Below are 57,671 nucleotides of genomic sequence, written 5' to 3'. Positions count from 1 at the left end.
CAGCGTTCGTAGGGCGAGAGAAATAGTAAAGCGATCGCGCTGATACACCTGTTCAAGTCTTGCTGGTAACCAGTTAGACCGCAATTCACAACAGGACCCTATCAGCGTGGTATAATCTACGGGTTGCATATTAACAGTTATTAGTCTTTAGATATTGTAGCAGTCTCAATAACAGGATTATTAATTTAGGCTTATATATGCCGCCACATTTTCCCATGATTTCATCATAAGTCAAGTCCCGGAATTTGTCAATAGTAAATCATCTCAATTAACTACTAACTTTTACTCTAGCAGATTTCTTAGGCAAGCACCTTCTCAAGCCCCCTCCCCGAACCAGGAGGAGTTGGGGGTGAGGGCTGTACCCCCCCAAAAACCCCCCCATTATTCCTGATGTATTTTATCAGGGTTGTTATCAGTTATTTACTTGATTAACGTAAATCCCCAAATTGCTCGCGATATTGATTTAATAATGCTGCCAATTCATCCGCCCGTTGTTTTTCAGCTTCCGCCCGTTGTTCAGCTTCTATTCTAGCCAAAGTAGCCTCTTGCAAAGCCTCGTATAACTCATCAGGAATTAGCAATTTTTGTCCGTTATCTTCTCGGTAAAACTCGATCATTTTCCCGGCAACTTGTAAACGCAAACCCAGAGGTTCACTGCGGTTATCCGTAATTAATTGGTAACTATCTCCCACTAAACGATAACCCTGCAATTGTTCAGTTATCCACTCCCCTTTCGGGTCAAATAACCAATATTCTTTCACCTCCAAACTTTCATAGAGATTTTTCTTAACCGTTTGGTCCTGTTCTTTTGTACTCGGAGAAGTCATCTCAAAAATGACAACCGGAACCTGTCCCTCTTCCCAAATTTTATAGTTATCTCTTCCCCCCGGTTCCACATCAAAAATCACCATCACATCAGGGGCTACTCGCAACTTAGGGAAACCCGCCGCATAATACATAAATTGGTCAGCCAAAACCGTCGCTTTTCGGTTTTTTAGGTATTCTTTCAGAACTAGCATAGTCGCCATTATGGCGTAAACGTGATCATAAGTTTCTGCCAAGGGTTCTCCGTCCTCACTCGGATAAAAAACATCAGTTTTATGGGTCAGGGTGTCAACTGCTATCATAATTCCTAACTCCGCATTACACTGATATATATTATACACCCCACCCTAGACTAACTTGGCTGATATAGGCTTGACCGAAATAACTAGATGTTATTCAAACCAGATTCTGTGGTGAATTAACAACAGCAACCCACCCCAGAACCTCAATCAGGTTAGTTATCGTCTAACAATGTTTTAATTAACTTTTCCACCCGGTCTCGAACTTCCTCCCTAACCCTGGGAAAAATCTCCGGCTTTTCCGCTGGGTCGTCTAATTGCCAATCCTCAAATAACAGTTATTAGTCTTTAGATATTTTAGCAGTTTCAATACCAGGATTATGAATTTTAGCCTATATATGCCGCCACATTTTCCCATGATTTCATCATAAGTCAAGTTCCTAAATTTGTCAATAGTAAATCATCTCAATTAACTACTAACTTTTACTCTAGCAGATTTCTTAGGCAAGCACATTCTCAAGCCCCCTCCCCCGGGAGGAGTTGGGGGTGAAGGCTGTACCCCCCCCAAAAACCCCCCCATTATTCCTGATGTATTTTATCAGGGTTGTGATCAGTTATTTACTTGATTAACGTAAATCCCCAAATTGCTCGCGATATTGATTTAATAATGCTGCCAATTCATCCGCCCGTTGTTTTTCAGCTTCCGCCCGTTGTTTTTCAGCTTCCGCCCGTTGTTTTTCAGCTTCCGCCCGTTGTTCAGCTTCTATTCTAGCCAAAGTAGCCTCTTGCAAAGCCTCGTATGCCTCATCAGGAATTAGCAATTTTTGTCCGTTATCTTCTCGGGAAAACTCGATCATTTTCCCGGCAACTTGTAAACGCAAACCCAGAGGTTCACTGCGGTTATCCGTAATTAATTGGTAACTATCTCCCACTAAACGATAACCCCGCAATTGTTCAGTTATCCACTCCCCTTTCGGGTCAAATAACCAGTATTCTTTCACCTCCAAACTTTCATAGAGATTTTTCTTAACCGTTTGGTCCTGTTCTTTTGTACTCGGAGAAGTCATCTCAAAAATGACAACCGGAACCTGTCCCTCTTCCCAAATTTTATAGTTATCTCTTCCCCCCGGTTCCACATCAAAAATCACCATCACATCAGGGGCTACTCGCAACTTAGGGAAACCCGCCGCATAATACATAAATTGGTCAGCCAAAACCGTCGCTTTTCGGTTTTTTAGGTATTCTTTCAGAACTAGCATAGTCGCCATTAGGGCGTAAACATGATCATAAGTTTCTGCCAAGGGTTCTCCGTCCTCACTCGGATAAAAAACATCAGTTTTATGGGTCAGGGTGTCAACTGCTATCATAATTCCTAACTCCGCATTACACTGATATATATTATACACCCCACCCTAGACTAACTTGGCTGATATAGGCTTGACCGAAATAACTAGATGTTATTCAAACCAGATTCTGTGGTGAATTAACAACAGCAACCCACCCCAGAACCTCAATCAGGTTAGTTATCGTCTAACAATGTTTTAATTAACTTTTCCACCCGGTCTCGAACTTCCTCCCTAATCCTGGGAAAAATCTCCGGCTTTTCCGCTGGGTCGTCTAATTGCCAATCCTCAAATATCTCTCGTGTTAGCCATTCTTCTGGCAAATTCACACCGCAACCACAGAGGGAAATTACCGCGTCATAATCTTCGGGTTTAAATTCACTTAAAGCATTAGAGGTTTGCTTGCTAATATCAATACCCACATCGTCCATTGCTTTGATAGCATAAGGGTTAACTTCGCTGCTTTCCAATCCCGAACTGGTCACAGCTATTTTATCTTTTCCGATTACCTTAGCAAACCCCTCAGCCATTTGGGAACGGGAGGAATTTTTTTTGCAAACAAACATGACTTTTTTCATGGTTTCTCCAGATTTTTAAGGTATAACTAAAGTGCTTTTTGTGCAGTTTCAATAACTGCTTTTTTGGCGATTTCCTGGCGTTCACTGTGGCGGTCAGTCAAGTAATCCACCTGATCCCGCAACAGTAGGGTAAATTTATAGAGTTCCTCCATGACATCAATAACCCGATCGCGATAAGGTGAATCTTTCATAGTTCCATCCTCATTAAACTCCTGATAAGCCTTAGCAACTGAGGATTGATTGGGAATGGTAAACATTCGCATCCAACGCCCCAAAATTCGCATGGTATTCACCGCATTAAAAGACTGGGAACCTCCGCTAACTTGCATCACCGCTAGAGTTTTACCCTGAGTAGGTCTAACCGCACCAATACTCAAAGGTATCCAGTCAATTTGGTTTTTCAGAATACCAGTAATATTACCGTGCATTTCTGGGGATGACCAAACTTGACCTTCTGACCATTGACTAAGTTCGCGCAATTTTTGAACTTCTGGGTGAGACTCATCAAAGCGATCGCGCAAAGGTAAATCATGGGGATGAAAAAAACGCACTTCCGCACCCATATCAGTAATAATTCTAGCGGCTTCTTCTGCTAGTAACCGACTGTACGATCGCTTTCTTAATGAACCATACAAAAACAGGATTCTGGGAGGATGGTCAAAATTAGTCATGATTGAATTAGCAGTTTAAACAACGGGGGTCTAGCAGTGTAGCTTTTTCCGGTTCTCTGGGAAACCAAAAAGCCGTTTTTTGGCAAAACTTCACCAACATTAACATCACCGGAACCTCAATTAATACCCCCACCACAGTTGCTAAAGCCGCTCCAGAATTTAAACCAAACAGTGTCACCGCCGTAGCGATCGCTACTTCAAAATGATTACTCGCGCCAATTAAAGAAGCTGGCGCAGCATCCTCATAGGATAGCTTCATTTTCAAAGCCGCCACATAGGTAATCAAAAAGATAAAATTGGTTTGCAGAAATAGTGGCACAGCAATTAACAGAATATGCAGGGGATTTTCCACAATTAAATCACCCTTAAAAGCAAACAGCAAAATCAGGGTAATTAATAAAGCCGCCGTAGCCACAGGACTTAAATATTTCAGGAACTCTCTTTCAAACCAAGCCTTTCCTTTATACTTAAAAATCCCATAGCGAGTATACATCCCCGCCGCCAGTGGCAAACCCACATAAATCAGGACTGATAATAAAATAGTTTGCCAAGGTACAGTTAAGTTATTTGCCGACAGCAACCACCGTCCCAATGGTGCGTATAAAAACAGCATCATCAGCGAATTAACCGCCACCATAACCAGGGTAAGTCCTTGGTTGCTGTAGGAGAGATAACCCCACATTAAAACCATGGCTGTACAGGGGGCAATTCCCAATAAAATAGTCCCGGCAATATAGGAATCAGCTATGGGAATTTCTGCCCCTCTTAATATCTCAGTTCCGGCGATAATTGGTCGAAATAACCACCCCAGAAAAAATAGAGAAAAAGCCACCATGGTAAACGGTTTAATTAGCCAATTTATCACCAGAGTTAATAGCACTGGCTTAGGTGCTTTAGCCGCATTCACAGCCTGGGTAAAGTCAATTTTTACCATGATAGGATACATCATAAAAAACAGACAAATGGCTATAGGAATTGACACCTGATAGATACTCATTGAATCCAGGGTTACTGCCACATCTGGAAACAATCGACCCAGGACAATACCTGCTATAATACAGAGAATCACCCACACAGTGAGGTACTTTTCAAAAACGTTTAATTTACCCCCTGCTTGTACGGCTGATTTATTGACTTTTGGCGAATCATTACTCATGTTAAATCCTGACTATTAGGACTTGCTTTAATCCCCATATCTAAGTTGAGGGACTAAATACATACCCCACGGTGACCCAGAAACCTAATTAATCAGGCCCCTAGTCCCGGTCAAGTTGGGTATAGTGTCTATTATTTCAAAAAAAATTGATATGTCAAGTAGGCAGAATATATATAATCTGGCAGGGTTGACTGAGAGTGAATTGGCTAAAATCCTCTATATTAAGTAAATACAGACAATTGTGGCAGAGCAAGTTTTATCAATAAGCGGTTTAATTGCGATTATGGTAATCTATAGAAATCAAAAAATCTTGATATTGTCCCCTTCCCAGAGATGGCTAGTGGAGACTTGGGTCTTACCATTAGCCCCAGAGCCAGATTACTAATAGAGACGAAAACAGTTAGAATGGTTAATCAGCTTGTTCCAAGACTTATAGCTAATTTTAGGATTCCGTGACCGAACCAACTTCCACCCCTCCCTTTAAATTCGATCTCGTTGAAGATGCTTTAGCCGACTTGAAAGCCGGACGCTGTATCGTGGTTGTGGACGATGAACACCGGGAAAATGAAGGTGATCTCATCTGTGCGGCCAATTTTGCTACGCCCAACCTAATTAATTTTATGGCGGTGGAAGCCAGAGGATTAATATGTTTAGCCCTAACAGGCGATCGCCTCGACCAACTCGATCTTCCCCTAATGGTGACAAAAAACACCGATAGCAACCAAACCGCCTTCACGGTCAGCATCGACGCTTCCCCCCAAATGGGAGTCAGCACCGGAATTTCTGCCGAAGATCGCGCCCGGACTATTCAAGTGGCGATCCAACCCCAGACTAAACCAGAGGATCTGCGTCGTCCGGGTCATATTTTCCCCCTGCGGGCGAAAGAAGGGGGAGTCCTAGAAAGGGCAGGTCATACAGAAGCAGCCGTAGACCTAGCGCGACTGGCGGGTTTATATCCGGGTGGGGTGATTTGCGAAATTCAAAACCCCGACGGGTCTATGGCGCGACTGCCACAATTGATCGAATATGCTAAAACCCATAATCTCAAGTTGATCAGCATTGCTGACCTAATTAGCTATCGCCTACAGCACGATCGCTTTATTATTCGCGAAGCCGTGGCTAAACTTCCCACCCAATTCGGGGATTTTCTCATTTATGCCTATCGTAACACCCAGGATAATAGCGAGCACGTCGCCCTCGTTAAAGGAGATCCGGCTACATTTGGTGATATTCCCGTCATGGTTAGGGTTCACTCTGAATGTCTAACGGGGGACGCTTTCGGTTCTCTACGCTGCGACTGTAGGATGCAACTGCAAACGGCCTTAAAAATGATTAACCATGCTGGGGCTGGGGTGATAGTTTATCTCAAACAAGAAGGGCGCGGTATTGGTTTAATCAATAAACTTAAAGCCTATTCTCTGCAAGATATGGGGCTGGATACCGTCGAGGCTAACGAACGCCTCGGCTTTCCCCCTGACCTACGCAATTATGGCATGGGGGCGCAAATTCTTAATGATATTGGTGTCCGACATATCCGCCTAGTCACTAATAATCCTCGTAAAATTGCCGGACTCAAGGGTTATGGTATTGAGATTGTCGATCGCGTCCCATTATTGATTGAGGCCACCGATTATAATTCTGTGTATCTGGCAACTAAGGCACAAAAATTAGGTCATCTTTTACTGCAAACCTATTTGGTTACAGTGGCGGTTAAATGGCATCATTCACCCCAAGCCACTTGGGAAGCAGCAGAGGAAATGGGGGAAACTTTTATCCCTTCTACTATGTCGGTCCTCAAGTCGGCGGCGGAACTTTATTCCTATGGCGATCGCATGGAAAAATTACAGAGTATCGCCCATACTTATGACCTGCTAATTCAGGAAGAAACTCGTCCCGTCGCCGTGGCTTTATTTGGTCAAGCAGACCTAGTTTTTCATCTCGGTCTTGATCAACCATTATTAGCATCACCCGACTGGTATCAATATCCTGACCATCCCTATGTCAATGCTATCCAACAGATACTTGATCATATTGTCGCTTTACCAGATTTGCAAAGGTTGGAGTTTCTAATTGCTTCCGGTAATGACCCTTTAACCAGTCTCAAGGGGCAATTAAAACGTCAGGCTTTCCCCTTTTCCAGCCTTCCTGGTTCTTTATGCTACGCCCGTGAGTTGCAAACAATTTATAGTTTTTCATGGTAAGTAATTCACTGGGGCTAATCAAGCCTCATTTAACATACCTAATGCCATCATAACTTAACCTTGATTAGCAATTAACTACCTGGTCTCAGCGCCAGGTTTGTTAATTTTTAAAACAAAACCTTGCCCCTCCGCATTTTTGAGATATAATTAACCACATTTTTTGAGTGATTACTATCAAGACCAGTTCCGATAATTAGCCTTAGCCAGAGACTTTGGGGAATTGGGGCTTGCCGATTTTACCAATTACATATTAAAATGCTGTTTACTAAAAATCTGAGATTTAGGAGCAAAAAATGAGCAATTTAAACCTGTTTTTGGGCGTGCAAAGTACAACGGGTCAGACTGTTGAGTGGTCTGTTAGCGTGGCAATTATCATGATTTTGTGCAATGTATTTGCCATTGTCATTGGTTATTATGGCATCTCTAAAGAAAATCGTGGCAAAGGTCCCGCCCTTCCCGTTTCCTTACCCCGCATTTTTACTGGGTTTGGTTTTCCCGAACTCCTCGCCACCGCCAGCTTAGGTCATCTCCTCGGTGCAGGTGTCATCCTCGGCTTGGCTAATGCTGGAGTCCTGTAGTAGCCATAGTTAGTCACAAACAAGCAGTAATGGGAGCAAAATGCTCCCTAATTTCCTGGTGTGATAGCAAAGATTAATTAGCCCTTAACTGTCGGTAAATACTATTAAAATTAACCCTTTACCAACCTTACTTAACTCAAGTTGGCGATCGCCTAAACATTCACCGCATCTTCCTGTAGCCTTAATTGCTCAATTAACCCTATTGACTCCCCATGGCTTGTACAGCAGGGGTGAGGCCATAACTCGTAACTATAGCCAGCTTTTTCTGGGTTAAATGTATCTGTTACACTGGAAGAGGGGAAAAGTAATTAACCCCCCGGTAAAGATAACGTATACCTTGTCTGTAATCACGGCAAGGGATTCAAGGGAGGGATTCATGCAGGCAGGTTGGCGGATAGGAACGATATTTGGTATTCCACTGTATATCGACTCCTCATGGTTTGTCATCGTCGTGTTGGTGACATTACTCAATAGTCAGGAATATTTGGAATGGGGAGAACTATTATCCTGGGGCGCAGGTTTAGCAGTCGCGCTGCTGCTGTTTGCTTCTGTTCTTCTCCACGAGTTAGGACACAGCTTGATTGCCAAATCCCAAGGCATTCAGGTCAATTCCATCACCCTATTTTTGTTTGGAGGTATTGCCTCCATTGAGAAAGAATCAAAAACACCGGGTCAGGCTTTCCAAGTAGCGATCGCCGGTCCCCTAGTCAGTTTAGCCCTATTTTTTCTACTCACCGCATTAGCCCAAAGTTTACCAGAACCCAACCTGGTGCGAGAAATTGCCCAACGGATTGGGGAAATTAACCTAGTCCTAGCCATATTTAATTTAATACCCGGTTTACCCCTAGACGGTGGACAGGTACTAAAAGCCACAGTTTGGCAGATTACCGGAAGTCGGTTTGCTGGAGTACGTTGGGCCGCCAGAAGCGGACAATTTCTGGGTTGGGGGGCAATTTTCCTAGGTCTATTTGCCCTATTCGCAGCCAATAACTATAGCGGTTTGTGGATTGCCTTAATTGGTTTGTTCGTCATCCGTAACGCTAGTTCCTACTCGCGAATGAGCGATTTGCAGGAAACCTTGCTCAAAATTCAAGCTAGTGACGTGATGACCCGTGAATTTCGAGTCATTGATGCCGAGATGACCCTGCGACAATTTGCCGATGATTATTTGATTTGTCCCTCCTCCATTCCAGTATTTTTTGCCGCCTCGTCCGGTCGCTATCGGGGGTTAGTGTCTGTGGACAAGTTGCGAATGGTCGAACGTAGTCAATGGGAAATACAGACCTTGCATGATATTGTCACACCTCTAGAGCAGTTAATTGCAGTCCCAGAAAAAGCCCTACTGGTGGAAGTAATTAACCAAATGGAATCCCAAGGACTTCCTAGAATCACAGTTTTATCCCCAGCCGGAGCCGTCTCAGGCATAATAGATCGTGGGGATGTCGTTAGGGCCGTGGCTAAATCTCTCAGAGTTCCTATTCCCGAAGCTAATATTAAACGGATCAAAGAAGATGGTAGTTATCCCCCTGGACTTCCCCTAGATGCGATCGCTAAAACCGCCGCCTCCTACACCGAGAATTGAGGCGCAAATTTGGCGATCTGATCCCATTCAGCCTCCGTTAAGGGTTGGGTGTCTAATTGAATCCCAAAGCTATCCGTAGCCGCCATAATTAAAGCATCTATGACAGTCTGTAATTCCATAGATAGCAATGGTGGGGATGCCATAGCAGTCCCAAATACTTGGGATTGTAGACCCGGGTCAGGAGTTAAACGCATAGACCCATGTTGAAGCACCGCCCGACCCCGACACAGTTGAGCGCTACCAATCAGTTTATAACCATTGTCTAGGACTAAATCCGCTCCGGTTGCTGTCCCAAAACAGTCAGGATGATGAATATAGCCCCGTCCCGCAGAACCATAATCGAGATGAAATCCTAGACTTCGCCATCCCCTCACTAAAAACTCGCTAATGTATTGGTAAATTTGCGATCGCGATCCAGACAACCCCGAAGTCACCACCGCATAAGTCAGATCCCCTTGATGCAGTACCCCCCGTCCTCCACTAGGGCGGCGCACCAATTCAATAGGCTGATTCTGCCATTGCAAATCATGCCAAAATTCCGGCCAGCGCCGTTGATGATAACCCAGAGAAATGGCTACAGGTTGCCAAGTATAAAACCGCAATGTCGAGGGATGACAACCTTGATCATGTTGTGATAGCAACCAGCTATCTATCGCCATTTGCAGCCGCCCTGAAGCCTCAGTCAGAGGGATTAAACGCCAGACAGAACTATCAGTAGACATAACTACATATACCTATACCCCCTTTCACAGATTGATGCTGTGCCCATCTCAGAGTTACCCATAAGGTAGGGAGTTCCCCTAGAATTGATGGGGTAGGATCTGCAAAAAAACCCCCCTTCGACTTCGCTTAGGGGGATGTTGCAGAAACCCCAATCGTAATTTGGGCATCCCGGTCCATGTCAAGTAACAGGAATGCCAAATTCCTCTATCAGGATATCGTCATTATCATCGGCGATCGTCGCGACAATAGTAATAGCTCGCGATATTTCCCCCGGCGTAATGCCAGCTAAAGTGCGGGTAGTCAGAACTACCACCTGATTATTAGTGATGGCAAAATGGGATTCAAACGTCGAAAGCCAATTCATTTCCAGCAGCCTCTTCATCAGCTGATCCTCATTTTTGACTGGGAATTGCAGAATAGGAGACCACACCGTTAGCGTATCATCTTCCGTTTCTCCTGTCAGTTGTACAAACACTGTTACACTGCCATACTGAAACTTCCAGAGATGACCCGCGTCACTCTGACCAACCATCGCTTTCTGGTCTTGGGCTAAACCCGCAATCACCGTTTCAATTTCTTCCCTGTAGCCAATACTAGAGCGATCGCTAATACTGATGTCGTCAGTCATATCTTCAGGCATAGTGTCCAGGTTAGTCTGATTTGTCGATGTCATAGCAAATCTGTTTATTAAGTGTTCTTGAGCCTATATTTACTCTATTTAACAGTATCACCTGCTAGAGTGTGCTTCTTGTGAGCGATCCAGTATTTACTCACAAAGTGCTGTTCCGTGCTAATTCCTTCAAATCCTACCTGAGAGAGGCGATCGCTCAAATCATCCGTAATATAATTGCGATAATAAGGCTCATGGAACATCACCGCAAAATTTTCCATCATCTCCTTCAACTCAGGACAATCAATAGCCTGAATCGAATCACAAATAACAAATACCCCTCCCGGTTGCAGTACCCGATAAGCCTCCTCAATCACCTTCTGACGCGCGAGTGGTGGCAGTTCGTGAAACAAAAACACAGAAGTAATACCATGGAAATAGTTATCCTGATACGGTAAAGCCTCAGCATTAGCTTGGATTAATTGAGGTAGTTCCCCCGGAATTCGCGATAACAATTGATTAGCCTTGCGTAAATAAGCCCCCGACAAATCCACCCCATATAAACTAGCCTTGGGAAAAGTAGCTCCCATAAACTTCAAAGTTCGACCCGTCCCACAAGCCACATCTAGCACCCGTAATTCCCTAGCCGAAACCCCCTCAAAACCCTGTAAACCACCTTTCAGAGGCGCTAATACCCGCCGCCTCATCGCATCTGCACCCCCATTAAACAGGATATCAACTGCTCTATAAAACTTAAACAAAACCGGACATAGCCGGATATTGATGTTTATTTCTGGCTTCGTCCGGGACTGTCGGCAGCACCCCGTCCACAAGTGTAATCGTCTGAACCAGGCGATTTTTCTAAATTTATACTGGCGTTCAAATCTCTATCAATCTTCAGCCCACAGTTCTGACATTCAAAAGTCCGACGGACTAGGGGCATTTTTTGACGATGGCCACAGTTAGAACAAAGTTGACTGGATGGATAAAATCTATCGGCAATAATCAACTTTGAACCATAACGTTCTGCCTTGTAACCTAGTTGACGACGGAACTCATAAAATGAAGCATCAGCGATAGAACCCGCCAAACCATGATTTTTCAGCATACCTGACACATTCAAATCTTCAATGACTACTTGGCTGTGGTTTTTAGCCAAAAAAGTAGTTATTTTATGAATCGTGTCACGGCGAATATTAGCGACTCTTTGATGTAGCTTTTGAACTTTTAAGAGACATTTGGCCCAATTTTTTGAGCCTTTGACTTTGCGACTTAAATGGCGTTGTAATCTGGCTAGTTTTTTGGTGGCTGCTTTATAAGCCTTGGGATTAGAGAATTTGGTCCCATCGGAGCAAGTCGCCAAATTGTTAATTCCTAGGTCAACCCCGATTCTCTCTCGATATTTCGGTGTAATTTCTGGCGTGATTTCTACGAAAAAGCTCATATACCAGTCACCTGCTTGGCGCGTTATAGTGACTTTCTTAACCCAACTTTCGGGTAGAGCCTCAAATGTAGAAACCCAGCCCACAAAAGGCAGCTTATGGCGAGTTCCTGACAGATTGAATGGCTTTCCGGAATTGTCAAGCGTAAAACTATCATGGTGGCCTTTCTTCTTAAATTTAGGATAACTGCTTATTCCCTTGAAGAAGCGCTTAAAGGCATCCCCTAGATTAATGAAGGCATATTGATAAACTTTAGAAGACAATTCAGACATCCAAGGATATTGAGGTTTCACATAATTCGTAAAAACCTTTTTAATGGAGTTGATATTAGGCTTGAGTCCCTCTTCATAAGCTGACCTCCATAAGTGTAATCCCCAATTGAACACAAATCGAGCATACCCCGCGTGTTTGGCCATCAAGGTAGCTTGACGGTCATTGAGTTTTAGTTTTGTCCGGAAAGCTTTGTAAGGGTTATGGTCGAAAGGGAAGTCGCCTTCCCCAACTCCAATTCAAAACCGTGCTTGATACTTTCACATCACACGGCTCCTGATGTGGATACCCCTTTTGACATCGGGAACAGGGTAACGACTCCCTGCTTTTGTGATTTCAACTTTTGGAGCTAAATACAACATCGTAGTGTTTAAACTCGCTTTCGTCGTAAACACTCCTAATTGTCGCAGTCTCTATATCCACACCGTGACTAGTGGGCATATCCTAACCATTACAGTTAGGCATTGGCTTTCAGTCACATCCTTTCCCCTTAAAGGTATACGCTTACACTTTCACTACTCCGCAGGTACATCCTGCCACTTGAGAGCCTAAAAGGGGTTTAAACGTTCCGTTTATACGGGCATTCCATCTTTAGATTTGTCCTCTCCACCGGGGTACTTTTAAAAGTCTGTGTAGGTGATGTCATGATTACCCTACTTTTCCCCTTGCTCTTTTGAACGCAGCGTATCAACCTGTTTCGCTGCTAAATCATTACGATGGTTCAAGCCGGACATTCGGTTTCCCTAATCATGGATGGTTGGCAGTGGTCGCATTTGGTAGTAGGTTCTACTTCACGCCTTCCGTTCCCCGCTTCAATCCTGGGGTTATGATTCCCAAAACTGGGGGTGGCTATCGCCGTTACTCTCAACGCAATTGTTAAGGAATCATTAATATTTCCAGTTGGGCGTTTTGACCTTGAGTTCCCTGCCTTGTTTTGTATATTTCTATACCAAACGTTGGGACATATAAACAGTTATGGGATGGTCAGGGTACGAGTCCCTTATATTTCACCAAGGGGTGAAAGTCCCACTAGGAGGTTATTTCAGGCATTGCAGCCTTATTTGACTCCTAAACGTCTCGCACCATGATTGGATTTTACCATGAAGAATCCGACTTGATGAGTATGTCGTCAAGGAAATTTGGCATGGTCTGGGGTTTGACCGTATACTCATTATTGAGTTGCGAATCTTTTGGGGTATTGTACCTTATTGTCCTAAGATATTAAGCAAATCTTGGATTAAATTCTTGCTCCCAGATCATACAAATTAGCCGACCAATCACTCAAATAGCCATCAGTCTGATGATGGAAATTCTGGAGGTAGTAACCAGGATAGCCCTCCGTATCAATTTCCCGCGCAAATTCCTGATATCGCTTCTGATTAGCACGTTCTTGCATTTGCAGCATATCCCACCATAACAGCGGATAGTAGCGCAATATATCTTCTATCGGCGTATCAAACCAAATCGAGGCGGGATAAACCCCCCTTTCCGCCTCCTCCCAATCCCTTTGATATATTTTCTCCAAAGAGTCCCGAATTTTGTTAATCACCTCTGGTTTCAGAGGTTGAGGTCTACGCTCTGGGGTCGGTGGTGCTACCATCTCCAGCACTTGATTGCTCAAAGTTTTATGAGCCAAACTTAAAACGCTCTTGCTGTACTGAAACGCCTGATAAGTTAATTGAGTTAAGGGATCTGACATGACCAGTGAAAAATCTCTAAATGTTAAGAATTGTAATTGATTTTAACAATTTTATCGAATCGGGGGGGTTAAACAAAAAATCACCCCCAGAGGGGGGTGACTGGCTAAGTCTCAGAATAGAAGTTCTGAAGATTAGCAATCGTAGTAGAGAGAAAACTCAAACGGGTGAGGACGTAACCGCATGGGGTTAACCTCATTATCGAGTTTGTAGGAAATCCAGTTAGTAACAAAGTCTTCCGTAAACACCCCACAATCCGTCAGGAAGGCATGATCATTTTCCAGAGCTTCCAGAGCCAATTCCAAAGAACCAGGAGTTGAGGGAATCTTGCGGAGTTCTTCAGGAGTCAGATCATAGATATCCACATCCAGCGGTTCGCCGGGGTCAATTTCGTTCTTAATGCCATCAATACCCGCACAGAGCATAGCCGCAAAAGCGAGGTAGGGGTTAGCCGTAGCATCAGGACAGCGGAACTCAAAACGCTTGGCTTTGGGGCTATCACCAGCCAGAGGAATCCGAACCGAAGCCGAGCGGTTTCCTTGGGAATAAGCCAAGTTCACCGGAGCTTCAAAACCAGGAACCAGACGCTTATAGGAGTTAGTGGTTGGGTTAGTCAGAGCCAACAAAGCCGGCGCGTGTTTGAGAATACCACCGATATAGTGTAAAGCCATTTGGCTCAATCCAGCATAGCCATCTCCTGCAAACAAAGGCTGACCACCTTTCCAGAGTGACTGGTGAGTGTGCATACCAGAACCGTTATCGTTAAAAACTGGTTTAGGCATGAACGTGACAGTTTTGCCATACTTTTTAGCAACGTTCTTGATGACATATTTGTAAACCATCAAGTTATCAGCAGCTTCTACCAGGGTTCCGAACTTAATACCCAGTTCATTTTGTCCGCCTGTGGCTACTTCGTGGTGATGCTTTTCAATGGGAACCCCACACTGAGCCATCGTTAGCAGCATCTCAGTCCGCAAGTCTTGCATAGTATCTGTGGGGGACACAGGGAAGTAACCCTCTTTATAACGGGGTTTATAGCCTAAGTTACCTCCTGGTTCTTCCCGACCAGAATTCCAACGGCCCTCAATGGAGTCTAAAAAGTAGTAACCAGAGTGTTGATTTTGGTCAAAGCGGACATCATCAAACACAAAAAACTCAGCTTCTGGACCGAAAAAGGCTGTATCGGCAATACCTGTTTCCTTCAAATAGTCAATCGCCTTTTGAGCAATCACCCTCGGACAGCGACTATACCATTCCCCCGTCCGAGGCTCTTTGATGCTACAAATCACGCTCAGGGTCGGTTCCGCCATGAAGGGGTCAAACCAGGCTGTTGTCGGGTCTAGCACCATCATCATATCGGACTCGTTGATGGCTTTCCAACCCCGAATACTGGAACCGTCAAAAGCCACCCCATCGGTGAAGGAAGTTTCATCAATCTGATCGTAGTATACGGTCAAATGCTGCCAGGTTCCTGGCATATCGATAAATTTCAGGTCGATAACTTTAATATCTTGGTCTTGAATCATACTCAAGACTTCTTGGGCCGTCGTGGGCATATATCTCTCCTTAGAATTTCCACTATTTGAGGAGCTTACCAGATTTTCTGACGAAGCACATCTGGCTGATCATAGTGACTTCAATTGATTAAGTTTTGTATTGAGTGCTACACTATGACGCAACCTGGATCAAAATAATTTAAAGATAAAGATATCATAGGGAGATCGACTTGATGCGGGACGCAGTAACGAGCCTGATTAAAAATTACGACATTACCGGGCGGTACTTAGACCGAGATGCCATTGATAGCTTAAAATCCTACTTTGTCACCGGAACCGCACGGGTTCAAGCGGCAGCAACTATCACGGCTAATGCAGCAGAGTTGGTTAAGCAAGCTGCTTCTCAATTGTTTGGCGACCTACCTGAGTTAATTCGTCCGGGTGGAAATGCTTATACAACCCGTCGCTATGCAGCCTGTCTGCGGGACATGGATTATTATCTGCGCTATGCAACTTATGCTTTGGTAGCAGGCGATACAGATGTTCTCGATGAGCGTGTGCTACAAGGCTTGCGCGAAACTTATAATTCTCTTGGGGTTCCCATTGGTCCAACTGTTGTTGGTATCGGTATCCTCAAAGACTTGGTGACTGAGAAGGTTCAAGCTGCGGGTATTGAAGTGGGCGCATATTTGGAACAGCCCTTTGACCATTTGATCGCTGAATTGAGCGAAACTGACGTTTAAGATCATTTTCCAGATGGGGAAAATTTAACATAAAAAGGGGCGACATTAATTATTATATGTTCGCCTCTTGTTTTTTCGGGGAAAATTTAACAGTGACCAAAAGACCAATTGCGATTGATTTATTTGCTGGGTGTGGGGGGATGTCTCTGGGTTTGGAGGCGGCGGGGTTTGATGTGGCTGTGGCGGTAGAGTTTGATGCTGTTCATTGTTTGGTACATCATTTTAACTTTCCCTACTGTCATACAATATGCAGAGATATATCAAAAGTTACAAGCGCCGAAATTCTGGAGCAATTACAATTAAAATATCAAGATACACAAGTTGACTTGATTGCGGGGGGGCCTCCCTGTCAGGGATTTTCCCATATAGGTAAACGTCAACTTGATGACCCGAGAAATTCCCTGGTTTTTGAATATCTCAGAATGATTGCGGAAATTCAGCCCAAATACTTTATTTTTGAAAATGTGCCGGGTATCGCTACTGGCAAACATAAACGGTTTTTAAATGAACTAATTACTGAATTTGAAGCTATTGGCTACCAGATCCAAAAGCCGATTAAAATTCTTGATGCTAGTGAATACGGGGCTCCTCAAAAACGAAAAAGACTAATATTAATCGGTAGTCGATTCGATGTGAAAATAGCCGGATATCCTGCCACAAATAAATCGGAAATGTTCACGGTCTATCAAGCAATATCTGACCTGGAAAAGATAGATCATTTTACTAATTATGACCCAGGAATTTCTCCGGCTTTCCTAGAATATGAAGGCGATCGCAAAAAATATTCATTGGTGCCCAGTGATAGCTTTTCCCTCTGCCATAAACGTAGTATTGAGCCGACTGTTTATGGTCATGTTGGCTCGGTTCACACTCCCCTGTCGATCGCCAGATTTGCTCAGACTCCACCGGGTACGGTTGAACCCAAAAGTCGATTTTTTAAACTCTCACCTACGGGGTTATGTAATACTCTGAGAGCAGGTACTAATAGCGATAAAGGAGCTTATACAGCACCCCGACCTATTCACTACTCTATCCCTCGATGTATCACTATTAGGGAGGCGGCTAGACTTCATACTTTCCCGGATTGGTTTCAATTTCATCGCACTATATGGCATGGATTTAGGGAAATTGGAAATGCGGTGATTCCGATTCTGGCTAAACAGCTTGGCGGGTCGGTAATTGATGCCCTGGGGGTAGATGTGAATCAGTTAAAATCAACAACTTTGGCACAAGTGCCGGAAAGTTTGTTATCATATAATATCTCCCAAGCCTCTAGTTATTGGGGAATCCCTGACTATGTTATACCTAAGAGAAAACGATTAAGATAAAATAATTTATTATTGCCAACAAGAGTTAATCTAAGAAGTCTTGATGATATGAAACAACGTCTTGATACATTGCTAGTCGATCGCCATTTGTCAGACTCACGACAACAAGCCCAACGTTTGATTAGGGCGGGGGAGGTAATGGTCAATCGCCAAGTAGTTGATAAACCAGGTACAGAAGTAGATATTTCGGCGACTATAGATGTGAAAGCGCGATCGCCTTATGTATCTCGTGGGGGGGAAAAACTAGCGGAAGCGCTGGATAAATTCGCGATTAATGTTACTGATAGAATCTGTATTGATGGTGGTATTTCCACGGGTGGATTTACGGACTGTCTGCTACAACGTGGGGCTAAACAGGTTTATGGTATTGACGTAGGTTACGGACAGGTAGATTGGCGACTTCGCAACGATCGCCGGGTGATTTTACGGGAACGCACCAACTTCCGCTATCTGACTCGGGAGCAATTATATCACCAAGAGGATTATACTAGAAACAGTTTTGCTGATTTGGGGGTGGTGGATGTATCTTTCATCTCCCTAACCAAGATTCTACCCGCCCTGTGGGAACTACTACAACCTCCACGAGAGGTGGTATTGTTGGTTAAACCTCAATTTGAGGTGGGGAAGGGTCGGGTTGGCAAAAAAGGGGTGGTGCGATCGCCACTTGATCAAGCCGAGGCAATTTTGGGGGTCGGGTCGAAGGCTGAAAGCATGGGATGGGAGTATCGGGGGTTAACAGCATCACCGATTCAGGGTCCGGCTGGTAACATTGAATATCTGTTATGGTTATCTGATCAAGGTGAAGCTATCCCCAGTTTAGATGCGATCGCCAAAATGACTGAATTCACTCAAATTCAATTCCAAAATGGTCAAGCAAAAAACTAAATTATCCCAACGTTCCCAACCACCGATTTCACCCATAAAGCGAGGCGCTAGATATCTGATCTGTGCTTTGGCTTATGTAACCTGCGGGGTGATTTTAGTAGCGATCGCTATTTCCATTAAAGTCATCGCCCTCCAGTTAGCCCATAGATTTGTGTATCCGATTTTTGTGTTTGGTGACTTATTAAGAGGGCTAGAAATTATTGAGTTATTAAATTTACTGGTTTTTGCCATACTGGGGATGGGATTGGGATTAGCAACCGGTTTGCTTCCCACCCGAGACAGTCGCCGAATCAGCACCATATTTTTAATTATTTTAGTGCCAGTTATTTTAGCCATTCCCCAATATATTAAATACGATCTATGGATTCAGGACATCTCCCAGCAAGACCAAATTAGCAACAGTCAAGCCATGACCATTGCTAACTCATTTTTAGAACGTCGCATTGGACATCAGGGAGTTTTGGGCTTTTACTTATATACAGGTCAATTTCCGATGATTCCCACCAGACAGTCACAAATGCAGGATTTAGATAGACTGGAAAAACAAGTTAACTCAAAATTTGTCAGAGTCAGCGGTATTCCCCCAACCATAGTTAATTGGTTAATGGGAATTTGCTTCTGGGGAATCAGATTATTTTATTTCTCGGTGGCGGCGATAACCGCTACGGCACATTTTCGGGAAGGTCTCAAAATTGTGGGGAGATAAAACCCATTGAGTCCCCGCAAGCCGGGAAAAATTAGCTATGATGATCATGGTGGTGGTTACAGTTGACTGAGATTTGGCTGAATTTACCTAAATTTGGGTGAATACCTCAACCGGAATTGGGGAAAACTAAACTGTAGCAGAATTAATCCCACGCAATCTAACGGTTATTTTATGGCTATTCCTAGTTACCTTCTGATTCTGATTGTTGTCTTTGTCATTGTACCATCGGTGATAGCGGTTCTCCTGCGAATGGCGCTACACTATTATTTGATTGACCAAGGAAACCAAGTAATTCGACTCATTAACGGACAGCCTCTCAGGAAACCACCGAAAATAGTCAATTATTTAGAAACTCGACTAGCTGAAGCCAGCCAACAATTGGAACAAGTCAACACTCCAGCAATTATTGATCAGGTTTATAGTCAGCAGCGAGTCTTGTTGATTTCCTGCGAACAAATTGAACAATTGGGGCGCATTCTTCCCAATTTATTACTATCCTTTGGTTTACTGGGAACTTTTATTGGTATTACGATTAACTTATATTCCCTCAGTGAAACGGTCAGCACCACTAATGTCACTGATATTAGCAGTTTACTCCAGGATATTCAAACACCTTTACAGGGAATGGGAATTGCTTTTACTACCAGTTTAGCGGCGATTTTATTTAGCGCGCTTCTGGTGGTGATTAACTTCATGTTTAATACTAATCTGGCTAAGTATCGCTGGATGAGTGCTTTAGAAGACTATCTGGATAATATTTATCAACCTACTCTGAAAGGTCAAACGAAAACGGATAAAATTGTTCAAGAGATGGTGCAGGTATTTGACCAGTTTTTAATCCGTTTTGGTCAAGGTATCCAAACGTCTATCGAGACAGCATTTCGACAAAAGATTGATGAAATTTATGCAACTAACCTGAAAGCTAATCAACTGGCTGAACAGGTTTATAGTCGGTTAATTGATGCTTCAGTGACAGTGACGCAAAGTGCTAAGGATTTTCAAATTGCGGGCGATCGCTTTTTGGAAGTAGCGCGCGCTTTTGAACAAAGCGAGTTCCCCCAACAGCTTTCCAATGCTACTATCAACTTAGCCAATACTCAACGCAGTTTTTCCCAATCAGCTTCCGGGTTGGCTACCTCAGTACAATCGGTGGATTTAGCTGTTATTGAACTGCAAAACTACAGCAAACGCCTGATTAAATTTAGTGAACAAATCCAACAAACTAATCAAACGGCATTAAATTTATTAGAAACCCAGAATCAGAATCAACAATCATTTAATCATATCGTTGAACAGGTACAAACTGCTTCCCAAGGGTTTCAATTGGCTGTAAATAACCTGGATAGCCTACAACGGCGCATGGTGAATAAAACTGATAATCTGGAAGAAATTCAGGCGGAATTATCGAAGTTGGTAGTAGCTATGCAAACCTACAGCCAGGGAGTCAATACAGCAGTCGGCGGCGGAGTTGCTGCTAATTATCCTGGGAATTCGATTAATTCAATGGAGTTACAACCAGTAATTTCTGGGTTACAAGAATGTGTGAGTCATTTACAGGACACTAAAAATGAACTTTATCGACTCAGGCATACCATAGAAAAGCAATAATGTCAAGCATTTCAAGCTGTAAATAATAAGATTTAAGAGGCAAAAAATATGCGTTATTCCCGTTCTAATCAGAAATCAGAAGAGTTTAACTTGTGGCCGTCTTTTACGGATTTAATGGCTAATTCGTTTATGATTTTGAGCCTATTTCTGTTGTTAGCAATTATCAAGTCGATATTTATTCAAACGGTTTCTGATGCGACGGCTTCTCGTTCCGAACAATTAGAAATACAAATGTCGGAATTACAAAGTAGACTACAACAGCAAACCACTCAGGTGACGGGACTGCAAGGAGAGGTAGCTAGGCTACAAACTGAACTGAGAAATAGAGGCGATCGCATTATGCAATTACAGGGAGAAGTGGAACGCCTCAAATCTCCACCAGTGATTGTATTGCGAGATTCATCATCACGAACATTTGACTCCGGTAGTGCGGCTATTTCGTTAGAATTAGGTGAGTTTATCGATAATAAATTAGTAGGACAAATTAAGGATTTTGCGGAAGATTATGAGGGATATGTGGTAGAAGTAATCGGTCATACTGACGGACAAATTACAGGGGGCGGTTACAGCAACCTAGACCAAGTATTAGAAGAAGTTGCACGCAATAACCAAGCGGTTACTAGCCTAGTTCCTGGTTCTAATGCGGACTTAGGCTTAATGCGGGCTTTAGCAGTTGTCCAAAGATTACAGGAAAATGAAGAATTGCAGTCATTAGGATTAACATTTAAAGCCTATTCGGCGGCGCAATTATATGAGGCTTCGGGAAATTATGCTTCTATTAACCGCACCTCTGACCCCAGTCGCCGCCGGATTGAAATTCGATTCACTCCCAAAGCTGTGGAACAATAATTTAAGGGTTAAAATGGGTTGTACAAGCCCAGACCTCAATTTTACAGTCTCCTTGACCACAGGCGACAATTGAACGCGCCTCAGCTTCGGCCCTATTTACAGCCCAAGCTGATCCAATATTAGAGCCATTAGTGGCGATCGCACCACAACCATTTTTAAACCATACCCGGATCTGACAATCAGCCTGTCCGCAGTATTCTAGGGCGTAACGTTGGGCTTGGGCGAGTGTGGGGTAGTCGTGGGAGTAACCCCAGATAGCGGGGTTAGTGGTTGAAGTAGCGATCGCCCCGTAATGATCGGGATTTTGGGCAACAATAGCCCCACTAGTGATACCTTCAAGCGCAATCAGAATTAACCCAGTCAGACTCAAACACTTAATCATCGGACTTGTACAGGTAGGAAAATAGTCATCACCTTCCCTTGCTGGGGTCGCTGTCGGACAACTAATTTCCCCCCAAGGGCTTGGAACAGATTTTTAGTGACATTTATATTTAAACTTAGACTACCGGTTTCTGGCTGCACCATCAAGACAGGTCCGATAGATTTTAGGGGAGACTTAGGCGCAACTGTAAAAGGGGAATGAGTTTGGGTGTGAGAATGGGACTCTAGCTGCAATTTCAACAACTGTCCGGCGAGTCTTACACCGACTTTAATATGGCTACCAGATGGTAGACTGCGGGTAAAGTTTTCGATCGCCCCGGTTAGCATTTGGTCTAATAAGGTCGGATCACTAACTACAGAGGGTAATTGTTTGGGTAAAATCACCTCTAGGGTATGATTCCGCTGGCTGGCTTGTTTTTGCCATCGTGGTAGTCCGTTTTGGAACACATCTCCTAAAGACATGGTGGTTAACTGGACTCCGGTATTGCTAGGAATTTCGCAGGAGGAGGGGGGATTTGGGGACATTTCCAATTCTACCGCCCGGAAAATCAGGTTAAAGCGATCAATTTGGATGCTACATTCGCGATCAATGGACTCTAAGCGTTTACGGACTACCTCTGGGTCGAAATTCGGACGCTTCAACAGTAGCCGAGTTAAGGTCAGAATTGTGGTTAAGGGGGTGCGAACTTCATGGGCGATCGCCTGTAATAATTCTGCCTGGGATTGTCTAATAGTGTAGTCGGTCCCGACTGATGACCCAACTGTTAATAGGTTTTCAGGTGATTGGGGAACAACTACGGTTTCGGAGGGGTTAGTTTTTGGCTGGGTTGGGCGATCGCGATGGTAGGGCTGAGTTTTGCAGCAGCAAACGGCTAAACTGGGTCACAGTTTGATAATGGGGGGCGACTGGGGGAAATTGTGAGGCGATCGCATCTAGTTGAGTAATATAATGGTGATCGTGACTGGGGACGGTTGAGGACTGTTTAACCATGCGTTGGCGCAACAGCAACAGCGATCGCTTGACTAGATCTGGATCAAAAGAAAACAAAAACGCCGGATCGTTAGCAGGATTAACCCCTAACACCATCACTAGGCTAAATTCGGCGGTCAAGACTAAACAAAATCTCTCCCCCATAAGTGGATCGTCTCCAGATAAGGGAAAAGCTGACTGAAAGGGTAACTGATTAATTTTTTCTGCACAAACGGGAATATCCCCCTTGTGGGATGCGGGTAATAACCGAAATCCCCTTTCTCTTCCCCATACTGATCCTACAGACCCGAATTGCGATTCACAGGTCAAAATTAGGGTAGTGAAATCACTCGCTAGACGGGGATTCATTAATACCGGAGATGGACCAGAGATGACATAACCACGATGGGAATAAGGTGGGGGAATATCGCTGATCAGTTGATTGTCATTGGTTGATGAAATTCTCGGATATCTGGGGGGGGTCACTTCTAGGAATTGATTTAAGCTACGAATAGCCCCATACCAGTCAGCTTCGGCTTTCTGGCGGGAATAACGACTGCGATCGCCTATTAGGGCTTCACTAGCTAAAATTTCGCTTAAAGTTGCTACACTAAAATCACTCATAGCTTTCTCTCCATCGTTTCCGATTGATTAGCGCCATTCATATAATTACCCTGACTCTGGAAAATGAAATACTGAATATGGGTTAACTTATCCTATTTTCAGCATATCTGCTATTATGCTCCAGTAGATTCGTAGAACCGAACCCGTCACGCCGTAGAAACCGTTCGTTATCCTATTCCCCTCAGCCAGAACCTACCACTACACTGATTCACTCCACCAACAATTAAACTTCTATCAATTTTGACTAAAATTTACCCGCCACGACGGATATTAGTAATTATCAGTATGATTCAATTTAAAAGTATGTTGAATTGGCGCGACAGCTAAGGGTAAGATGGCGGCGATCGCTTGCCAATTCTTACCCAGTTTTACCTAAACAACAGCTTTTCGGGATATTTATTTGATAGGTAATCGGTTCCCTATTTTGACCCAAAACCCTGGTTAATTAATAGTGATTGGCAAATTTTACCCCTCATTAGAATCTTCTAAAATCGGCAGAATTTCATCAATAGGTAAGCCTAAAATTTCGGCGATCGCTTCCGAAGCATAACCCAGGTTATTCAAACGTAGGACAATGTTTCGCGTGATTTCTTCGCGACCTTCCTGGCGACCTTCTAGGCGACCTTCCTGGAGACCTTCCTGGAGACCTTCTAGGCGACCTTCTAGGCGACCTTCTAGGCGACCTTCCTGGAGACCTTCCGTAAAGGCTTCTTGATAGAAACGAGTTTGTTTTAAATCAGTTAATCCTAACATTCTAGCAATCTCCTCGCGACTAGCTTGGGGTAGTTTATAGACTACAATAATGCCGGGTGATGTTTTACTGCTTACGATGCAGTCATAGCTAAGGGTAAGATGGCGGCGATCGCTTGCCAATTCTTACCCTACCGAAAAAACAGGTTTTCGGGATATTTATTTAATAGGTAATCGGTTCCCTGTTTTTACCCAAAAACCTGGTTAATTAATAGTGATTTGCAAATTTTACCCCTTATGAGAATCTTCTAAAATCGGCAGAATTTCATCAACAGGTAAGCCTAAAATTTCGGCGATCGCTTCCGAAGCATAACCCAGGTTATTCAAACGTAGGACAATGTTTCGCGTGATTTCTTCGCGACCTTCCTGGCGACCTTCCTGGAGACCTTCCTGGAGACCTTCTAGGCGACCTTCCTGGCGACCTTCCTGGAGACCTTCCTGGAGACCTTCTAGGCGACCTTCCTGGAGACCTTCCGTAAAGGCTTCTTGATAGAAACGAGTTTGTTTTAAATCAGTTAATCCTAACATTCTAGCAATCTCCTCGCGACTAGCTTGGGGTAGTTTATAGACTACAATAGTTTCGATTAAATCAATGATATCGCGTCTCAGGGGGGCTGGTGGGAGTATTTGTTGAGCTTGTTCAATCAGTTGTTGGGCTGATTCTATAGCTACAGACTCCGATGCGACTACTAACTTAATGATACCTACCCCTAAGCCGTTTTCGCCTTCCAACTCGTCTAGGTAAATGCGGGTCACTGCTTCTGAGTTGAGAATTTGGCTAAAGTGTTGAGACTTTTCGCGCTCTGTGTTACGGTTAGGGTAGATGACTACAACTCTCCAGGGGTAAGGGGGTTGATACTGTCGCAGATAGAGGAAAAGTTCCGCAAAAATCCGATAGTACAGGTCATCGTCCGGTTGAAATTGTACTTCCGTAAGATAAAAGGGTTGGCTAGGGTTGTCGGTACTGGGAAAGAATAACCCGTCTAAGCGAAAGGCGAGTTGTTTGACTTCTAGGTTGGTGAATTGATATTGATCAGCTTCTGTGGGAGGAAGGTTCAGCAGTTCAAAGAAGCTGCGCGGGTATTGTTGGAAGATGCGGTAAAATATGCTATCGGTTTTCACTGGCTTATGGCGAGATTGGTGATCGGAAATTCATTGAACCCTGGCAAATGGGTTGATATGACTCTAATAATGCTATAGTAACACCTACTGATTGATAGAAACGAGTTTGTTTTAAATCAGTTAATCCTAACATTCTAGCAATCTCCTGGCGACTAGCTTGGGGTAGTTTATAGACTACAATAATGCCGGGTGATGTTTTGCTGCTTACGATGCAGTCATAGCTAAGGGTAAGATGGCGGCGATCGCTTGCCAATTCTTACCCAGTTTTACCTAAACAACAGCTTTTCGGGATATTTATTTGATAGGTAATCGGTTCCCTATTTTGACCCAAAACCCTGGTTAATTAATAGTGATTGGCAAATTTTACCCCTCATTAGAATCTTCTAAAATCGGCAGAATTTCATCAATAGGTAAGCCTAAAATTTCGGCGATCGCTTCCGAAGCATAACCCAGGTTATTCAAACGTAGGACAATGTTTCGCGTGATTTCTTCGCGACCTTCTAGGCGACCTTCCTGGCGACCTTCCTGGAGACCTTCCGTAAAGGCTTCTTGATAGAAACGAGTTTGTTTTAAATCAGTTAATCCTAACATTCTAGCAATCTCCTCGCGACTAGCTTGGGGTAGTTTATAGACTACAATAGTTTCGATTAAATCAATGATATCGCGTCTCAGGGGGGCTGGTGGGAGTATTTGTTGAGCTTGTTCAATCAGTTGTTGGGCTGATTCTATAGCTACAGACTCCGATGCGACTACTAACTTAATGATACCTACCCCTAAGCCGTTTTCGCCTTCCAACTCGTCTAGGTAAATGCGGGTCACTGCTTCCGAGTTGAGAATTTGGCTAAAGTGTTGAGACTTTTCACGCTCAGTGTTACGGTTAGGGTAGATGACTACAACTCTCCAGGGGTAAGGGGGTTGATACTGTCGCAGATAGAGGAAAAGTTCGGCAAAAATCCGATAGTACAGGTCATCGTCCGGTTGAAATTGTACTTCCGTCAGATAAAAGGGTTGGCTAGGGTTGTCGGTACTGGGAAAGAATAACCCGTCTAAGCGAAAGGCGAGTTGTTTGACTTCTAGGTTGGTGAATTGATATTGATCAGCTTCTGTGGGAGGAAGGTTCAGCAGTTCAAAGAAGCTGCGCGGGTATTGTTGGAAGATGCGGTAAAATATGCTATCGGTTTTCACTGGCTTATGGCGAGATTGGTGATCGGAAATTCATTGAACCCTGGCAAATGGGTTGATATGACTCTAATAATGTTATAGTAACACCTACTGATTCATCAATATTGTTATCTATTATGAACACTACCTTTGCAGATGTCAAAACTATACTCCAGGATTTAATTACCCGCTATCGTCATCGGGTGGATTATTTAGCGATCCGAATTGAGGAATCAGAGGAAACTAATATTTTATTAAGGGGCGATCGCATTGAAACTTTGAGCGAGGGTTTGTCTTTAGGGGGACAGGTACGCGCTTGTTATCGAGGCGGTTGGGGTTTTGCTAGTTTTAATGATTTATCTAAGCTAGAAGACCGGATTCAAGAATCAATTATGGCCGCGCGATTAATTGGTACTGAAGAAACTATCCTCGCGCCAATTCCGATTATTGAAGATAGCTATATTTTACCGCTGACCGGTTCCGATCCTCGTCATATTCCCCTGTCGGACAAAAAGACATTATGCGATCGCTATGGAGAAATTCTCCGCAGTGTTGATGACAAAATCACCACCATTGTGCGAGACGTTTAGGAGTCAAATAAGGCTGCAATGCCTGAAATAACCTCCTAGTGGGACTTTCACCCCTTGGTGAAATATAAGGGACTCGTACCCTGACCATCCCATAACTGTTTATATGTCCCAACGTTTGGTATAGAAATATACAAAACAAGGCAGGGAACTCAAGGTCAAAACGCCCAACTGGAAATATTAATGATTCCTTAACAATTGCGTTGAGAGTAACGGCGATAGCCACCCCCAGTTTTGGGAATCATAACCCCAGGATTGAAGCGGGGAACGGAAGGCGTGAAGTAGAACCTACTACCAAATGCGACCACTGCCAACCATCCATGATTAGGGAAACCGAATGTCCGGCTTGAACCATCGTAATGATTTAGCAGCGAAACAGGTTGATACGCTGCGTTCAAAAGAGCAAGGGGAAAAGTAGGGTAATCATGACATCACCTACACAGACTTTTAAAAGTACCCCGGTGGAGAGGACAAATCTAAAGATGGAATGCCCGTATAAACGGAACGTTTAAACCCCTTTTAGGCTCTCAAGTGGCAGGATGTACCTGCGGAGTAGTGAAAGTGTAAGCGTATACCTTTAAGGGGAAAGGATGTGACTGAAAGCCAATGCCTAACTGTAATGGTTAGGATATGCCCACTAGTCACGGTGTGGATATAGAGACTGCGACAATTAGGAGTGTTTACGACGAAAGCGAGTTTAAACACTACGATGTTGTATTTAGCTCCAAAAGTTGAAATCACAAAAGCAGGGAGTCGTTACCCTGTTCCCGATGTCAAAAGGGGTATCCACATCAGGAGCCGTGTGATGTGAAAGTATCAAGCACGGTTTTGAATTGGAGTTGGGGAAGGCGACTTCCCTTTCGACCATAACTCTGTTAGCTATAATGATAGCACTCAACGGATGCTCCTAGCTACCTCTGAGGGGACTTTACTAGAACAGGGTTGGGTAGATATGGAAATGCGTTTTGCCGCCACAGCGCGCCACGGAGAAACCGTCCAGACCGGACGAGAAACCACAGGTTCCAGAACAGCCTATGAAGACCTAACCCAACTTGATCATCAGGTTCGCAGCGCCGCCAAACGGGCTGTTAATTCTCTTAATTTACCTCCCGTCCGGGGCAATATTTACACTGTAGTTATTGACCCAATTTTGTCAGGTTTATTCGTTCATGAAGCCTTTGGGCATCTTTCAGAAGCAGATATGGCTTACGAAAATCCTGACCTGTTGGAAGTCATGACTTTAGGGCGAGAATTTGGGCCGGAAAACCTCCAAATTTTTGATGGTGCATCCCCAGCAGGACATCGGGGTAGTTATTTTTATGATGATGAAGGAACCCCCGCTACTAAAACTCAATTAATCCAAGATGGGCGATTAGTCGGACGGCTACACTCCCGCGAAACTGCTGGTAAATTAGGAGAAAATCCCACCGGAAATGCTCGTTGTTTAAATTACCATTATCCCCCTTTAGTACGGATGACTAACACTTGGATTGAACGGGGAAATACTCCCGTCGAGGATTTGTTTAGTGAGATTAAATTGGGGGTTTATGCACGGAATTGGTTGGGGGGAATGACTAACGGCGAAATGTTTACTTTTAGTGCTGGAGAAGCCTGTATGATTCGCAATGGAAAATTAGCGGAACCTGTCCGGGATGTTACCCTATCTGGTAATGTGTTTACCACTTTGGCAGATATTGAGGAAATTGGTGATGATTTCTATTGGGATGAGTCGGGAGGTTGTGGAAAAGGAGGTCAAAATGGGCTACCTGTAGGCTGTGGTGGTCCTAGTTTGCGTATCCGTAATGTGGTTGTGGGAGGAGAAGCATCATAAATTAATTAAAAGCCTCTAAAAGCCTCTACCAGCACCACCCCCACCACTACTACCCCCACCAAAACTCCCACCACCACCACTACTGCTACCACCACTACTGCTACCACCACTACTACTGGAGGATGATGATAAGCGGGGAATTGTGTGGTCGGTTTTTTTCTTGTAGTTGCAACATTCACATTGATAGCTAATCCGTCGGAGTCCTGTACTATATTGAGTGGGTGAGACGACGGTTTGTGATGTGCTGGTTACGGTTAATTCTTTACCAATAGGACATTCTGAATATTGATTTCCGGGGTTGTTAACGTAGGCTTTTAGATAGATAGTATCGCGACTCAGTGCGCCTACTTCAGGACTCCACCACGCCTCAAAACTAACACTTCCGAGTTTTTCGGCTACCTGTTCATGGTCTGTTAATAGGGGTTGGAGTTCTGCTGGTTCTAAGGGTTCTAGGAAAACTTCTGAATCAGTATTATAAACAGGACGCAATGAATGCTGATTTTGGTTATTTTTAAAACGCCATTTAATTAATTTAAAACCCATTGAAAAACAGCCCAAAAAACTAATCATAGATGTTATAATTATCCCGGCTTTTATGATTCCAAATTGATTTGTTAATTCTTCTGAAAATATAGGGATATAGTTCCATAGGTTTTGGTGGTATGTTGACCACAAAAATAAACCTACTAACACTAGAGCTAAAACTAAAAAAATACGGGCGATTGATGCTGGATTTAGGCGCTGATCAATGGTCATAATTACTACTAAGATATTAATAGCGATCGCCTCCCAAAAAAATACTCCCCAGCCTGATGCTAATATAAACGTCAGGAAAAATATACCTAGCATTATCGAGATCGGCAATATTTTTAGAGCTGGGATTAAGGTATTAGATTTATACGCCAGGATTATAAACAATATAGCTATCACAGCCACCCCTGAAAATAGAGCTAATTGTGGGGTTCGATACAACATCCATAATACGGGGATAGCAGTTAAGGCAAATAATACACAAAATATACCTAAGCGGACATAAGTATAAGCGCCAGTTTCACTGGGGTCAAATGTTGTAATCCGCTGATAGTCTCCAGGCTTAACCAAAATAGGTTTTTGGGCTTCACGGCTGGCTAAATTATAAAAAGTACATGATAATAACCCGGCTGAACCTGTCAAAAACCAAACTAAATTAGGGATATCTATAGGGGGTTGAAGGCTGGAATCAAAAACCTGGTATTCTACGGCTTGAATTAAGGCTTGAGTTCCGGCTAAAATGCCATCATTAAAATTATCATTTCTTAAATAAGGAACTACATGATTATCAAGAATTCGCCCGACTCTCGCATCAGGTAAAACTCTCTCAATACCGTATCCGGTCTCAATTTCTACACGGCGATCGCCTACAGATGTTAAAAATAAAAGACCGTTATCTTGACCCTGTTTACCAATTCCCCAATGATTAAATAGTGCAGTGGTAAAGGCTTTAGGGGAAGGATAAGACCCGGTTTCAGGAACTGTCACCACAGCAATTTCGGTCCCGTTTTTTTCTTCGAGTTCAAAAATCATCTGATTTAATCGGTCTTCTGTTTCATTGCTGAGAACATTCGCCATATCTGTCACCCATCCCCCATATACTTCTCGAGGATTAGGAACTTCTGAGGGAGTGAGACTATAACTGACGGAAGGCTGTGATATCAGGATGATGCTAAAACAGAGAATTCCTAAGCACCATACTCCTAAAATGCGACCGTAGCGCTGGATACTGTTAATTTTCATAATTCCAGGTTAACTCATCAGCAAGTTATGTGATATTATAAGGACTGACAATCAGCAAAGGAGCAATTATTTAAGAAAACTTAATTTTTGGGGGAGGAAGATTGATGAATGATGCTGCTGATAGCAATATTCCCGAAAGACTCGCGCCAGAAGTGTTAGAAGTGGCTTCTCGGTTGTATCAGGAAGCTATTGATAGTTATTCGATCGCCGAACTCCAGGAAGCGGGTGCGGAGGTTTCTATTCCGCCAGAATTTATCGAAAAGATGAGTCGGGAGGTTGTGGAAAAGGGGGTCAAAATGGGCTACCTGTAGGCTGTGGTGGTCCTAGTTTGCGTATCCGTAATGTGGTTGTGGGAGGAGAAGCATCATAAATTAATTAAAAGCCTCTAAAAGTCACTACCACCCCCACCCCCACCACTACTACCCCCACCAAAACTCCCACCACTACTACTACTACCCCCACCAAAACTGCCACCACCACTACCGCTACTTCCACCACTACTGGAGGATGATGATAAGCTGGGAATTGTGTGGTCGGTTTTTGTATTGTAGTTGCAACATTCACATTGATAGGTAATCCGTAGGAGTCCTGTACTATATTGAGTGGGTGAGACGACGGTTTGTGATGTGCTGGTTACGGTTAATTCTTTACCAATAGGACATTCTGAATGGCTGGGCTTGTTAACGTAGGCTTTTAGATAGATAGTATCGCGACTCAGTGCGCCTACTTCAGGACTCCACCACGCCTCAAAACTAACATTTCCGAGTTTGGCGGCTACCTGTTCATGGTCTGTTAATAGGGGTTGGAGTTCTGCGGTTTCTAAGGGTTCTAGGAAAACTTGTGAATCAGTATTATAAACAGGACGGAATGAACGCTGATTTTTGTTTTTCTTAAAACGCCATTCAATGAGTTGAGAACTGATGGTAAAACAGCCAATCAAACTAATTAGAGATGTGATAATTATTCCCGATTTAATTATGCCAATCCATGATTCTTGATAGGATATTAACCACCCTATTAACCAAAAAATTAACCCAAAAATTAACCAAAAAAAGAAACCTATGGACAAAATACCTACACAGAATGCCATAATGATGAGCTGATAAATTTTGGTGGGCTGATGAATTTTGGTGGGCTGATGAATTTTGGTGGGCCGATTAATTTTGGTCATTGATACTAAGATAGTTTTATACGCTTTTTTATACGCTTTACCCACCAGGTTTATAAACAATATAGCTATCAGAGCCACTGAAAACACCCCTGAAAATGGAGCTAATTGTGGGGTTCGATACAACATCCATAATACGGGGATAGCAGTTAAGGCAAATAATACACAAAATATACCTAAGCGGACATAAGTATAAGCGCCAGTTTCACTGGGGTCAAATGTTGTAATCCGCTGATAGTCTCCAGGCTTAACCAAAATAGGTTTTTGGGCTTCACGGCTGGCTAAATTATAAAAAGTACATGATAATAACCCGGCTGAACCTGTCAAAAACCAAACTAAATTAGGGATATCTATAGGGGGTTGAAGGCTGGCATCAAAAACGTGGTATTCTACGGCTTGAATTAAGGCTTGAGTTCCGGCTAAAATGCCATCATTAAAATTATCATTTCTTAAATAAGGAACTACATGATTATCAAGAATTCGCCCGACTCTCGCATCAGGTAAAACTCTCTCAATACCGTATCCGGTCTCAATTTCTACACGGCGATCGCCTACAGATGTTAAAAATAAAAGACCGTTATCTTGACCCTGTTTACCAATTCCCCAATGATTAAATAGTGCAGTGGTAAAGGCTTTAGGGGAAGGATAAGACCCGGTTTCAGGAACTGTCACCACAGCAATTTCGGTCCCGTTTTTTTCTTCGAGTTCAAAAATCATCTGATTTAATCGGTCTTCTGTTTCATTGCTGAGAACATTCGCCATATCTGTCACCCATCCCCCATATACTTCTTGAGGATTAGGAACTTCTGAGGGAGTGAGACTATAACTGACGGAAGGCTGTGATATCAGGATGATGCTAAAACAGAGAATTCCTAAGCACCATACTCCTAAAATGCGACCGTAGCGCTGGATACTGTTAATTTTCATAATTCCAGGTTAACTCATCAGCAAGTTATGTGATATTATAAGGACTGACAATCAGCAGAGGAGCAATTCTTTAAGAAAACTTAATTTTTGGGGGAGGAAGATTGATGAATGATGCTGCTGATAGCAATATTCCCGAAAGACTCGCGCCAGAAGTGTTAGAAGTGGCTTCTCGGTTGTATCAGGAAGCTATTGATAGTTATTCGATCGCCGAACTCCAGGAAGCGGGTGCGGAGGTTTCTATTCCGCCAGAATTTATCGAAAAAGCGATCGCCGAAATTGAGAAACAGCGCCAACTAGAAGCGATCGCCCAACAAAAAGCCACCCAACTTAAATCTGGGTTAACATTAGGGGGGATAGTTTTCGCAGTAGTAACGGTATTATGGACTATTGTTACTTATAATTTAATTTCAGCCAGGTATCAGCAAACCCAAGCATCCTGGAGTCAAGTAGAAAACCAACTCCAGCGGCGGGCTGATTTAATTCCGAATTTATTAGCTGTAACTCAAGCGCAAGCACAACACGAACAGCAAATTATTAACCTGTTAATTGAATCGAGGGAACAGTTTTTACAAGCTAATTCCGCATCGGAAAAATTAGTAGCTAATGATGAAATGAATTTAGCGATTAGGCAATTTAATCAGTATGTAGTCAGCCAGCCTCAACTGGGTTCTTCCCCGGCTTTTATCGGTCTTATGGATGAATTAGCTGGGACAGAAAACCGCATAGCTACTGAAAGACAAAGATATAACCAAACTGTCCAAGAATATAATCAATACCTCCAACGTTTTCCTAACTCTATAGTTGCTTCTATTTTTGGTTTTGAGGAAAAGCCATTTTTTCGCGCTGAAAATACCCAGGTTCCTAAGATTGAATAAAAGCAGAAAGTCAACCGCCATCTAGTCAAAATTAATCCTATAGGAGGTTGACAAAATCGGATATTTATGATAAAAAAGGGATTTTTAATCAACCCAATTTTTAGCCCTACTGATGGCGCGTGTCCACATAATAAAATGATCGCGCGCCTGTGCGGAGCCTCCTCCGGGTTCAAATATGCGATCGACTTGGCGGCGAGAAATCAAATCCTGGTAACTATCCCAAAAACCGATCGCCAAACCCGCACCAAAAGCGGCCCCTTGGGCGGTAGCATCCAAAATGGCGGGACGTTCGACAGGAATACCCAACAAATCGGCTTGAAACTGCATCAAAAAATTATTTCGGGAAGCGCCGCCATCAACCTTCAGCAGAGAAATAGAAGTTTGACAATCCTTATTCATAGCTTCCACGACCTCACCGACTTGATAAGCGATCGACTCCAAAACCGATCGCACCAAATGTTGTCGCTGTACACCGCCAGTAATACCCATAAAAGCACCCCTAGCACTCATATCCCAGTGAGGGGCTCCCAAACCGCTGAGGGCTGGCACAAAATAAACCCCATTAGTATCATGAACCTGGCGACACAATCCCTCAGTTTCCGCCGCCGAATCAATCAATTTAATTCCATCTCGCAGCCATTGAATACAAGCGCCGGTGGTAAACATAGCCCCCTCCAGGGCATAATTTGCCGAAATCGGGCGGTCTCCCTGCTGTTGAGTCCATGCCATAGTAGACAAAAGTTGATTATGCGATCGCGTCAAAATCTCCCCAGTCTGAGAAATCAAAAAACATCCCGTCCCATAGGTACATTTCAACATCCCCGGCTGGTCGCAACCGTGAGCAAATAAAGCAGCCTGCTGGTCTCCCAAAATAGCCGTAATCGGAATTTCCACCCCCAATAGATTCGGGTCAGTTTTACCAAAAAAGCCGATACTGGGTTTAATTTCCGGCATGATATGGCGAGGAATACCAAACAAATCTAGCAAAACCGGACCCCAATCACCCCGATCCAAATTCATTAACATAGTGCGGCTGGCGTTGCTGTGGTCTGTAGCGTGAACCTTTCCCCCCGTAAGTTTCCATAGCGCCCAGGTATCCACAGTTCCGGCTAAGACATTATCCAAATTAACATGGGGCTTTTCTCGTTTTACCCAGTCAAGTAACCAAGCCAATTTAGTTGCCGAAAAATAGGCATCAACCACCAATCCTGTGCGTTCTTGAATTTCCTCAGCCTTTCCTTGCTCGGCTAATTCTCGGCATTTAGCAGCCGTGCGGCGATCCTGCCAAACGATCGCATTATGAAGAGGCTCTCCCGTCGTCTTATCCCACAACATACAGGTTTCGCGCTGCACCGTCAAACCAATAGCTTGCACTTGGGTCGGAGAAATCCCCGTATCCCGAAATACCCGTTGCATCATCTCTGACGTATCTTCCCAAATCTGTTGCGGGTCATGTTCCAACCAACCAGGTTGAGGATAATGTTGTGTAAGTTCTTTATAAGCCTGACCTGCGATGGAACCTTCAGCATTAAACAAAATCGCCCGATTGCCTGTTGTGCCTAAATCCAGGGCTAAAATATATTGAGTATTTAATGTAGTCATGAGCATTTCTTGGAAAAAACTTACGAAACTAGCACGATCATTTGAAAGCCCCATTGCTTCAGCGCGGGGATGAAAAACAACGGCGACTTTAGTCGCCTTAGGCTAGATGTGCTAACATCACAGCATGATTGTACTTGAGTTTAAGGCAAAAACCAAACCGCTACCAGCTTTAGCCATAGACGAGGCTATTCGGACGGCTCAATTCATCCGTAACAAAGCCTTGCGCTATTGGATGGATAACCAAGGGGTTGGCAGGTACGACCTCAGCCGACTCTGTAAAGAGTTAGCTGAGGAATTTCCTTTTGCCAGAAAACTCAACTCGATGGCTCGTCAAGCGGCAGGAGAACGCGCTTGGAATGCAATTAGCCGGTTCTTTGAGAACTGTAGGAAAGGCATCAAGCCAGTAGGGTATCCTAAGTTTAAGAAACACTCTCGTTCAGTAGAGTACAAAACCTCTGGCTGGAAGCTACTTGAACCTAAGCGTATTAAGTTTACAGATGGTTTTGCTATCGGCGAGTTGCGCTTGATTGGTAGCTATGATTTAGCCCATTATGACGAATCACAAATTAAGCGGGTTCGGCTAGTCCGTCGGGCGGATGGGTACTATGTTCAGTTCTGCATCAAAGCAGATTGTCGAGTGCAGACAAAACCCAGTCAAAAAGCTATTGGGATAGATATGGGACTGCGATATTTCATAGCCACCAGTGATGGCAGTGTAATAGAGGCACCTCAGTTCTACAGAAAAGCTGAAAAGCAGCTTAATCGTGCGAATCGGCGGAAATCTCGAAAGTTTCGTAAAGGAGCAAAACCTCAGTCCCAGAACTATCACAAGGCTAGGAATCGGTATGCTCGCGAGCATTTGAGAGCATGATTTAATCTCAAATTAGGTTAACATTTTACGGCAATACGGTATAATACCAAGTATGGTGCGAGACCTTCGGGTATGAAATAGAGCTGAAATGGGCGTGGGGACTACCCGGTGAGGACTTCAACCCCTTGGTTGATTGGGTCGCATCCCTGGCCATCCCATAACACAGCCTGATTTTTTTGCCCCCCTTCGAGACTTCCAATATGGTTGCCAAGGTGAAGCGTCTAATCAGGTCTAAGACTGCCCGCGCCATGCTGACATGGGCGCATTATCGATTCAAACTAACCCTGAGACATCAAGGGGAAATAACTGGAACCACAGTTGTAGATGTGACGGAAGAATACACCAGCAAAACCTGTACTCACTGTGGTCATGTCCATTCCCAGCTAGGTGGCTCAAAAGTGTTCCGATGTCCTGAGTGTGGGTTCACTCTACCACGGGACTGGAACGGTGCTTTGGGAATCTTTCTAAAAGCTTTGCGGGATACCGCCTCTGTTACCTTAACGGGTAATAGTGCTATCGTCGCATTGTCCGGGAACAACCGGAAAAATGTCGCGTAAATGTATCAGTTTCCAATATAGTCAGTGTTAATGCCATAATGAAACCGCCGGCCGTTATCAGGGTTCAATACTCCTATCGTCGTCCTCACACATGATCATGCTGATGAATAGATTACCCAAACACCTACAACTGCTATTGTGGAAACAGTCCGTGTCTGGCTGTAGTTCTGGTAGCCCCAAAATTACCCATGTACTGGGAGTTATAATAGCGATCGCCATCTTTCCATTTTTATCTACTGGGGGTATCTTCAGCCCGTATCCAGGTAACGCCCAAAGTCCCAGAGGTTCTGGTCAAGCCATGACTGTCCGTTCTGATATACAGGAAGCCGATGCTAACACCGGAATTGTCACCGCTAGGGGAAACGTACAAATAGACTACCCCGCCCGTCAAATTCAAGCCACCGCCGCCCAAGCCCAATACTTCAGCCAGGAACGTCGCATCATCCTGAGCGGGAATGTTTTAGTTTTACAAAATGGCAACACTATCCGAGGAGAAACCGTCACCTATCTAATTGATGAAGGGCGATTTATCGCCACTCCCCGCCAAGGCGGACAGGTCGAGTCAATTTATCTGCTTCCCGACAACACCAGCGAGCAAAACAACACTGCCGCTCAACCATTTAACCCCTTACCCGCCTTTCAAACCCCTTTAGGTTCCCCGTAGAATTCAACCTGATGGGTAATCAGGAATATAATCAGGAATATATTTCTGTTGCCTGTAATCTCTGTTGTCCGTTGCCTGATATAACTATCTATATCACCGTTAACAGCCGTCGCGCTATACTCAAATTTTGTCAAACAGCAATGAAAATCGTGCTGGAAAACATCCATAAGTCCTATGGAAAGCGCACTATTGTTAGTCGCGTGAATTTATCTATCTCCCAGGGAGAAATTGTCGGTTTACTGGGTCCGAATGGTGCCGGAAAAACCACCACCTTCTATATAGCCACTGGATTAGAAAAGCCGACCCAGGGGCGTATTTATCTTGACGATCGCAATATTACCCACCTACCGATACACAAACGGGCTAGACTAGGTATAGGGTATTTAGCCCAAGAAGCCAGTATTTTCCGACATCTAAGTGTCCGCGACAATATTCTGTTAATTCTCCAACAAACCCGTGTCCCCCGCCGTCTATGGGAACATAGGCTTAACAGTCTCTTGCAGGATTTTCGGTTAGAAAAAGTCGCTAACAACTTAGGCGTGCAAGTTTCCGGGGGTGAAAGACGCAGGACAGAATTAGCCCGCGCCTTAGCATCAGGGCCATTACCGCCCCATTTTTTGCTATTGGACGAACCCTTTGCGGGAGTTGACCCGATCGCCGTATCAGAGATGCAAGCCATTGTTGCCGATTTACGCGATCGGAATATGGGCATTTTAATTACCGATCATAATGTTCGCGAAACCCTCGCCATTACCGATCGCGCCTATATCATGAGAGACGGACAGATTTTTGCATCAGGGGTAGCAGAAGAACTTTACAACAATCCCCTAGTGCGACAGTATTACCTTGGCGATAGTTTTCAATTATGAAATTAAGCATTACCAAGTCTACACCTTCAACTCGATGGCTACTACCCAACCTATCGGTGTTAGATCGCTACATAATCCAAGAATTAATACCTCCCTTTATCTTTGGGGTAGGATTATTTACCTCAGTTGCTGTCACCGTCGGGACCGTATTTGAATTAGTCCGCCGCGTAGCAGAATCAGGACTTCCAGTCAGTGTAGCTTTTCAGGTATTCCTGTTAAAAATGCCTGATTTTATGGTCCTCGCCTTTCCCATGTCAATGATTTTAACCACATTGATGGTGTATGGGCGACTGTCTAGCGATAGTGAATTAATTGCCATTCGCAGTTGTGGCATTAGTCTTTATCGCCTCGTAATTCCCGCAATTATTTTTAGTTTTTTCGTCACCGGGATGACTTTCGCCTTTAATGAAATAATCGTACCAGCCGCCAACTTTCAGGCTACAATTACCCTGCAAAAAGCTCTCAATGAAGACGCACTAAATATCAGGTCAACTAACATCTTTTTCCCAGAATATGAAAGGGTAAGCGTCGAGGGTACTAACCGCCGCGTTAACGTTTTAAGGCGGCTTTTTTATGCCGAAGAATTTGCCGATGGCAAAATGTCAGGAGTCACCATTTTAGATCGTTCCCGCGCCGGAATCACCCAAATTATTTCATCAAGAACCGCCATTTGGAACCCCGAAGAAAGCACCTGGGATTTCTATAACGGCACCGTTTATATTGTAGACCCAGATGGTTCTTATCGTAATATTGCCCGCTTCGACCATAAACAATTATATCTTTCCCGTGTTCCCCTAGACTTAGCCAGCCAAGACCGCGACTATGGGGAAATGAATATCGCCCAAACCAAAGAATACTTAGAATTGATGAAACTCAGTGGCGATCAAGCCAAAATCCTCAAAACCAAAGTACGCATTCAACAAAAATACGCCCTTCCCTTTGTCTGTGTGGTGTTTGGACTGCTGGGGTCTTCCCTCGGTTCTCGTCCAGGACGCACCAACCGCGCCACCAGCTTCGGAATCAGCGTTATGATTATATTTGCCTATTATTTACTCTCTTTTATCACCGGTGCAATGGGCCAGAAAGGAATTCTTAGCCCGTTTATGGCAGCTTGGCTACCAACAATGTTGGGTTTAGGAGTATCTGGCTTTTTGTTGTACCGGAGTGCGGATTGACACTCCCCACTAAAGGCGTGCGGATTCCACATTCACAGACTCGCCGTTAGACAGCAGACTGGCGCCAACCGCCCAAGAGGACAAATCTCCTGAGCGCGTGAGTTCCGGTATGCCCTACCGTACTGAGTCCTAACTTGAAAATGTTGATAGCGGCATTGATATCTCTGTCGCACTAATCGCACTCGCTTAATTTGCTTGATGTCATAGTAATTAAGGTCGTAAGTTCCCTTGAGCTTCAGAGTTCCGATTCCTTTCCGGTCTGAGAAGGTAATCGCTTTTCGAGTCTCTGACAGCTTCCACCCAGATGATTTGTATTCAACTGAACGGCAATTCTTTTTAAATTTAGGGAAACCTTTTTTACCCTTAATGTTCTTCTTGCAGTTGTCGTAAAATCGGGCTATGGCAGACCAAGAACGTTCCGCAGCCGATTGTCTAGCCATTGAGTTGAGTTCATTGGCAAAAGGAAACTCAGCCGCCAATACTGCACAATATTTATTCAATGCGTACTTGTCTACCTTGATGTCTTTGTTGTCCATCCAGTAGCGCAAGCACTTGTTTTGAATAAATTGGCTAGTACGAATGGCTTCGTCTATGGCTTGATATTGCTTGTCTTTCCCTTTGACTTTGAACTCGTATACAATCATGGCATGAACCATTTGCAAGTTACCTTATCTTAGCACACGCATAAAGTCGTCCTATAAGGACGAGGTTAATGACCCAATTTTTTGATAATTAATCAATGACCACAACTCCCAATTTTGTTACCTCCCAGATTACCATTCGTCCCTACCGCGATCGCGACTGGCAACAAGTCTGTCAAGTTCACGATCGCGCCCAACCCGCCGAATTTGCCGGTTCTTGTGATTTAAGAGGGATGCGACCCCTGTCAGAAAATCCCTATATCGCCCGTATTTTCCCCCTCTGTCGCAAGTTTGTCGCCTGTGATGGCAAAAAAGTCATTGGGATTATGGCAATCTACCAAGGCTATATTATCCTGTTGTACATCGATCCAGATTATCAACACCAAGGTATCGGATGCCGTCTTTTGCGTTTGGCGATTAATTTAATCGGTTCCCCAGCCTGGACTATTGTCATGGCGGGGAATAAAAACGCCATTCGGTTTTATGAAAAAGCCGGATTTGTCAAAGTCGAAACCTTTGAAAATACTGTTTCTGGCTATCCCTGTACCTTTGTCCGTATGAAACGCTAAACCCGCCGGTCCGCAGTTAACTTCTATCCTACCCTTAACGATTCAATGCTATGCAATATCCATCCCCAACCGTAAATATTCCCCCCTATACTTGGAATCGTCCCATAGGCCTAGGATGGGAAAAACCCTATACAGTACGCTACCCTAGTAATTTAGATGATGGTCCCTTTCATGGAATGCCTCTAGGGGGTTTTGGCGCGGGTTGCATTGGTCGGTCTCATCGGGGAGACTTTAATCTATGGCATCTTGATGGTGGGGAACATATCTTTCGCCCCCTTCCTGGCTGTCAATTTAGCGTTTTTGAGGAAATCGACGGTAAACGACAAGCCTACGCCCTATCTACCCAGCCTCCCCAAGATGGTAGCTTATCAGCATGGAGTTGGTATCCTACTTCCGATCAACATACCCAAACCGGAACCTATTACGCCCTTTACCCCCGCAGTTGGTTTGTTTATGAAAACGTCTTTCAAACTCAATTAACCTGTGAACAGTTTTCCCCAGTGTGGGGGGGAAATTACCAAGAAACCAGTTATCCTATTGCTGTCTTTGAGTGGATAGCCCACAACCCGACCGATAAACTAATTATCCTCAGTATTTTATTAACCTGGGAAAATACTATCGGCTGGTTTACTAATAGTTTAGAAAAGCCCACCGTAAAGGTCCGCGATGATGGTAGTCCCGTCTATGAATATCAGCCCCGCTGGGGAGATAGCCAGGATAATTTGAATCGCTTTGTCGAAGACTTCCACCGTGTTGGTTGTGTGATGACTCGCTTGAATATTAATGACCAACCGAGAGAAGGGGAGGGTCAAATAGCGATCGCCACTATTTCTAACCCCGCCGTTGAGGTATATTATCACAATCGCTGGAACCCTAACGGTAATGGTTACGATATTTGGGAATATTTTTCTAAGGATGGGTCCCTGATTGATACACAGGATGACAGACCCGCCGTTGAAGGTGAAAGAATTGGCGCGGCTTTGGCGGTCCGTTGTATCCTCAGACCCGGAAAAACTCGCAAAATTCCTTTTTTTATCGCCTGGGATTTACCCGTGTGTGAGTTTGAGGCGGGAGTTAGTTACTACCGCCACTATACCGATTTTTTTGGGCGCAATGGTCGTAACGCTTGGTCAATGATTCGGACAGCTATGAAGCATTCCGACACCTGGCGTGAGAATATTGAAGCATGGCAAAATCCAATTCTCAATCGCCAAGATTTACCCCCTTGGTTCAAAATGGCTTTGTTTAATGAACTTTATCTACTGACGGACGGGGGGAGTCTATGGACGGCTACAGATGAGGATCAACCTTGGGGACGGTTTGCTGTCCTCGAATGCTTGGATTATCGTTGGTATGAAAGTCTCGATGTGCGCCTGTATGGGTCCTTTGGCTTGTTGATGTCCTGGCCAGAATTGGAAAAATCGGTGATACGGACTTTTGCTAAGGCGATCGCTACTGCTGATCATACCCCCAGAATTATTGGTTATAATCAAGCCTCAGCTATTCGGAAAGCGGCTGGGGCGACTCCCCATGACTTGGGGGCCCCTAATGAACATCCCTGGGAAAAGACTAACTACACCAGTTATCAGGATTGCAATTTGTGGAAGGATTTACCCTGTGATTTTGTCTTGCAGGTCTATCGCGATTATCTGTTGACAGGGGCTGATGATATTCAGTTTTTGGTAGAATGTTGGCCGGCGATCGTCCAGACTCTCGATTATCTCAAAACCTTCGATCACGATCAAGATGGTATCCCAGAAAATGGCGGCGCACCAGATCAGACTTTTGATGATTGGCGACTGGTGGGGATTAGCGCCTATTGTGGGGGGTTATGGTTAGCCGCTTTGGAAGCCGCTATTGAGATCGCAAATATCCTACTTTCCCATAATCGTGATCTCACTCCAGATACTACTAAGGCGATCGCTACCTGGACTAATTGGCTAGAGACCGCTAAACCTCTTTATGACCAAACTCTCTGGAATGGTAGCTACTACAATCTCGACAGTCAGAGTGGATCTGATGTCGTCATGGCTGATCAACTTTGTGGTCAGTTTTATGCCGCTTTATTAGGTTTGCCCGATATTGTCCCGCCACATCGCGCACAAGTGGCGCTACAAACCATTTATCAAGCCTGCTTCCATAATTTTCATAATGGCAAGTTTGGAGCCGCTAACGGTGTCAGAACTACCGGAGAACCCATGAATCCTAACGATACCCACCCCCTAGAGGTATGGACTGGGATTAATTTCGGTCTGGGCGCTTTCCTTATTCAAATGGGGATGAAAGAAGAGGCTTTTCAACTTGCCGAAGCCGTGATCACTCAAGTATATCAAAACGGCCTCCAGTTCCGCACCCCAGAAGCTATTACCGCCGCCGGAACTTTCCGCGCTAGTCACTATCTCCGCCCTATGGCAATTTGGGCTATGTATTATCAAATACAACACCTCTAGTTAATTATTCTGGTGCGTCAGCCATCCAACTATTTGGTGGCCATGATGATTACTGTATCTGACGCACCCTACGGATGTCTAATCATCAGACTTATAAACTAGGAGCCATCCACCCCCGTAGAAAGTAATAAAAAGTAGCGAGATATTCATCAACCACACGGGTACTGAGAACCAAAGCCTCCGCATTAGGAGCGAAGTCTTGGAAAGAAACCCTATCCTTACGTTTGCCATAGGGAATAAAAGTAGAAAAATTAGTGGGAGCCGGAATTACCTTAAAACCAGCTTGAGTAAATGTGAGGGCGGCGCGGCGCATTTCCAAGGCAGAAGTCACCAAAATGATAGTTCTTCCTAACCGCCTTTTCTCCATGATTTCTTGGACTTCTAGGGCTTCTTCCCTAACGGTATGGCTTTCAGTTGCCAAAAGAATATCACTAGGCAAAACTCCCATATAAATCAATAACTGTTGAATATCTTTCGCCTCATTAGTCGGATGAATTAACTCATGGCGATCGCCTGCTGCTATAATCACCAAACGAGCTAAACGTTCCCGATAAAGTTCGGCTGTATAGGGAATGCGATCGCCTGTAGCCGTCAGTTGAATCTGAGTTCTGTAGGGCAATTTAGGCTGTGTTGTTCCCCGTCCTAACAAAACAATTGCCCCCGCTCTTTCCCCACAACATAAATCAGTTTGAACTGTTTGCACAGCCACCCTTTCCACTTGCAAAGCCAACCATTGAGCCAAAACGGGGGTACTCGATAAAATCAGAATTAATAATGCAGTTAAAATTAAATTCGGAGCCGGATTTTTAATCCCCCCATTAGTAATCAAAGCCGAAGCAATGGTTAATAGTAAAATTGATAAACCCAGAGGTCTTAGAAAAATCGCCAAAAGCTGAATAACAGATCTACCAACCTGGCTATCAGGAGCGATAAAAGTGACTATAAGTAAAGTGAGAGTTAGTAAAAAAAACAGCCGACTAACTAAGCTATTTTCTTTGCCTGCTAAGAGTCTCCAAATTCTAAAAGAAATGGTAATCAGTAGCAGTAAAACCAGAACTTGGGTGAGTAATACAAACATCATTTTTTCCCTTCATGGTTGACCGTGGAGAATCCCACATCATATCACCCTTTGATTTTTCCTGATCTACCCCAAATCAAATCACTGAGTGCTTTAGGGACTGAGGAAAACGAGAGCCGTATAACTGACAAATAGTATACGGCTCAAGTTTATAGTGAACTACCCGACGTTGGCAATAGTTTCGCCAAATTGCCTACTAACTATAAAGTTTGAGCGATCGCATCAGCCACCGTTTGCGCCACCTGCACCCGCGCATAATACTTATCATTACCGGAAACCAAAGTCCAAGGAGCCCTAGGGGTATTAGTCCGATGCACCATTTGGTTGACGGCTACCTCATAACAAGACCATTTTTCCCGGTTCCGCCAGTCATCATCTGTCAGTTTATATTGCTTAAACGGATTATTCTCGCGTTCAGTAAACCTTTCAAGTTGGGTATCCGGGTCAATATGTAACCAAAACTTCAGCAAAATATAACCCGCCGTAGTCAGTTGTTCCTCAAACTCATTAATTTCTCGATAGGCGCGTCGCCATTGTCGTTCAGAAGCAAACCCCTCAAGGCGTTCTACTAAAACCCGACCATACCAACTGCGGTCAAAAACACCAATTTTTCCGGCTTGCGGGAGTTTACGCCAGAACCGCCACAGATAGTGATGCACCTTTTCCTCATCAGTGGGAGCAGCAAAAGCATGAACTTCATAGCTGCGTGGATCAAGAATATCGGTTAAACGCTTAATGGCTCCCCCTTTTCCGGCCGCGTCCCATCCCTCAAATATGGCTAAAACGGGGATTTGCTTTTCAAAAATCATTTGCTGCATCTTACCTAAGCGAACCTGTTGTTCCCGCAACTGTTCCTTATAGTCATCCTCTGACAAGGACAAACTCAGATCCACAGCAGCCAGGGGTTGCGGATCGGTAGGTTCTAGGTGTGCTTGGGGAGGAGTAAAAATAGGAGGCGGCTGCACTTCCATTCGTCCTAGAGTCTCTTTGATAGTAGACACCATTTTAGATAGCACCTTGACCCTACCCCACCGTTTATCATCTCCCTCTACTAAGGTCCAGGGAGCTACACCCGTGCTGGTGTGAATTAGCATCTCTTCGGCATAGGAACTATAGGTATCATAGTTTTTCGCCTGCTCCCAGTCTTCGGGACGCACCCGCCATGCTTCTAGTTCATCGTTAGTCGCCTTTTTCAGGCGGTGCTTGAGTTCTTTTTTGCTCAAGTGAATCCAAAATTTGGCGATCGCTGCTCCATCGTCAATCATTTGACGCTCAAAAGCATTAATTTGGCGCATTGCCATCCCTACATTAGCTTCTGGAAGTCTCTCAAATAGACGATCTTCCAGAACATGGGTATACCAACTGTGGTAAAAAATCCCGATTTTCCCATAACCTGGGAACTCTTGCCAAAATCTCCACATGAATGGATACAACCGCTCCTGTTCGGTCGGGGGCCACACCGGAATCACTTTGAACCCACGAGGGTCCATATAGCTAACCATTTTTTTGACTAGAGAACCCTTACCCGCCGCCGCCCAACCCTCCAGGACGATAATCACAGGTAGTTTTTTTTCCCAGCAGATTTGCTGTAGCGATCGCAACTCCCGCATGAGTGCTTCCGTCTGAGTCTTATAGCTTTCTTTATCTAGCGAAAGCTCCAGGTTTAGTGTGTTGAGCATGAATATGAATAAATATCTGTCTAACTTACATCCAGTCTAGCAGGATCAGGAGTCCGGGAACACCTACTACACAGAACCGCCAGTCCCATTCCTTTTTAGGTTATGGTTTGATGATTTTGTGATCCAAACCCGCTTCATTGCTTTTGTTAAAAAAAACATTAGATTTTCACCAGAATAGCTCTGGTAACGGCTATGATAAATTTACCCCAAAAAAGTGCCGTCTGCCCAATTAACTCCCCCGGTACCTATACAGCTAAAACATAATTAGTGACCCAGATCACTTAAATTTCACAAATAAATCACAATGTTCGGGTGTAATATATCACTGAACTTAGTTAGATAGGAGATAATATAGATACTATAGGAATTCACACCCGAGTTAGTTATCTAATCCGACATCCAACAGTTCCCAACTTTTTTACATTCATGCAGGAAAAAAATGATGATCTCAACCAAGCAAGCCCAGTTAATTCAATTTTTACGTTGGGAATTAGCGATCCCTGCCTCTTCCATCGACATGGCCCTCCGACATCCTGAGCAAGAATCAGGTCAACTTCCCATGATTTTATGGCAATACGGGCTAGTCACCCTAGAACAGCTTGACCGGATTTTTGATTGGCTTGAACAGTTCGGAACCTCTCCAGATATCACCTCTCGGTCTTATTTAGACAAAAAAGCTGGTTGAGAATCAATGGACTTAGATAGCATCTCAATTACAGATGGGTCTTAGGTTCCTTGGTTTATGCCGAATTTACACACTAATAGCCAATTTATCTCAAGACTAAAATCTACCTGCATGACCTAAAAGTTTCAACTGCGAATGTTGGAAAATGATTAGATGATCACTATATATGTCGCCTCAAAGATGTTTGGGGTGACAAAATTTTTGTATGGAGGTTTTACCAACTTTTTCTACCCTTAAAGGCTAAAACGAAAATTATATCAACCGGTTGCTCACGATAAATCAACTATTACCGCCCACATGATCAACATGGCCCATAGACAACAGCCTGGGACAAAAATTCAGCTATTGACAAGGTGCGTCAGTTGTCGATGCTCGGGTTAGTATGGCTATTTACGCGGTCTGACGCACCCTACCAGGTCGGTTCTTAATGGTGCGTCAGTTGTCGATGACCCGGTTGGTATCCCTATTTACGCGGTCTGACGCACCCTACTAGGTGAAGGCTGGCGATCGCCTTCCCCTCACCAGATAATTGATAACTGTTTCAACATAGTTGATATGATAAAACTTGTCCTACGGTGGCAGCTTCTGGCTAACTTCGGAACTTTAATTGAATGTTTAACATCGAAAACCTGCGAGTAGCTTATCCCAGTCAGAATAAATCACCCTCTTGGGTCGTAGATGATGTTTCCCTAACCCTCAAACCGGGGGAACGTCTGGGACTTGTCGGTGAGTCTGGCTGTGGTAAGTCTACTTTGGGACGCGCTGCTATGCGTCTACTTCCAGAGTCTAGTCTTATTCAAGGTCGAGTCACATTTGGCGGAAAATCGGTTTTTGACCTTAACGAGAAGGAATTGCGACAGTTTCGGGGGGAGGCGATCGCCTTAGTGTTTCAAGACCCCATGACCCGCCTTGATCCACTGATGACTATTGGGGAACATTGCATTGAAACTCTAAAAGCTCATGAGCCACAATTGTCCAGGTCTCAGGCGAAAGAAAGAGCGATCGCTACTTTAGCAGCCGTCCAAATTCAACCGGAACGCTGGTCTCAATACCCCCACGAGTTTAGTGGTGGAATGCGTCAACGGGTGGCGATCGCATTAGCCCTATTGTTAAACCCAAAGTTAATTGTAGCTGATGAACCTACCACCAGTTTAGATGTGACAGTATCAGCGCAAATTTTGCAGGAACTCACCCGGCTATGTCGTGAACGCGGAACTGCTATCCTATTAATTTCCCATGATTTAGCCATGGTGGGAGAGTATTGCGATCGCATTGCGGTTATGTATCAAGGTAAAATTGTCGAAGTCGGAGATAGCCGCACCGTTCTACAATACCCCCAACATCAATATACGCGATCGCTCCTAGAATCTGCTCTCCACGTTCATGGAACTTCCCAACAGCCACCAGAACCCAATACTCCCCAAGAACAGACACAGACTAACCCACCACCACCACTTCTGCAAATTGAAAATCTCCAACAGCATTATAGTTTAGAATCCGGCATAATTCAGCAAATATTCACCAAACAAAAGCAATTAATCAAAGCCGTTGATGGCGTGAGTTTTGAGTTATCTGCTGGTGAAATTTTCGGGTTGGTCGGAGAGTCTGGCTGCGGTAAAAGTACCCTTTCCCGCACCATTTTACAGTTAGTTCGCGCCACCGCTGGTACAGTGAAATTTGAGGGTCAAGATTTAACGGCTATGTCAGTGCGACAAGTGCGCTCACAGCGTCGCGATATCCAAATGATATTTCAAGATCCTAACGCTTGTTTAAATCCCATGATGACCATTGGTCGAGCTATTGCTGACCCCCTGTTAATTCATAAAATGGCAAAACTACCCCAGGCGAAACGTTGGGTATTAGAAATGCTCGATCGCGTGGGTTTGACTCCCGTAGAGGACTATTATAACCGCTATCCCAAACAACTCTCAGGAGGACAACAGCAACGGGTAGCCATTGCTCGTGCTTTAATTACTCGCCCTAAATTGGTAATCTGTGATGAGCCTGTTAGTATGCTTGATGCTAGTGTTCAGGCTCAAGTATTACAGTTAATGTTAGACCTCAAGCGAGACTTTAATCTTACCTATTTATTTATTACCCACGATTTATGGGTGGCTAGATTTTTGTGCGATCGCATTGCGGTTATGAACGCTGGTAAAATTGTGGAAATAGGAAACACTGAGCAGATTTTTAAACATCCTCAGCATCCCTACACCCAAACCCTTCTCCGCGCCGCACCTTTGCTCACCAAAATGGTAATTTAGCTACAATACTAAACATCTAATTAACTATTTTATTCGCCGCGTCTAACTCTTCCGAAATTAGCTTTAATGCTGTCATGGGGTTATTCGCTTCAGTAATAGGTCGTCCAATTACTAAATAATTAGCACCCGCTTTCAATGCTTCCGAAGGAGTGAGCGATCGCTTTTGATCACCTTTAGATGCCCAACTCGGACGCACCCCAGGACACACCAACAGAAAATCATCCCCGCAAGTCCGCCGTAGTTGTGCCACTTCCTGCGGCGAACACACCGCCCCCGCTAAACCGCACTCTTGCCCTAATAATGCCATCTGTAAGGCATACTCTGGCAGTTCCATGGGAATTTTGAGGTCAAAGGCTAATTCCCTGGCGTTAAGGCTCGTTAACAGGCTAATGGCGATTAATTTAGGCACGGGTACACCCGCTTCATTCGCTCCCATTTCCGCGGCCGACTGAGCAGCTTTTAGGGCGACTTTTCCAGCGGTGGCGTGAATAGTAATTAAGTCTACACCATAGCGAGCGGCGGCGCGACAGGCTCCGGCTACGGTATTGGGTATATCATGGAATTTCAGATCCAAAAATATCCGCTTATTGCGCTGTTTGAGTTGTTTTAAAATTTGCGGACCACAACTGACAAACAGTTCTAAACCCACTTTCCAAAATGTGACTTGTGGCAGGGTTTCAATCAATGCGATCGCATCAGCTTGACTGGAAACATCTAGGGGAACAATAACTTTATCTATGGTCATGGTTGGTATATTTTCCAATTTTTACAGTCAACATAAGCCGGGTAAAACCGGAAATTTATTGATGATCAATTATCCCGATTCCACCCCAAGTTAATCAATGATAGGCAACCCATTTACAGCAGCCGGATAAATTTCTTTTTCCCAACTTGTAAAACTCGCCCTTTCAGGTCTTCAGCAGAAGCCACAACTAAATTATCATCCTCAATGCGATCGCCATCTATTTTCACAGCACCTCCCGCAATTTGTCGCCTCGCCTCGCTGCCACTTTTACACAGTCCACTAGCCGAAAGAATATAGAATAACTTAGCCGGAAACTCCACCTCTGACAGAGAAAATTCCGGTACAGCCTCAGCCCTAGTTGCATCTCCTTGCACCAAATTTACAGCCGCTTTTTGCGCCGCCAAAGCCGCCGCTTCTCCGTGGTATTGAGTCACTATATCCAAGGCGAGTAACTTTTGGCGATCGCGAGGATTTTCCGGCAATTCTGCCAATGGGTAATCAGTGAGCAACTCAAAATATTGTGCAATCAAACCATCAGGAACCTTCTCCAATTTGGAGTACATAGTCAAAGGGTCTTCCGACAGTCCCACATAATTACCCAGGGACTTAGACATTTTCTGCACCCCATCAGTACCAATCAAAATAGGCATTAGTAAACCGAACTGTGGTGTTTGTCCAAAATAGCGCTGTAAATCTCTTCCCACAGCCAGATTAAACTTTTGATCCGTTCCTCCCAACTCCACATCAGCCTCAACTGCCACCGAATCATAACCCTGCATTAACGGATAGAGAAACTCATGCAAATATATTGGATTTTCCTGTTCAAACCTCAGCGAAAACCCTTCCTTAGCCAACATTTGTCCCACCGTCATCCGCGACAGCAAATCCAAAGTTTTAGCCAGATCCAACTTAGATAACCATTCCGAGTTACGACGAATTTCCAAACGTCCCGGGGTATCAAAATCTAAAATCGGGCGCAGTTGTTCGAGATAAGTTTGGGCATTTTGTTCTACTTGCTCAGGAGTTAGCTGACGACGAACCTCCGATTTGCCAGTAGGATCACCAATGCGGGCAGTAAAATCGCCAATAATTAAAACCGCCGTATGTCCTGCGTCCTGGAAAGCCCGCAACTTCCGAAAAATGATACTATGTCCTAGGTGAATATCCGAGCCAGTCGGGTCGATACCTAACTTAATCCTAAGAGGGCGGGTACTGAGAGCCAACCGCTGACCCAAATTTTCCTCTGGGTTTTCAGAATTAGGCAATTCCGGGAAAATATCAGTAACCCCCCGGCGCAGTCTCGGAAAATTTTGTAAAGAAACTCCCGCAGAAGTCTCTAGGGCTGGTTGACTCACAATCATAAAAAATCGAAACTTGAGCAAATGTTAGGTTAGGATACCTCAGATCATCCTATCATTTCCCTGTGCCGTTCAAACAAAAATCAACAATCATGTTAGGGGCAGGTTCTACTGTCAATTCTCGATTCCCAGGGATTCCCAGGGGCGATCGCCCCTGGGAATCCTAACCCCACCAGAAAATCAATTTCCCTCTGTTCTCAACTCTTGCATAAAATCCGGTAATTTCCGGCTCCTGCCCGAAATTACTCCTCACAGAGTCTGCAAGATGCAGGTCCAGGATTAGACCTACGTTAAGGGGGTGATGACACCCACAGGTGAAGGCCAGCCTGTGGCTCTGTCGTCTATCTTTAAGGAACGAGATGAGTGGATTTGTAAGCTCCAGTGAGCTAGACCTAAAAAGCCCCTTTAACATGACCGAGGCAAACATTACCCCATCTGAGAGATAGCTTAAATACCAAATTACCCAAATTACGTTTTTGTGGTTGACACACTGGGGCAACCGTTAAGTCCCACTCATCCAGCTAGAGCCAGAAAGCTTTTGAAGCACGGTTTGGCCGCAGTGTGCAACTGCGGTTAACCCTGTGCCACAATTAGCAACAGATATCAACTAAGGGACACTCACCTAATGGCTCATTCAACTCAGTCACCATCTCCCGAAAATCTCCCCCCCAAGCCCACAGTTCCGGCGCGCGCGAGACAACGACAATCGACCAATGTTTCCCCCAGTAACTCCATTAAAGATATGGTTAAGGATGCCTTTGTTAAAAAAGCCTCCGATATTCATATTCGAGTCGGACATACTACCCGATATAGGATACAGGGGGAAATGGTTAGAATTAAAGACCAAGTCAAAGTCACCCCAGAAATATTTGAGCAGTATCTCAGTGAGATTCTCACCCCACACCAAAGGCAACAATTTGCCGAAATGAAAGAACTCGACACCGCCATTTTTTATCCTGGTATAGTCCGATGTCGGGTTAATTGCTTTGAATCTCTGACCGGGGGAGCCATGGTGCTGCGACTAATTAACTTAAAAATTCCTAGTATCGATGAATTGAGATTACCAGAAGTTCTCAAAAATATTATTAGCTATCCCCAGGGGTTAATTTTAGTCACAGGTCCAACGGGTTCAGGTAAATCTACCACCCTCGCCGCCATGTTACGTTATCTCAATGAAAACGCTCGCAAGCACATTGTCACCATTGAAGACCCCATTGAATTTGTCCATGCTTCCCGACAATGCTTAATCTCTCAAAGGGAAGTCGGATTACATACCCTAGAATTTCATCATGCCCTCCGTGCCGTTTTGCGGGAAGACCCAGATGTTATTCTAATTGGGGAAATGCGCGATCGCACCACAGTTAATACTGCCCTCCAAGCATCCCAAACCGGACACCTAGTCTTGGGAACCCTCCACACTCGCAACGCCATTAACTCAGTCAACCGACTCTTAAACCTCTACAACGTAGACGAACAGCCAGCCGTCAGGATTCAGATCTGTGATTCCCTAGTCGCCGTAATTGCTCAATTATTAATCCCCACAGTCGATAACAAAAGGGCTGCAGTTCACGATATCCTAGTTAATACCCCAGCCATGAAAGACTATCTACTCAAAGGCGACGAGGAAAGTGCAACTCACCTCATGGAAAATGACACCTATGAAGGAATGCAACTGATTAACCAGGCTATTTTTGAACAAGTCACCCTGGGACGCATTACCATGGAAGAAGCCGAAAAGTCCTCCCCCGATGCTGCCGATTTAGATCGCCGATTCCGTATGGCTGGGCTTGACTCTTCCGGGGTAGCCCGGGAATTCCGTCAGGGAAAAAGTTTGTTTTAACCATCAAACAGTTTAAGGTAATCTCTGGTAAGACTTCAAGATAACCATAATCTATTGTGATTGCTATATATCCAGGCAGTTTTGACCCAGTTACCTTTGGACATATTGATATAATTGAGCGAGGTTCCCATCTATTTGAATGGGTGATTGTGGCCGTCCTACGCAACCCTAGCAAGACTCCCCTGTTTACAGTCGAACAACGCCTGATTCAAATTCGGCAATCTATCTCCCATTTGGATAATGTCGAGGTTGCCAGTTTTGAGGGTCTCACCGTAGACTATGCCAAACTGAGAAAGGCACAAGTGCTATTGCGCGGCTTGCGAGTCCTGTCCGATTTTGAGATGGAACTGCAAATGGCTCACACTAATAAAACCCTGTCTGATACAATCGAGACAGTTTTCTTGGCAACCTCCAACGAATATAGCTTTTTATCAAGCAGTGTCGTTAAGGAGATCGCCAAGTTTGGCGGTTCAGTCGATCATCTTGTTCCCAACCACGTCGCTATAGATATTAATAGATGTTACGCCAGGAATTAACCCCCAGAATTGAATCTAATCCTAATGGACTTGTCACTAACGGCGAACCGACTCCTACCGCTTCGCCTAGTATAGATATTCAGCGGGAACTTAACCGACTTGAAGAAATGATTCTTGACAGTCCTCGCATTCCCCTGACTCGACGCACTCTTGTGGACGAGGAACAGTTGCTAGATCAACTAGACCTGATCCGCTTAAATCTTCCGAGTGCTTTTCAGGAGGCTGATATTATTGTTCGTCATAAAGATGAAATTCTCCAGGAAGCTGAAGAATATGCAGCCTCTATCCTACAGAATGCTGAACAAAGAGCTACTCAACTTTTTAATGAAACTGGTATTGTCCAACGAGCGACCGAAGAAGCCGATCGCCTTAGACAACAAGTCCAGATAGAGTGTGAAGCCTTACAGCAACAAACTCTCGCCGAGGTTGAACAAATTCGCTATCAGGCTCAACAGGAACTTGATGCTATGCGAAATCGGATCTTAAATGAGTGTAATGAGATCCAAACCGGAGCCGATGAGTATGCTGATCATGTTCTAGCTAAAATTGAGCATGAACTGAGCGACATGGTAAGGATTATCCGCAATGGTCGCGAACAGTTGCAAATTAACGAGTCTCAGCGTCCCCCTCTTTACTAATGAAAAAACTTAAAGAGCTTAATTTAATCGCAGATTAGTTGAACCAATTAGGGCGATGCGCTACCATACCAAGTATGGTGCGGGACCTTCGGGTATGAAATAGAGCTGAAATGAGCCAAATAACTACCCGGTGAGGACTTAAACCCCTTGGTTGATTGGGTCGCATCCCTGACCATCCCATAACACAGCCTAATTTTTGGGCTCATCTTCGAGACTTCCAACATGGCCAGCTAGGTGAAGGGAAAAATCAGGTCTAAGACTACCAAGCTAAACAGTGCTTTGGGATCATCTTTCTAAAAGCTTTGCGGGATACCGCCTCCATTACCTTAATAGGTAATGGTGCTATCGTTGCATTATCCGGAGCCGGAAAAATGTCGCGTAAATGTATCAGGCAACAAATCACACGAAAATAGCCCCTGACCCTAGAGACAAGTTATACCTTGGATAAGGCCCCACTTGTCTCTACACTCTTTTTTCCGCTTCCCTACTCCTCCCCTCATTTGCTGCTTTTTTGAAACAGAGACAGTTGAGAATGTGGCATAAACTATTCTACCAAAATCTGAACATCAAGACAAACTGAACCTATCTGACATAGGCTTTCAATCGATGATTTCAGAAAAGTTTCGTCGCCAATTGCGACAGGAAGCTCGACTATGGAAAGCAGAAGGCTTGGTTAATGATGAACTTTATCAACAATTAGCCGATCGCTATCAGTTTAATAGCCTCGAAACCGCCGCCAGCAATCGCTTTGTCATGATTCTCATGGTAGGTGGTGGTATCCTCTTGGGATTGGGTGTGATTACCTTTGTGGCAGCTAACTGGCAACAATGGCCCCGATATATGCGGGTTTTGCTACTCCTATCCGTCCTCATTGGATTTAATACAGGTGGGTTTTACCTGTGGCAACATCCTACATCAGAATCTAAACAACGCCTCGGACAGGGACTGCTAATGGCTGGCGCATTGTCTTTGGGAGCAAATATAGCACTGCTGGCCCAGATGTTTCATATAGGCGGTTCCCCATACGGATTATATGTCGTTTGGGGGCTAGGTGTCCTGATTATGGCTTATAGCTTAAAATTGCGCTCTCTATCGGTTTTAGCCATAATTCTGTTGGGCTTAGGATACTTTCAGGGCATCAATATAGCCCTATCAGCCAGGGATTTATCTGCCATTGATATTTTGCTCCAATATATGCCGATCGCATCTGCTATTTTATTTATACCCCTAGCCTATTGGTGTCAATCCCGTGTAGTTTTTATCATGGCGCTGTTGGCGATCGCTATCCCATTATTAGTCATTATGGGAAGATTGATTTCCTTCCAGCCCATAAGCGGAATTGAGGTTGTGATCAGCTTAATTTTAATCCCTACTTGGCTATGGTCCTATCGAGATAGTCAATGGCCCTATGTCCATGGTCAGCCTTTTCAAGCGATCGCTCACCGTTTAGCCATTTTGTACTTAGGAGTTTTATGCTTCCTCTTTTCATTTTTTGAGGTTTGGAAAAACTTGGACTTCTGGACTTATCGATCTAACCCAGAAAATCCCAATGTAATGCTAATTAATATCCTGGCTTTTGTGGTCATATCCCTCTGGCAATGGTTCCAGATAATTAAGCCTCATGGTAGCCAAAGATATTGGGGTGTAGATGCCTATACCACCGCTATTAGTGCCTTGATTATCATCACTGGTATAGTCACTTTTTGGCATATCTCAATAGCGGAAATTCCCACCACCGCCACTTTAATTTTCAATGTGCAAATGTTTCTGTTGGGCGCATTCACCGTTCGCTTAGGACTGTTAAAAGGCAATCGGAGTGCTTTTTGGTACGGTATGGTGCTATTAGTCCTCCAAATTATCAGCCGAATGTTTGAATACGAAACCGAACTACTCCTGAAAGCCTTAGTTTTAGTCCTGTGTGGAATTGCTGTAATTATCGCCGGTTTATGGTTTGAAAAAAACTTGTCTCGTCCGACTCTCCCTAATTCCAAGTCCTAATTCATAATTTCATCTTTCATGGTGAGGTAACAGTATGGTTAACACTAACAAAATCCCATCCGCAAAACCCTCAGTTATCCTTCCGGGTTCAGTAAATAGCCGTCAACGTCGCTTACCCAATTGGCGACTTCTGGCTCCCCTATTGTGTCAGGTAGCATTGGTAATGTCAATTCCGGCTCAGGCTTTTTACACATATATTACTGGAACCACCGTAGTTTTGCAAACAGCCCCCGTTGACCCCTATGATTTTTTGCGGGGGTATTATCAAATTCTCAGTTATGAAATTTCTCAACCTAGTACCCTCAGAAATCTTCCCGGTTCCGGTACCATGTCACACAGAAATTCTATCCGAGATGGTGATACAGTTTATGTGATCCTAGAAAAACCCCAAGAACAACCAGAAGGCGATCGCCCCCTTCCTTGGCAACCCGTAGCAGTTAGCAACCAGCGTCCTGATAATTTACCAGAAAATCAGATCGCCATTCGAGGTACAGGTGATGGCTGGGGTCTAAAATACGGTCTGGAAACCTACTATATGCCGGAAAATAAGCGCTTAGAGGTTAACGAGAACATTAGCCGCGCTCAAAGTCGCGATCCTGAGTCTTTTGTGGTTGAAGTCAAAGTGGACTCCCAGGGGAATGCAATTCCACTACGTTTGTGGGTAAGCGATCGCAGCTATCAGTTTTAACCCGGGTGAATAGTGCCATCTGGTAAAATTGCCCCAGCCAAATTGGCCCCGGTTAGTTTCACCATTAAGCGATCGCTATATCCCACTTTCGCCCCGGTTAAATTAGCCCCCCGCAAATCCGCACCACTTAAATCCGCACCAATTAGGTTAGCCTCCTGAAGATTAGCGTAACTCAGATTGGCCTGCAAAAAATTAGCCCGGAATAAATTAGCCCGATGCAAACAAGCCCCACTCAAGTTAACTCTATGTAAAAAACAATCCGTCATATCAGCATAACTCAGATCTGCCCCACTCAAATTCCGTCCCGACAAATCTCTTTCCTTCAGGTTCGCCCCCCGAAAATCAGCGTTAGTCAAATCAGAATAGGATGGACGCTGATAAGCTGGTGGTGACTGATACTCCTGTTTGGGGGGACGGTGGGGTGGAGTGGCCGCGCGGTAAGTATAATATGAGTTGGTGTTGTGGCTGGTCTGGGTCTGACGTTTAGCCCCAGCATACTCAGGTCTGGGGGTCGGTTTCGATGGTTTCGTTTTATTAGACCTCAACAACGATCGCAACTTATCGCGCGCCTGGTTAATTTCCTTGAGTTTATCTTCTGCTAACTGTCGCAGCCGTTGGTTATCTTCTGGAATGCGATCGGGATGCCAGATAAATGCTAAATCTTTATAAGCCCTATCTACAACCTCCAGGGATGCACCGGGTTGCAATTCAAGGACCCTATAACAGTGGTTCAACTCACTTGGTGTCATGGTCAAGGTTTACCCCCCCTAGAAGGTCGTACCCTGGAAATGGGCGATCGCCATTTCCGGCTTAAATTATTCTAGCTCATGCGATCGCCTAACAGTATTGAGGAAAGTTGAAGGTTTTTTAGTCCCCAAACGGAAATAACTCATTTATTCTGGCGATTGGGATGAAGCCTGTTTTTTGGCTTGCAGATTCCTAAACCATCGCGATCGCTTCATATTTTGAAACACCATTGTTAACCCCGTTATCAGCATCCACAGTAAACCTAAGCCATTTAATAGCACATACACCGGTTCTAAGGTTTGCCCTAAATATTCCCCT

Annotated in this window: 51 protein-coding genes and 5 pseudogenes (2 of these 56 running past the window's edge); 28 read left to right on the top strand and 28 right to left on the bottom strand. The window is 44.3% G+C overall.

Translation table 11 applies throughout. The annotated features are described in order from the left end of the window. The 6 genes from NLZ44_RS06050 to arsB all read right to left on the bottom strand — a co-directional run. Nucleotides 1–129, bottom strand: partial view of an Rqc2 family fibronectin-binding protein gene (locus NLZ44_RS06050; protein WP_493752175.1) — the 5' portion only. 1,611 nt of this gene lie to the left of the window's left edge; 129 of the gene's 1,740 nt are visible here — the first part of the coding sequence; its start codon is at nucleotides 127–129; the stop codon falls past the left edge of the window. Nucleotides 130–428: 299 nt separating this feature from the next. Continuing rightward, nucleotides 429–1,127 carry a Uma2 family endonuclease gene (locus tag NLZ44_RS06045; protein ID WP_493752174.1) on the bottom strand — a complete coding sequence of 233 codons (699 nt, stop codon included), beginning with the start codon at nucleotides 1,125–1,127 and terminating at the stop codon, nucleotides 429–431. 563 nt (nucleotides 1,128–1,690) lie between these two features. Then, nucleotides 1,691–2,431 carry a Uma2 family endonuclease gene (locus tag NLZ44_RS06040; RefSeq protein WP_493752173.1) on the bottom strand — a complete coding sequence of 247 codons (741 nt, stop codon included), beginning with the start codon at nucleotides 2,429–2,431 and terminating at the stop codon, nucleotides 1,691–1,693. Between the two features lie 152 nt (nucleotides 2,432–2,583). After that, the gene (gene arsC, locus NLZ44_RS06035) at nucleotides 2,584–2,985 is read right to left on the bottom strand and encodes an arsenate reductase, glutathione/glutaredoxin type (protein WP_493752172.1); all 402 of its coding nucleotides are present in this window, start codon (nucleotides 2,983–2,985) and stop codon (nucleotides 2,584–2,586) included. Nucleotides 2,986–3,011: 26 nt separating this feature from the next. Further along, a complete protein-coding gene (gene arsH, locus NLZ44_RS06030; protein ID WP_008054310.1) occupies nucleotides 3,012–3,656 on the bottom strand; it encodes an arsenical resistance protein ArsH in 645 nt (214 codons plus the stop codon). A 7-nt stretch (nucleotides 3,657–3,663) separates the two neighbouring features. Beyond that, on the bottom strand, nucleotides 3,664–4,812 hold the full coding sequence (arsB, locus tag NLZ44_RS06025) for an ACR3 family arsenite efflux transporter (RefSeq protein ID WP_315640847.1): 1,149 nt from the start codon (nucleotides 4,810–4,812) through the stop codon (nucleotides 3,664–3,666). Between the two features lie 452 nt (nucleotides 4,813–5,264). Here arsB and ribBA point away from each other — a divergent pair, with 452 nt between their 5' ends. From ribBA to NLZ44_RS06010, 3 genes are all read left to right on the top strand, one after another. Next, the gene (gene ribBA / locus NLZ44_RS06020; RefSeq protein WP_493752171.1) at nucleotides 5,265–7,013 is read left to right on the top strand and encodes a bifunctional 3,4-dihydroxy-2-butanone-4-phosphate synthase/GTP cyclohydrolase II; all 1,749 of its coding nucleotides are present in this window, start codon (nucleotides 5,265–5,267) and stop codon (nucleotides 7,011–7,013) included. Nucleotides 7,014–7,306: 293 nt separating this feature from the next. Next, nucleotides 7,307–7,591 carry a photosystem I reaction center subunit PsaK gene (psaK, locus tag NLZ44_RS06015; protein ID WP_493752170.1) on the top strand — a complete coding sequence of 95 codons (285 nt, stop codon included), beginning with the start codon at nucleotides 7,307–7,309 and terminating at the stop codon, nucleotides 7,589–7,591. Between the two features lie 376 nt (nucleotides 7,592–7,967). Then, nucleotides 7,968–9,173 carry a site-2 protease family protein gene (locus NLZ44_RS06010; protein ID WP_493752169.1) on the top strand — a complete coding sequence of 402 codons (1,206 nt, stop codon included), beginning with the start codon at nucleotides 7,968–7,970 and terminating at the stop codon, nucleotides 9,171–9,173. Here NLZ44_RS06010 and NLZ44_RS06005 read toward each other — a convergent pair. The 6 genes from NLZ44_RS06005 to glnA all read right to left on the bottom strand — a co-directional run bounded on the left by NLZ44_RS06005 (nucleotide 9,158) and on the right by glnA (nucleotide 15,471). After that, nucleotides 9,158–9,895, bottom strand: a complete 738-nt coding sequence (locus NLZ44_RS06005) for a lipoate--protein ligase family protein (protein ID WP_006626273.1) — start codon at nucleotides 9,893–9,895, stop codon at nucleotides 9,158–9,160. The two genes, NLZ44_RS06010 and NLZ44_RS06005, sit on opposite strands and share 16 nt — an antisense overlap. A gap of 179 nt (nucleotides 9,896–10,074) precedes the next feature. After that, complete coding sequence (locus tag NLZ44_RS06000; RefSeq protein ID WP_493752168.1) at nucleotides 10,075–10,569, bottom strand: YbjN domain-containing protein; 495 nt, start codon at nucleotides 10,567–10,569, stop codon at nucleotides 10,075–10,077. 41 nt (nucleotides 10,570–10,610) lie between these two features. Continuing rightward, complete coding sequence (locus NLZ44_RS05995; RefSeq protein ID WP_008049936.1) at nucleotides 10,611–11,267, bottom strand: methyltransferase domain-containing protein; 657 nt, start codon at nucleotides 11,265–11,267, stop codon at nucleotides 10,611–10,613. Between the two features lie 26 nt (nucleotides 11,268–11,293). After that, nucleotides 11,294–12,364: an RNA-guided endonuclease InsQ/TnpB family protein gene (locus NLZ44_RS05990; RefSeq protein ID WP_493752167.1), complete on the bottom strand. Its 1,071-nt coding sequence runs from the start codon at nucleotides 12,362–12,364 to the stop codon at nucleotides 11,294–11,296. A gap of 1,091 nt (nucleotides 12,365–13,455) precedes the next feature. Then, entirely contained in the window at nucleotides 13,456–13,917 is a 462-nt protein-coding gene (locus NLZ44_RS05985) for a ubiquinone biosynthesis protein UbiE (protein ID WP_493752166.1), read from the bottom strand. A gap of 132 nt (nucleotides 13,918–14,049) precedes the next feature. Continuing rightward, nucleotides 14,050–15,471, bottom strand: a complete 1,422-nt coding sequence (gene glnA / locus NLZ44_RS05980; RefSeq protein ID WP_008049933.1) for a type I glutamate--ammonia ligase — start codon at nucleotides 15,469–15,471, stop codon at nucleotides 14,050–14,052. 173 nt (nucleotides 15,472–15,644) lie between these two features. Here glnA and apcB point away from each other — a divergent pair, with 173 nt between their 5' ends. The 6 genes from apcB (at nucleotide 15,645) to NLZ44_RS05950 (ending at nucleotide 21,530) form a co-directional block, all read left to right on the top strand. Further along, entirely contained in the window at nucleotides 15,645–16,154 is a 510-nt protein-coding gene (gene apcB / locus NLZ44_RS05975; RefSeq protein WP_006626281.1) for an allophycocyanin subunit beta, read from the top strand. A gap of 92 nt (nucleotides 16,155–16,246) precedes the next feature. Continuing rightward, nucleotides 16,247–17,482, top strand: a complete 1,236-nt coding sequence (locus tag NLZ44_RS05970) for a DNA cytosine methyltransferase (RefSeq protein ID WP_493752165.1) — start codon at nucleotides 16,247–16,249, stop codon at nucleotides 17,480–17,482. 48 nt (nucleotides 17,483–17,530) lie between these two features. After that, nucleotides 17,531–18,367, top strand: a complete 837-nt coding sequence (locus NLZ44_RS05965; protein ID WP_493752164.1) for a TlyA family RNA methyltransferase — start codon at nucleotides 17,531–17,533, stop codon at nucleotides 18,365–18,367. Continuing rightward, entirely contained in the window at nucleotides 18,348–19,073 is a 726-nt protein-coding gene (locus NLZ44_RS05960; RefSeq protein ID WP_493752163.1) for a hypothetical protein, read from the top strand. The genes NLZ44_RS05965 and NLZ44_RS05960 overlap by 20 nt, the downstream gene beginning before the upstream one ends. Nucleotides 19,074–19,244: 171 nt before the next feature. Then, nucleotides 19,245–20,681 (top strand): hypothetical protein, encoded by a 1,437-nt coding sequence (locus tag NLZ44_RS05955; RefSeq protein ID WP_493752162.1) that lies wholly within the window; start codon nucleotides 19,245–19,247, stop codon nucleotides 20,679–20,681. 48 nt (nucleotides 20,682–20,729) lie between these two features. After that, nucleotides 20,730–21,530, top strand: a complete 801-nt coding sequence (locus tag NLZ44_RS05950) for a hypothetical protein (RefSeq protein WP_493752161.1) — start codon at nucleotides 20,730–20,732, stop codon at nucleotides 21,528–21,530. Between the two features lies 1 nt (nucleotide 21,531). On the opposite strand, the gene NLZ44_RS05945 is transcribed toward NLZ44_RS05950, so the two are convergent. From NLZ44_RS05945 to NLZ44_RS05920, 6 genes and pseudogenes are all read right to left on the bottom strand, one after another. Then, nucleotides 21,532–21,912: a DUF4189 domain-containing protein gene (locus tag NLZ44_RS05945; protein WP_008049923.1), complete on the bottom strand. Its 381-nt coding sequence runs from the start codon at nucleotides 21,910–21,912 to the stop codon at nucleotides 21,532–21,534. Continuing rightward, a complete protein-coding gene (locus tag NLZ44_RS05940; protein ID WP_493752956.1) occupies nucleotides 21,909–22,574 on the bottom strand; it encodes a sensor histidine kinase in 666 nt (221 codons plus the stop codon). The genes NLZ44_RS05945 and NLZ44_RS05940 overlap by 4 nt, the downstream gene beginning before the upstream one ends. 148 nt (nucleotides 22,575–22,722) lie before the next feature. Next, nucleotides 22,723–23,505, bottom strand: coding sequence for a hypothetical protein (locus tag NLZ44_RS05935; RefSeq protein WP_493752160.1), 783 nt, complete (start codon nucleotides 23,503–23,505; stop codon nucleotides 22,723–22,725). 465 nt (nucleotides 23,506–23,970) lie between these two features. Further along, nucleotides 23,971–24,306, bottom strand: a pseudogene (locus NLZ44_RS05930) (Rpn family recombination-promoting nuclease/putative transposase); the annotation flags it as partial. Between the two features lie 177 nt (nucleotides 24,307–24,483). Next, nucleotides 24,484–25,377 (bottom strand): Rpn family recombination-promoting nuclease/putative transposase, encoded by an 894-nt coding sequence (locus tag NLZ44_RS05925; protein ID WP_493752159.1) that lies wholly within the window; start codon nucleotides 25,375–25,377, stop codon nucleotides 24,484–24,486. A 363-nt stretch (nucleotides 25,378–25,740) separates the two neighbouring features. Then, entirely contained in the window at nucleotides 25,741–26,562 is an 822-nt protein-coding gene (locus NLZ44_RS05920; RefSeq protein ID WP_006626293.1) for an Rpn family recombination-promoting nuclease/putative transposase, read from the bottom strand. Between the two features lie 113 nt (nucleotides 26,563–26,675). Between NLZ44_RS05920 and NLZ44_RS05915 the strand changes: the two are divergent. Then, nucleotides 26,676–27,113 (top strand): annotated as a pseudogene (locus NLZ44_RS05915) (PmbA/TldA family metallopeptidase); the annotation flags it as partial. An 883-nt stretch (nucleotides 27,114–27,996) separates the two neighbouring features. Beyond that, nucleotides 27,997–28,956, top strand: a pseudogene (locus NLZ44_RS05910) (TldD/PmbA family protein); the annotation flags it as partial. A 15-nt stretch (nucleotides 28,957–28,971) separates the two neighbouring features. Here the strand turns inward: NLZ44_RS05910 and NLZ44_RS05905 are convergent. Then, complete coding sequence (locus tag NLZ44_RS05905) at nucleotides 28,972–30,729, bottom strand: TPM domain-containing protein (RefSeq protein ID WP_493752158.1); 1,758 nt, start codon at nucleotides 30,727–30,729, stop codon at nucleotides 28,972–28,974. A 104-nt stretch (nucleotides 30,730–30,833) separates the two neighbouring features. On the opposite strand from NLZ44_RS05905, the gene NLZ44_RS05900 reads away from it, so the two are divergent. After that, a complete protein-coding gene (locus NLZ44_RS05900; protein ID WP_493752157.1) occupies nucleotides 30,834–31,040 on the top strand; it encodes a hypothetical protein in 207 nt (68 codons plus the stop codon). Between the two features lie 74 nt (nucleotides 31,041–31,114). On the opposite strand, the gene NLZ44_RS05895 is transcribed toward NLZ44_RS05900, so the two are convergent. Next, on the bottom strand, nucleotides 31,115–32,824 hold the full coding sequence (locus NLZ44_RS05895; RefSeq protein ID WP_493752156.1) for a TPM domain-containing protein: 1,710 nt from the start codon (nucleotides 32,822–32,824) through the stop codon (nucleotides 31,115–31,117). A gap of 104 nt (nucleotides 32,825–32,928) precedes the next feature. On the opposite strand from NLZ44_RS05895, the gene NLZ44_RS05890 reads away from it, so the two are divergent. Continuing rightward, nucleotides 32,929–33,699, top strand: coding sequence for a LemA family protein (locus tag NLZ44_RS05890; protein WP_493752155.1), 771 nt, complete (start codon nucleotides 32,929–32,931; stop codon nucleotides 33,697–33,699). An 84-nt stretch (nucleotides 33,700–33,783) separates the two neighbouring features. On the opposite strand, the gene glpK is transcribed toward NLZ44_RS05890, so the two are convergent. Next, nucleotides 33,784–35,301 (bottom strand): glycerol kinase GlpK, encoded by a 1,518-nt coding sequence (gene glpK, locus NLZ44_RS05885; RefSeq protein WP_006626298.1) that lies wholly within the window; start codon nucleotides 35,299–35,301, stop codon nucleotides 33,784–33,786. Between the two features lie 124 nt (nucleotides 35,302–35,425). Between glpK and NLZ44_RS05880 the strand changes: the two genes are divergently transcribed. The 5 genes and pseudogenes from NLZ44_RS05880 (at nucleotide 35,426) to NLZ44_RS05860 (ending at nucleotide 39,437) form a co-directional block, all read left to right on the top strand. After that, nucleotides 35,426–36,172: an RNA-guided endonuclease InsQ/TnpB family protein gene (locus tag NLZ44_RS05880; RefSeq protein ID WP_006626299.1), complete on the top strand. Its 747-nt coding sequence runs from the start codon at nucleotides 35,426–35,428 to the stop codon at nucleotides 36,170–36,172. A gap of 161 nt (nucleotides 36,173–36,333) precedes the next feature. Then, nucleotides 36,334–36,729 (top strand): annotated as a pseudogene (locus NLZ44_RS05875) (zinc ribbon domain-containing protein); the annotation flags it as partial. A gap of 91 nt (nucleotides 36,730–36,820) precedes the next feature. Next, nucleotides 36,821–37,393 carry an LptA/OstA family protein gene (locus NLZ44_RS05870; protein ID WP_493752154.1) on the top strand — a complete coding sequence of 191 codons (573 nt, stop codon included), beginning with the start codon at nucleotides 36,821–36,823 and terminating at the stop codon, nucleotides 37,391–37,393. Nucleotides 37,394–37,533: 140 nt separating this feature from the next. Continuing rightward, nucleotides 37,534–38,262, top strand: a complete 729-nt coding sequence (gene lptB / locus NLZ44_RS05865) for an LPS export ABC transporter ATP-binding protein (protein ID WP_035759721.1) — start codon at nucleotides 37,534–37,536, stop codon at nucleotides 38,260–38,262. Further along, entirely contained in the window at nucleotides 38,259–39,437 is a 1,179-nt protein-coding gene (locus NLZ44_RS05860) for an LptF/LptG family permease (RefSeq protein WP_006669728.1), read from the top strand. Before lptB ends, NLZ44_RS05860 begins: the two co-directional genes overlap by 4 nt. Before the next feature lie 164 nt (nucleotides 39,438–39,601). Here the strand turns inward: NLZ44_RS05860 and NLZ44_RS05855 are convergent. After that, a pseudogene (locus tag NLZ44_RS05855) lies at nucleotides 39,602–40,081 on the bottom strand (nuclease/transposase family protein); the annotation flags it as partial. A 95-nt stretch (nucleotides 40,082–40,176) separates the two neighbouring features. Here NLZ44_RS05855 and NLZ44_RS05850 point away from each other — a divergent pair. Continuing rightward, nucleotides 40,177–40,647: a GNAT family N-acetyltransferase gene (locus NLZ44_RS05850; RefSeq protein ID WP_006626305.1), complete on the top strand. Its 471-nt coding sequence runs from the start codon at nucleotides 40,177–40,179 to the stop codon at nucleotides 40,645–40,647. 50 nt (nucleotides 40,648–40,697) lie between these two features. Then, complete coding sequence (locus tag NLZ44_RS05845) at nucleotides 40,698–43,097, top strand: GH116 family glycosyl hydrolase (RefSeq protein ID WP_493752153.1); 2,400 nt, start codon at nucleotides 40,698–40,700, stop codon at nucleotides 43,095–43,097. A gap of 91 nt (nucleotides 43,098–43,188) precedes the next feature. Here the strand turns inward: NLZ44_RS05845 and NLZ44_RS05840 are convergent, their stop codons facing one another. After that, on the bottom strand, nucleotides 43,189–44,178 hold the full coding sequence (locus NLZ44_RS05840) for a YdcF family protein (protein ID WP_493752152.1): 990 nt from the start codon (nucleotides 44,176–44,178) through the stop codon (nucleotides 43,189–43,191). A gap of 197 nt (nucleotides 44,179–44,375) precedes the next feature. Beyond that, a complete protein-coding gene (gene pap / locus NLZ44_RS05835; protein WP_493752151.1) occupies nucleotides 44,376–45,854 on the bottom strand; it encodes a polyphosphate:AMP phosphotransferase in 1,479 nt (492 codons plus the stop codon). 439 nt (nucleotides 45,855–46,293) lie between these two features. Between pap and NLZ44_RS05830 the strand changes: the two genes are divergently transcribed. Continuing rightward, nucleotides 46,294–46,539: a DUF2949 domain-containing protein gene (locus tag NLZ44_RS05830; protein WP_493752150.1), complete on the top strand. Its 246-nt coding sequence runs from the start codon at nucleotides 46,294–46,296 to the stop codon at nucleotides 46,537–46,539. A gap of 611 nt (nucleotides 46,540–47,150) precedes the next feature. After that, on the top strand, nucleotides 47,151–48,803 hold the full coding sequence (locus NLZ44_RS05825) for an ABC transporter ATP-binding protein (protein ID WP_493752149.1): 1,653 nt from the start codon (nucleotides 47,151–47,153) through the stop codon (nucleotides 48,801–48,803). A gap of 16 nt (nucleotides 48,804–48,819) precedes the next feature. On the opposite strand, the gene pyrF is transcribed toward NLZ44_RS05825, so the two are convergent. Next, nucleotides 48,820–49,548: an orotidine-5'-phosphate decarboxylase gene (pyrF, locus tag NLZ44_RS05820; protein ID WP_493752148.1), complete on the bottom strand. Its 729-nt coding sequence runs from the start codon at nucleotides 49,546–49,548 to the stop codon at nucleotides 48,820–48,822. A 113-nt stretch (nucleotides 49,549–49,661) separates the two neighbouring features. Further along, nucleotides 49,662–50,909, bottom strand: a complete 1,248-nt coding sequence (gene tyrS / locus NLZ44_RS05815) for a tyrosine--tRNA ligase (protein WP_493752147.1) — start codon at nucleotides 50,907–50,909, stop codon at nucleotides 49,662–49,664. 475 nt (nucleotides 50,910–51,384) lie between these two features. On the opposite strand from tyrS, the gene NLZ44_RS05810 reads away from it, so the two are divergent. The 6 genes from NLZ44_RS05810 (at nucleotide 51,385) to NLZ44_RS05785 (ending at nucleotide 56,606) form a co-directional block, all read left to right on the top strand. Beyond that, nucleotides 51,385–51,483, top strand: coding sequence for an RRXRR domain-containing protein (locus NLZ44_RS05810; RefSeq protein ID WP_493752146.1), 99 nt, complete (start codon nucleotides 51,385–51,387; stop codon nucleotides 51,481–51,483). A gap of 48 nt (nucleotides 51,484–51,531) precedes the next feature. Continuing rightward, the gene (locus NLZ44_RS05805) at nucleotides 51,532–52,746 is read left to right on the top strand and encodes a type IV pilus twitching motility protein PilT (RefSeq protein ID WP_493752145.1); all 1,215 of its coding nucleotides are present in this window, start codon (nucleotides 51,532–51,534) and stop codon (nucleotides 52,744–52,746) included. A 56-nt stretch (nucleotides 52,747–52,802) separates the two neighbouring features. Continuing rightward, nucleotides 52,803–53,282, top strand: coding sequence for a pantetheine-phosphate adenylyltransferase (gene coaD / locus NLZ44_RS05800; RefSeq protein WP_006626258.1), 480 nt, complete (start codon nucleotides 52,803–52,805; stop codon nucleotides 53,280–53,282). After that, nucleotides 53,264–53,920, top strand: coding sequence for an ATP synthase subunit B family protein (locus NLZ44_RS05795; RefSeq protein ID WP_006626257.1), 657 nt, complete (start codon nucleotides 53,264–53,266; stop codon nucleotides 53,918–53,920). Before coaD ends, NLZ44_RS05795 begins: the two co-directional genes overlap by 19 nt. Before the next feature lie 606 nt (nucleotides 53,921–54,526). After that, nucleotides 54,527–55,918, top strand: coding sequence for a DUF2157 domain-containing protein (locus NLZ44_RS05790; RefSeq protein WP_493752144.1), 1,392 nt, complete (start codon nucleotides 54,527–54,529; stop codon nucleotides 55,916–55,918). Between the two features lie 34 nt (nucleotides 55,919–55,952). Then, nucleotides 55,953–56,606 carry a GDYXXLXY domain-containing protein gene (locus tag NLZ44_RS05785; protein ID WP_493752143.1) on the top strand — a complete coding sequence of 218 codons (654 nt, stop codon included), beginning with the start codon at nucleotides 55,953–55,955 and terminating at the stop codon, nucleotides 56,604–56,606. Here NLZ44_RS05785 and NLZ44_RS05780 read toward each other — a convergent pair. Together NLZ44_RS05780 and NLZ44_RS05775 are read right to left on the bottom strand one after the other, a co-directional pair. Beyond that, entirely contained in the window at nucleotides 56,603–57,355 is a 753-nt protein-coding gene (locus NLZ44_RS05780; RefSeq protein ID WP_046321238.1) for a pentapeptide repeat-containing protein, read from the bottom strand. The two genes, NLZ44_RS05785 and NLZ44_RS05780, sit on opposite strands and share 4 nt — an antisense overlap. A gap of 144 nt (nucleotides 57,356–57,499) precedes the next feature. Then, nucleotides 57,500–57,671, bottom strand: the 3' portion of a protein-coding gene (locus tag NLZ44_RS05775; protein ID WP_006626252.1) for a hypothetical protein. It continues 122 nt past the right edge of the window; the window shows 172 of its 294 coding nt (coding positions 123–294); its start codon lies off the right edge, out of view; its stop codon occupies nucleotides 57,500–57,502.

It is taken from the genome of Arthrospira sp. PCC 9901, from assembly GCF_059013425.1.
This window is presented reverse-complemented; position numbering and strand designations above follow the sequence as displayed.

What these genes read in the sequence shown, in the direction of transcription:
- NLZ44_RS06045 (WP_493752174.1), bottom strand. Translation starts at nt 1,127, where the DNA reads ATGATAGCAGTTGACACCCTGACCCATAAAACTGATGTTTTTTATCCG.
- NLZ44_RS06040 (WP_493752173.1), bottom strand. Translation starts at nt 2,431, where the DNA reads ATGATAGCAGTTGACACCCTGACCCATAAAACTGATGTTTTTTATCCG.
- arsC (WP_493752172.1), bottom strand. Translation starts at nt 2,985, where the DNA reads ATGAAAAAAGTCATGTTTGTTTGCAAAAAAAATTCCTCCCGTTCCCAA.
- arsH (WP_008054310.1), bottom strand. Translation starts at nt 3,656, where the DNA reads ATGACTAATTTTGACCATCCTCCCAGAATCCTGTTTTTGTATGGTTCA.
- arsB (WP_315640847.1), bottom strand. Translation starts at nt 4,812, where the DNA reads ATGAGTAATGATTCGCCAAAAGTCAATAAATCAGCCGTACAAGCAGGG.
- psaK (WP_493752170.1), top strand. Translation starts at nt 7,307, where the DNA reads ATGAGCAATTTAAACCTGTTTTTGGGCGTGCAAAGTACAACGGGTCAG.
- NLZ44_RS06010 (WP_493752169.1), top strand. Translation starts at nt 7,968, where the DNA reads ATGCAGGCAGGTTGGCGGATAGGAACGATATTTGGTATTCCACTGTAT.
- NLZ44_RS06005 (WP_006626273.1), bottom strand. Translation starts at nt 9,895, where the DNA reads ATGTCTACTGATAGTTCTGTCTGGCGTTTAATCCCTCTGACTGAGGCT.
- NLZ44_RS06000 (WP_493752168.1), bottom strand. Translation starts at nt 10,569, where the DNA reads ATGACATCGACAAATCAGACTAACCTGGACACTATGCCTGAAGATATG.
- NLZ44_RS05990 (WP_493752167.1), bottom strand. Translation starts at nt 12,364, where the DNA reads ATGGCCAAACACGCGGGGTATGCTCGATTTGTGTTCAATTGGGGATTA.
- NLZ44_RS05985 (WP_493752166.1), bottom strand. Translation starts at nt 13,917, where the DNA reads ATGTCAGATCCCTTAACTCAATTAACTTATCAGGCGTTTCAGTACAGC.
- glnA (WP_008049933.1), bottom strand. Translation starts at nt 15,471, where the DNA reads ATGCCCACGACGGCCCAAGAAGTCTTGAGTATGATTCAAGACCAAGAT.
- apcB (WP_006626281.1), top strand. Translation starts at nt 15,645, where the DNA reads ATGCGGGACGCAGTAACGAGCCTGATTAAAAATTACGACATTACCGGG.
- NLZ44_RS05965 (WP_493752164.1), top strand. Translation starts at nt 17,531, where the DNA reads ATGAAACAACGTCTTGATACATTGCTAGTCGATCGCCATTTGTCAGAC.
- NLZ44_RS05960 (WP_493752163.1), top strand. Translation starts at nt 18,348, where the DNA reads ATGGTCAAGCAAAAAACTAAATTATCCCAACGTTCCCAACCACCGATT.
- NLZ44_RS05955 (WP_493752162.1), top strand. Translation starts at nt 19,245, where the DNA reads ATGGCTATTCCTAGTTACCTTCTGATTCTGATTGTTGTCTTTGTCATT.
- NLZ44_RS05950 (WP_493752161.1), top strand. Translation starts at nt 20,730, where the DNA reads ATGCGTTATTCCCGTTCTAATCAGAAATCAGAAGAGTTTAACTTGTGG.
- NLZ44_RS05945 (WP_008049923.1), bottom strand. Translation starts at nt 21,912, where the DNA reads ATGATTAAGTGTTTGAGTCTGACTGGGTTAATTCTGATTGCGCTTGAA.
- NLZ44_RS05935 (WP_493752160.1), bottom strand. Translation starts at nt 23,505, where the DNA reads ATGAGTGATTTTAGTGTAGCAACTTTAAGCGAAATTTTAGCTAGTGAA.
- NLZ44_RS05905 (WP_493752158.1), bottom strand. Translation starts at nt 30,729, where the DNA reads ATGAAAATTAACAGTATCCAGCGCTACGGTCGCATTTTAGGAGTATGG.
- NLZ44_RS05900 (WP_493752157.1), top strand. Translation starts at nt 30,834, where the DNA reads ATGAATGATGCTGCTGATAGCAATATTCCCGAAAGACTCGCGCCAGAA.
- NLZ44_RS05895 (WP_493752156.1), bottom strand. Translation starts at nt 32,824, where the DNA reads ATGAAAATTAACAGTATCCAGCGCTACGGTCGCATTTTAGGAGTATGG.
- NLZ44_RS05890 (WP_493752155.1), top strand. Translation starts at nt 32,929, where the DNA reads ATGAATGATGCTGCTGATAGCAATATTCCCGAAAGACTCGCGCCAGAA.
- glpK (WP_006626298.1), bottom strand. Translation starts at nt 35,301, where the DNA reads ATGACTACATTAAATACTCAATATATTTTAGCCCTGGATTTAGGCACA.
- NLZ44_RS05880 (WP_006626299.1), top strand. Translation starts at nt 35,426, where the DNA reads ATGATTGTACTTGAGTTTAAGGCAAAAACCAAACCGCTACCAGCTTTA.
- NLZ44_RS05870 (WP_493752154.1), top strand. Translation starts at nt 36,821, where the DNA reads ATGATCATGCTGATGAATAGATTACCCAAACACCTACAACTGCTATTG.
- lptB (WP_035759721.1), top strand. Translation starts at nt 37,534, where the DNA reads ATGAAAATCGTGCTGGAAAACATCCATAAGTCCTATGGAAAGCGCACT.
- NLZ44_RS05860 (WP_006669728.1), top strand. Translation starts at nt 38,259, where the DNA reads ATGAAATTAAGCATTACCAAGTCTACACCTTCAACTCGATGGCTACTA.
- NLZ44_RS05850 (WP_006626305.1), top strand. Translation starts at nt 40,177, where the DNA reads ATGACCACAACTCCCAATTTTGTTACCTCCCAGATTACCATTCGTCCC.
- NLZ44_RS05845 (WP_493752153.1), top strand. Translation starts at nt 40,698, where the DNA reads ATGCAATATCCATCCCCAACCGTAAATATTCCCCCCTATACTTGGAAT.
- NLZ44_RS05840 (WP_493752152.1), bottom strand. Translation starts at nt 44,178, where the DNA reads ATGATGTTTGTATTACTCACCCAAGTTCTGGTTTTACTGCTACTGATT.
- pap (WP_493752151.1), bottom strand. Translation starts at nt 45,854, where the DNA reads ATGCTCAACACACTAAACCTGGAGCTTTCGCTAGATAAAGAAAGCTAT.
- NLZ44_RS05830 (WP_493752150.1), top strand. Translation starts at nt 46,294, where the DNA reads ATGATGATCTCAACCAAGCAAGCCCAGTTAATTCAATTTTTACGTTGG.
- NLZ44_RS05825 (WP_493752149.1), top strand. Translation starts at nt 47,151, where the DNA reads ATGTTTAACATCGAAAACCTGCGAGTAGCTTATCCCAGTCAGAATAAA.
- pyrF (WP_493752148.1), bottom strand. Translation starts at nt 49,548, where the DNA reads ATGACCATAGATAAAGTTATTGTTCCCCTAGATGTTTCCAGTCAAGCT.
- tyrS (WP_493752147.1), bottom strand. Translation starts at nt 50,909, where the DNA reads ATGATTGTGAGTCAACCAGCCCTAGAGACTTCTGCGGGAGTTTCTTTA.
- NLZ44_RS05805 (WP_493752145.1), top strand. Translation starts at nt 51,532, where the DNA reads ATGGCTCATTCAACTCAGTCACCATCTCCCGAAAATCTCCCCCCCAAG.
- NLZ44_RS05795 (WP_006626257.1), top strand. Translation starts at nt 53,264, where the DNA reads ATGTTACGCCAGGAATTAACCCCCAGAATTGAATCTAATCCTAATGGA.
- NLZ44_RS05790 (WP_493752144.1), top strand. Translation starts at nt 54,527, where the DNA reads ATGATTTCAGAAAAGTTTCGTCGCCAATTGCGACAGGAAGCTCGACTA.
- NLZ44_RS05785 (WP_493752143.1), top strand. Translation starts at nt 55,953, where the DNA reads ATGGTTAACACTAACAAAATCCCATCCGCAAAACCCTCAGTTATCCTT.
- NLZ44_RS05780 (WP_046321238.1), bottom strand. Translation starts at nt 57,355, where the DNA reads ATGACACCAAGTGAGTTGAACCACTGTTATAGGGTCCTTGAATTGCAA.